This window comes from Flavobacterium rhizosphaerae (assembly GCF_046000445.1).
Taxonomy (GTDB): domain Bacteria; phylum Bacteroidota; class Bacteroidia; order Flavobacteriales; family Flavobacteriaceae; genus Flavobacterium; species Flavobacterium rhizosphaerae.
The window spans coordinates 1-57,671 of sequence record NZ_JBELPZ010000016.1 but is presented as its reverse complement, the minus strand read 5'-3'; the positions used below and the strand labels follow the sequence as shown (position 1 = coordinate 57,671).

The window sequence follows — 57,671 nt, the reverse complement described above, 5'->3', positions numbered from 1 at the left end:
ATTTACTGTAATTTGGTTTCCTGCATAACAACTTAACTACCTTTTGCAAAACAATAACATTTATTATGAAGAAGTATTTTTACATACTGCTACTGGCTGCCACAACGTTAACTGCATATAGCTGTAAAAAAGATAAAGAAGAAAACCTGCCTGCAGAAAGTGAAGCCAATGAACCTGCCATGCTCTCTTTTGACAGTAAAGAATACAACCAGAAAACAACCATGCCCTGTAAAGGTGAGCAATGTACCAATGTTAGCATAAGTGTACCTGAAGCTACAGGTATGGGCGAGGTATCTGACAGCATAAACAAAAAAATATTTAATGTAACACGCAGCATAGTATATTTTGGCGAAAAGCCTACCGATGCTAAAAGCTATAAAGAGCTTATGGACTCATTCATCAAATCGTATGAGGAATTGCGCAGGGAATTTCCGGATGAAGACCTGCCCTGGGAAGCTAAAATTAATGCAAGCGTTGAGTACCGCACCGACAGTATAATTAATGTAGAATTGAAGAATTATATGTTTACCGGGGGTGCGCACGGCTATGAAGGGCTGAGGTCGCTTTTGTTTAGCCCAAAAACGGGACACTCGCTTACCTATGATGACATTTTTAAAGATAAGGCTGGTTTTAAAAGCCTTGCCGAAAAAATGTTCCGGAAAAAATACAACATTGCACCCACTAAAAATATTAACTCAACCGGGCTTTTTTTTGAAGGCGATACCTTTGCCCTGCCGTTAAATATCTTTTTCAGGGAAGACGGGCTGCTTTTATATTACAACCCTGTTGAGGTAGGCAGCTTTGCCGATGGCAGCAAAGAGCTTTTAATACCCTACAGCCAGGCAAAGCCTTACATAAGCATAAAACAATAAATTACACAAACTTTTTAAGGCTTAGCAATACGCCCAGGTGTGTGCCTTCGTGGTAGTTATTAAACTGTATGGCTTCTTCTGCATTAAAGAGCGTAAAACCAAATCCGGTTGTGTATTCCCTGTAATTTTTAAAAACCCCGTTTTTGTAATCTTCTTCTGTTTTATCTAATGTGGTAAACAGCAACACCCGTATTTCTTCAACTTCTTCTGCAGTAACATCAAATTCCGGCTTAGTGCCTTTCATGTAACGGTTTGCCATATCATCGGCAATCATCATGGGGAGGCCAGAAAGCATATACACTAAACGCTGCTGGCTAACCATAACATGGGCAATATTCCATATCATGTTATTATTAAAGCCGGGGGGTATTGTGTTTAACTGTTCCAGCGTGTAGTTATCAAGGTACTCAGCCAGCAGGCGGCGGCTATTGCGTGTGGCGCGGAAAGCAGTTTGTATGGATGGGTGCATGGGTAGATAGTTTATTGTAAAAATAGTATTTCTTTTCAAAATATGACATTTTAAAAATGCTGTATCTTTACCGGAAATCCATAAAAATGAAAAAAATATACCACATGAAAACCTGCAGTACCTGCAGGCGTATACTGTCTGAATTACCCAATATTGAACATTATGAACTTCAGGATGTAAAAAAAGAACCGATACAGGAAGCTGACCTTGACGAGCTGCACAAAAGGGCAGGGAGTTATGAGGCACTTTTCAGCCGTAAGTCTACACAATATAAAGAACGCGGCCTGAAAGATAAATCCCTTACCGAACAGGATTACCGCAACCTGATACTGGACCATTATACTTTTTTAAAGCGCCCGGTTGTGGTGGCCGGCGACCATGTTTTTATTGGCAACGACCCAAAAACAACCACGGCTGCCAAAGATTTTATGGCCAATAACGGTTAAAAACCTGCCTAAATTAGCCACTGTGGGCTCATGTGTATTTTTATTACCTTTGTTGCTTTAAATTTTTTACATGATACAATCAATGACCGGTTTTGGGAAAGCTTCGCAGCAATTACCCAATAAAAAAATTACGGTAGAAATTAAGTCTTTAAACAGTAAAGGTTTAGACCTTAACGTACGTATGCCACAGGTTTACAGGGAAAAAGAGCTGGCACTGCGCAATAAAGTAGCCCAAAGGCTGGAGCGCGGCAAGGTAGATTTTTCTATTTATATAGAAGTAACCGGCGAAGAGACTACCAGTAAAGTTAATGTACCGGTTGTAAAAGCCTATATAGAACAGCTAAAGAAAGTAGTAAACGGCGATGAAACCGAACTCCTAAAGATGGCTGTGCGCATGCCCGATGCGATGAAAACCGAACGGGAGGAAATGGATGAGGAAGAATGGGAACCTATTGAGCATATTATAAACGAGGCGCTGGATAACATTCAGAATTTCCGTGTGGCAGAAGGCGCAGCGCTTGAAAAAGAATTCAGCACCCGTATTGGCAACATACTTTCATTAATGAACGAAACCGTATCATACGACCAGGAGCGTATTGATACTGTAAAAGCGCGGCTACAAAGCGCTATTGATGAGCTTAAGCTTAATGTTGATGAAAACCGTTTTGAACAGGAACTTATTTACTACCTGGAAAAAATGGATATTACCGAAGAAAAAGTGCGCCTTGAAAACCACCTGAACTATTTTATGGAAACCCTTGCCGGTAACGAGGCCAACGGGCGTAAGCTTGGTTTTATTACCCAGGAAATGGGCCGCGAAATAAATACTATGGGCTCTAAAAGCAACCATGCACAAATGCAAAAGCTGGTGGTGCAGATGAAAGACGAACTTGAAAAAATAAAAGAACAGGTACTTAACGTGCTTTAATAGCTATTGGTTGCCGGTTGTTGGTTGTCAGCAAATGGGAACTGTAAATTATACATTAGATGAAAAAAGGGAAATTACTGGTATTCTCGGCGCCGTCAGGCTCAGGTAAAACTACTATTGTAAGGCACCTGCTGGCGCAACCTGAATTAAACCTCGAATTTTCTATATCTGCCGCCACCCGCGAACCCCGGCAGGGAGAAGTGCATGGTGAACATTATCATTTTATATCTTTAGAAGAATTTAAGCAGCATATAAAGGCCGGCGACTTTATTGAGTGGGAAGAGGTATACCGTGATAATTTTTATGGTACCCTTAAAAGTGAGGTAGAGCGTATTTGGGCTAAAGGAAAAAATGTGATTTTTGATATTGATGTGGCCGGTGGCCTGCGTATTAAAAAGAAATTTCCTGAAGAAACACTGGCTGTTTTTGTAAAACCCCCAAGCATAGACGAACTAAAAATACGCCTTAAAAAACGCAGTACTGAGAGTGATGATAAAATAAACATGCGCATTGCCAAAGCTTCTGTAGAACTGGCAACAGCCCCGCAGTTTGATACCATTATTAAAAACCACGATCTTGATATAGCGCTAGCGGAAGCATATAAATTGGTAAAGGATTTTATAGAAGTTTAACCTTTAACAGGATGAAACAAAAACTTAAACGCTATATAAAATTTTTGCTCGGTATGGATAACAGTGATTATATTGAGCGTTTAAAAAACAAGGGGCTTAGAGTGGGTAAAAATTTTCATATTCAGCAGGGATGTATAATTGATGAATCGCACTCCTACCACATAGTTATTGGCGACGATGTGAGCCTGGCCCCTAATGTACATATTCTTGCGCATGATGCCAGTACCTGGTGGTTTTTAGAATATACCAAAATTAAAAATACTACTATAGGCAGCAAGGTTTTTATTGGGGCAGGCAGTATAATAATGCCCGGTGTTACTATAGGCAATGAGGTAATAATTGGGGCAGGATCTGTAGTTACCAAAAACATTGAAGACGGATGTGTATATGCAGGAAATCCTGCTAAATTTATTATGCATACCCAAGACTATATTGCACGCGAAAGAGAACAGATGCATAATGGCAACACCTTTGGAGAAGAATTTTCTGAAGCTAATAATGCATCATTGCAAAACAAAGAAATACTTAAGCAGGCTGCTGCTAAATATGGCACGGCATACTTAAAATAAAGTGTAGGAACCATGAAAATCGGCCTCTATTTCGGCACCTTTAACCCCATACACATAGGGCACCTTATTATTGCCAACCATATGGCCGAATATACAGATATGGACCAGGTGTGGCTTGTGGTAACGCCACACAATCCTTTAAAGAAAAAAAGCTCTTTACTGGACGATTATCACCGGCTGCAAATGGTACACTTGGCTACCGAAGATTATGAACACCTTCGCCCTACTGATATAGAGTTCCGCCTGCCACAACCCAATTATACCGTACATACGCTGGCGCATTTGCAGGAGAAATTTCCAGATTATGAGTTTTCGCTGATAATGGGCGAAGACAACCTGAACAGCCTTCATAAATGGAAAAATTATGAGGTGATACTGCAAAACCATGACCTGTATGTATATCCCCGCATAAAAAGTGGCACGCTACCCACAGAATTTGACAGCCACCCGCGCATTCATGTTACCGATGCCCCGGTGATAGAAATATCCTCTACTTTTATACGAAAAAGCATTAAAAACGGTAAAAATGTACGCCCGTTGCTGCCTCAAAAAGTTTGGGAATATGCCGAACACAACCTTTTTTATACAAAGTAATTAATTTCAAAACAGCCACCTTATCATTACTCTTTAAGGCCTTCCTGTTTCTGCATTAAAGCCATAAGCCTTATCTTTGGGTAAAAACTTTTATTATGCTGAATTTTGAATTTTACAATCCCACAAATCTTGTATTTGGTAAAGGGCAAATAGCCAAACTACCTACCCTTATAGATAAAAATAAAAAAATATTGCTGGCCTATGGCGGAGGCAGTATTTTTAAGAATGGCGTGCACACCCAGGTAACCAAAGCCCTAAACGGTTATGACATTACCGAGTTTGGTGGTATTGAGCCCAACCCCCGTTTTGAAACCCTGATGAAAGCTGTTGAGGTAATACGGGAGAAAAACATTGATTTTATTTTAGCCGTTGGTGGTGGCAGTGTTATAGACGGTGTAAAATTTATTGCCGCTGCCGTAAACTTTGAAGGCAACCCGGCTGACATCCTTCAAAAAAGGATACGTACCGAAAAAGATAAGTCGATGCCGTTTGGTACCGTGCTGACATTACCCGCAACCGGCAGCGAAATGAATTCCGGCGCAGTAGTAACCATTGAGGCCACGCAGGAAAAACTTACTATGGGCGGCCCGGGGCTTTTTCCTGAGTTTTCTATCTGCGACCCGGAAACTGTGGCATCATTACCTAAAAGGCAACTCCAAAATGGTGTGATAGATGCCTATACCCACGTAATGGAACAGTACCTTACCTATCCGCATGATGCTTTGCTACAGGACCGCTTTGCAGAAGGCATACTACAAACCCTTATTGAAATTGGGCCTGAAGTTGTTGAAAACCCGGCTGATTATAAACTGGCAGCTAACTTTATGTGGTGCTGCACTATGGCATTAAACGGACTGATACAAAAAGGGGTGCCTACTGATTGGGCTACACACATGATAGGGCACGAACTTACCGCACTATATGAAATAGACCATGCCCGCACCCTGGCTATTATAGGCCCAAACCTGTACCGGGTAATGTTTGATTCTAAAAAAGAAAAACTGGCACAGTATGCCCATAGGGTTTGGAACGTTGACGAACAGGATACAGACAAAGCCGCCCTTGAAGCCATAGAAAAAACCGTAGCCTTTTTTCATAAAATGGGAATGGACACCAAACTTTCTAACTACACGGCTGAGTATGAAAAAACAGCTGATTTTATTAAAACCCGTTTTGAAGAGCGTGGCTGGAAAGGGCTGGGAGAACGGCAGGCCATAACACCCGAAAAAGTGAAGGATATTGTAACACTGAGTTATTAAAATTTTACCCTGGTGGATATGGGCCATGCTATGGGTGTACCTTATTATAAATATGCTGTTAATAGCGAAAGGCCTTTATGGTATGTTTAACGGATACGTTTTTTATTATGATTTACTGCGTATTGAACCGCTTTTAGGCTATCCGTACAACATGTTTTTATCGCTGCTGCTTTTTATCTTTATCACCATTACATTTATACAGCTGTGGCTGGAAAAGAAGAAGGCCGCCTATTTAGGTATTATCTGCTTTTGTGTTATGATTGGGCTTTGCCTGCTGCTTTTACTAAAAGGAGCGCTTACCGGCAGGTTTTACCTTCGAATAGAAATGATAATTTTTATTGATGCCGCCCTGCGGCTGAGTGATAAAAGAAAAGATTGGGAAAAGAATGCTGTAGCAAGGGCTGCCGCATAAAAAAAGGCATTCCGCTTTTATTAGTAGCAGAATGCCTTTAAAACACCAAAAACAAAAAATTTAACTAACCTTGTTGTAATCTATCGTTAACAAAATCATGATTAAATAACGCCGGGAGGGCATATATAATTGCATAATATCTCATAATAAAATGTTAATGTTTATGGGGTGGGTAGTACCTTAATTTAGCTATAACATGTTTTTGCCTAATTTTAAGTAATTTTGGCACCAATGAATAAACTTTTATAATGGATGAATCTCCAAAATTTGCCGTAATAGGCGGCGGAAGCTGGGCAACTGCCATTGCCAAAATGCTGTGCGTTAATGTAGACGAAATTGCCTGGTATATGCGTAATACCTATGCCATAGAGCATATTAAACTGCAAAAACACAACCCAAATTACCTAAGTTCTGTAGAGTTTGATACCCGTAAGCTACTGCTTACCAATGATATTAATGAGGCTGTTAGCTATGCCGATTATGTAATTTTTGCTATACCCAGCGCCTTTTTGAGTGATGAGCTTTCTAAACTCACCGTAAGCCTGGAGGGTAAAACTGTGTTTTCGGCCATAAAGGGCATTGTACCGGAAACCAGCCTTATTGTTGGGGAGCATTTTCATGAAATGTATAATGTACCCTATGATGATATTGGTGTAATAACGGGGCCATGCCATGCAGAAGAGGTGGCGCTGGAGCGCCTTTCTTACCTTACCATTGCCTGCCGCGACCAGAAAAAAGCCAGTTTAATGGCCAAAAACCTGGACAGCTATTACATAAAGGCAAAAACATCTGACGATATTGTAGGTACAGAATATGCTGCCATGCTAAAAAATATTTATGCTATAGCCGCAGGTATAGCCCACGGGCTGGGATATGGCGATAACTTTTTGGCGCTACTGATGAGCAATGCCATACGGGAGATGAAAAAATTTATACGTAAGGTTCATAAAATGAAACGCAATATTAATAACTCTGCATACCTTGGCGACCTGCTGGTAACGGGTTATTCTATATTTTCGCGCAACCGTATGTTTGGCAACATGATAGGAAAAGGGTATACAGTAAAAAGCGCCATGATGGAAATGAGCATGGTGGCCGAAGGCTATTATGCCACCAAAAGCGCCTGGCAGCTAAATAAAGAGTATAATGCAAAAACCCCTATAATAGATGCTGTATACAGCATTTTGTATGAGGGTAAAGATGCCAAACAGGTGTTTAAAAAACTAACCGATAAACTGGACTAAATTATATGGAGGACCATAACGACCTTATTAACCACCCTGTAGTACTTGGCATATTCGGGGTAACTGTATTGGTTATGTTATTGCTGGATTTGGGTGTGTTTAATAAGCAAAGCCATGCCATAAGCAATAAAGAGGCGCTTACATGGTCCATAGTCTGGATATCGCTTTCAATGCTGTTTAGCGGGGTTATTTATTTTACCATGGGGCTTGATGCCTTTACAAAATTTCAGGGTGCCTACTGGATAGAAAAAGCACTATCTGTAGATAACCTGTTTGTATTTATATTGGTGTTCCGCTTTTTTAATGTTTCTAAAGAGTTGCACCATAAAGTACTGTTTTGGGGCATTATAGGGGCGCTGCTTTTTAGGGCTATCTTTATTTTTGCCGGTGTAGAACTTATCCAGCACACCTTTTTACCTCCAATGGAAATTTTTGGTGAAAATGTGCGTATTAATGCAGTGCTTACTATTTTTGGTGTCTTTCTTATTATTGCAGGCATTAACAGCTGGAAATCGAACCCGGAAGACGAAGAGAAAAAAGATTTTACCAAAAGCCCCGGTGCGCGGCTAATACACAAGCTGTTTAAGGTTTCGGAAAATTTTGACGGCGACCGTTTTTTTACCATCCGAAACGGTATACGTGTAGCTACCCCATTATTGGTAGTGGTTGCCGTTATAGAGTTTACCGATCTTATTTTTGCCGTAGATTCTATACCTGCCATATTTGCCATTGCACCCAAAGACCCTTTTATATTATATACCTCTAATATTTTTGCCATATTGGGGCTACGGGCACTTTATTTTTTACTGGCCAATTTTATGTATATGTTTAGCAAACTACATTATGGCCTGGCTTTTATCCTGATTTTTATAGGGGCAAAAATGCTTGTAGAGCCGTTTATAGAAATAACCTCTCCGGTATCTTTGGCTGTGGTAGCAGGTATATTGGCGCTTTCGGTAATAGCATCGTTCATCTGGCCCGAAAAGAACCCTGAAGTGCAGTAATTACTTTACCAGTATACCATCTTTATAAATAACAGGCACCTCTGTTACGTTGGCTTCATCAATAAAATGCGCTTTAAAAACATACGTTTTATCATACAGCACATTATTTATAAAAAACGTTACCATAAAGCGGTTGTTTAATGCCAGCACGCTGTCTTCAATCAGTTCGATTTTTACAGCAGTATCAGGCGGAATTTCAACAAAACCGTGGCGCAGTTTAGAGGTTTTACGCTCTTCACCATCAAGTATGCCATAAGCATCACTTACTATTATAGCCCCCTCTAATGTATTATTACTGTTGTTAACCAGATAGGCATACCAGGTTTTCTGCATAAAATCATCATTCCATTCCTGCATTGCAGCCATGTACACCTGCTCTACTTTGGGTATTATAATGTCCTTTTTCATATTTCTTTAAGAAAGATATTGTATTATATATTGTACTTTTAAAGTAAATAAAAAATCTGAATTGTATGAAATTTATATCCATAACCTGCATAGCCCTTGTATTAGGCCTTGCCACAACAAGCTGCAAAGATAAAGAAACTACAGCACCTTCTGTAGAACAACAGGAAATGGGCACCCTGCCGGATACACCCGCAGATACTATTCCTATAGATACTTTACGAAGCGCCGAAGCGCCTTGAAGAGGTACTTACTCCGGAACCCTGCCCTGCCCAACTATTAATTGTAAGGGCACTAATATGAGCATAACACTTGGCGAAGGCAAAACTTACTCGCTTAGTGTGCAGGATAAGGGCCGTGAGGATAAACCGAGAATATTTGAAGGTACGTTTTTTATAAAAGATACTGTTATAACACTGGATGCCGAGGGCGACCACCTGAAATTCAGGGTGTATGATGACAGCCTTAAAAAGCTGGACAAATTTGGCAACCCGGAGCAATATGGCCCCCCGGAAGGATATATACTGAAGAAAAATTAAAGTTAAAATAGTAAGGGCCGGTAAAAAACCGGCCCTTACTTATTATATACTCGCTTTAAACTGTTCTAAAAAGCGTACATCATTTTCATAAAACATGCGTATATCGCTAATGCCATATAGCAGCATGGCCATACGCTCTATACCCATACCAAAAGCAAAGCCATTATATTTGGTATCGTCTATACCACAATTTTTAAGTACGTTGGGGTCTACCATACCGCAGCCCATAATCTCCAGCCAGCCGGTACCTTTGGTTATACGGTAATCGGTTTCGGTTTTAAGGCCCCAGTAAATATCAACCTCAGCGCTTGGCTCAGTAAACGGGAAGTATGACGGGCGCAGGCGTATTTTGCTTTTGCCAAACATTTCTTTGGTAAAATAAAGCAGGGTTTGCTTTAAATCGGCAAACGAAACGCCTTCATCTATATATAAGCCCTCAACCTGGTGAAAAATACAGTGTGACCGTGCCGAAATAGCCTCATTACGGAACACCCTGCCCGGGCTTATGGTGCGGATGGGCGGTTTATTGTTTTCCATATAACGCACCTGTACCGATGAGGTGTGCGTGCGCAGCAGTACATCAGGGTTGGTCTGGATAAAAAACGTATCCTGCATATCACGTGCCGGGTGGTATTCCGGCAGGTTAAGCGCGGTAAAGTTATGCCAGTCATCTTCTATTTCAGGGCCTTCGCTTACATTAAAGCCAATGTTAGAAAATATATCTATAACCTGGTTTTTAACAATAGATATGGGGTGGCGGCTGCCTACGGTAAAAGGCTCGCCGGGGCGGGTAAGGTCGCCATACACGCCTTTAGCCTCTTCTTTACTTTCCAACGCCTCCTGAATTTGGGCTACTTTATCCTGGGCAGCATTTTTAAGTATATTTACTACCTGCCCAAACTCTTTTTTCTGCTCGTTGGGTACATTTTTAAATTCGGCAAAAAAGTCGTTTAAAACACCTTTTTTACCTAAAAATTTTATACGGAATGCCTCAAGCTCTTCCTTACTCTGGGTAGAAAAAGCCTCGGCTTCAGCAGTGTATTCTTTAATCTTATCAATCATCGTTCTACTAGTAAGAGTTGGCAAATTTAGGTAATTTTAATGGGTTGTACCACCATATTAATGGGTATTATTTATAAAATACTTATCCAATTTAGGCATATCCCTTTTACGGATTATCTGTTTACGGCACGTACTGCAATTTAGCAAGGCCGCCTCTTTAACCCTTGTAATAAAACAGTATTATGTTTTATGTAATAAGTCCTTTTTCAATAAAATACTCCACAATGGCGCCTTTCATTAACACAGACTGCTCTCCTGCTTTTAACGGGGGCAGTTCTTCCTTTACGTTATAATGCGGCCAGCCTTCTTCATCAAAATAATCAAATTCGTAGTAACCATAAGGCTCTAAAAGACGGCAGATGGCTATGTGCATCAGGTTTACCTTTTCATCTTTTTTAAACTTTCGGTTAAATTTACCCAGTTCCTGCACGCCAATTAAGTAAATAATGGCATCAAGGTCCAGCATTTCGCCATCGGCAAAACGGTTAGACAGTATAGTGACAACCTGTTCCCAGCGTTGTTTTAGTTGTTCATCGCGCGACATGTAATAATAGAATTAATTGGCAAAGATACAACGCTTAATTTAATGTTTTGCTACCCCGTGTTTTGGGGTTATATTTACAAAAGCTATTTTTGCTAAACATGGAGGTAACCGATATTATACTTGGTGGCATACTGCTGTACGGACTGGGCCGCGGCATCTGGAAAGGTTTTTTTGTAGAGCTTGCCTCGTTGCTGTCGCTTTTGCTGGGCCTTTTTATAGCCGTAAAATTTTCGGGCTACCTGGCCGGTATGCTGGCAGAACACGTTTCGTGGCAGCCACGCTATATTAGTATTACATCTTTTGTATTGCTTTTTGTTGCGGTAATTATTGGCATTTCGTTACTGGCAAAAACACTTACCAAAATGGCCGATGCTACCGGACTCGGTTTTCTTAACCGTATAATGGGGGGTGTTTTCGGTTTTATAAAAATGCTGCTCATAGTAAGCATACTGCTTAACTTTTTTGTAAAAATAAACCGAAACCATACTATAGCAAGCAGGGAAGCATTACAAAAATCGGTGCTATTTTATCCCGTGCTGCAAATCTCGGCTATTATTTTTCCGGTACTTGAAGTATGGTTTAATGAATTTAAAGAAGGGCAGGATTTATTTTTTCAGGACGAAAAAGATGAAGATGAAAAGGAATCTGAAACGGAAGCCGAGGAAGTTTACCCGGATAATGGGAACAAGAAAGAAGCCGAAGAAGCAGACCCTGATTTATTTCAGCGCGCTTAATTTTTTACTTCTTTTATTGCCCCTGATTTTATCCAGCCTACACTTTCATCGGCAAGTTGAATTTTTTTCCAGTCGCCTACTGTTTCCTCAACATTTACCTGCGTGCCTTCGTGCAATATAAATGCATCATTAGCCATATCCCTTGGCTCTTCCTTAACCGAAACCACTTCGGCAAACACAACCGCGGGGCGTTCGGCCTCAAAATGAGATTTTACATATATGGCAGAAAGCACACCAACCACACTACCGCCAATACCTATAAACATGCCCACAAAAAAGATGCGTTTTATAAGCGTGCTGCCGCCAAAATAATACCCTAAAAAGAACAGGAAAAACAACCCGGCAAAACCAAGCGCTATCCACGCCCAGGTATTGTAATGAAAGTTAGAGGCTGCGTTGTATACCATTTTTGAGAAACCCACACGGGGCACTGCCTTAATATCGTCTATTGCCATTTTCTGGGCAAAGCCCAGATTTACCTGTGCCTCTTTATAACCGGGATGCAGTAGCAGCGCTTTTTTGTAGTTATATACTGCCGGTGCAACCTCACCCATTTTATAATAAGCATTGCCAAGGTTAAAATATATCTCTGCCGACTCCTTTTTTTGTTTCAGGATGCCTTCATACTGGGCCGCAGCACTGGCATAATTACCCTCTTTGTACAACGCATTGCCTTTTTCAAAACTTTGTGCAGCAACAAGCTGTACAGCAAACAAAAACATGATATATAGTGCTATCTTTTTCATTTTTATTTCATTTGCTTTTGCAGGTTAGTAATAACGGCTACGGCATCATTATAATCTTTTTGCATGGCTGTTTCTGATGACGGTGCGTAGCGTGCAAACTCGCAATTATCCATAATACGCGAAAAATCATTAACCGTATCCGGATCTGCCTGGCGTGACAACAGCAGTTCGCGAATATTATCACGGCTCATTTCTGATGTTTCTATACTTAATTTTGCCTTTAAAAAGTTATGCAGGGCTTTTTCAAGCGCAAGATAAAACGGCTCTTTACTGCCCAGTTGCTTTTTGGCCTGCCCAAGATATTTACGCGCAAGTTTATTATTCTGGCGTATTTTGTTACCTTCAACATCGCTGTCATAGGCTTCTTTTTTACGCCGCGCCAATACCACTACAGGCAACAGCAAAAAGGGAGCGGCCAGTAAAGCGTAAAACAGTGTACTGCCAAAAAAATCGTTACGGCCCATTGCTTTTAATGAAGTACTTGTAGCGATGTACCTAAACTGGTCTGCCGATGTTGCCTGCTGCTTTTGCCCCTGTTGCGGGTTGGCTGCCACAGCGGCATTTTCGGGCACTTTGAGTACATCTATCATTATTTCATCCGCTGTTTCGGTATGGTACTTACCGGTAGAGGGGTCAAACCACGAAAAAGACATGGCTTTAACCGGATACTTTCCTTTATTTGTGGGTACAATAGTATATGTATCTGTAACGCTGCCCTGCATGCCGCTTAAAGGCACACTTACATCTTCTTTATGCTCGGGGTCATACATTTCCAGTGCCGAAGGTACAACAGGTTTGGGCAGGGTAAACAATTTAAGGTTCCCTTTACCCGAAACGCTCACGGTTAGCTGTATTGATTCGCCATTATCTATAGTAGTTTTGCTCGGCGTAACTTTAAAATCAAATTTACCTACCGCCCCGGTAAAATCTACAGGGCGCCCTGCATCGGGCAGTGCTTTTACGGTAACATAGTTTTTACCTGTTGTAGCCTGGGTTTCCATCTGTTGTGTAAGCGGCCTGCCAAAAAAGTCTCTTTGCCCGGTGGGTACCTCGGTTACAAGTTTAACCACCAACGGCTCAATTTCAAGCCTGCCGCTTTTTTGCGGGTACAGCACAGTGCGGCGCAATACTACATAACGGTAAGGTTCGCCTTTATAAGTGCCCTGCTCTACCTTCATGTTATTGCCATCTACAATTTCTATCTGGCTCCAGAAGTCGTTATACTGCGGGCTTTCTACTTCCCAAAAATTGCTGACACTTTTATTAGGACTTACATAAAGTTTATAAACCACATTAAGCGGCTGGTTTACATAAGGCGACGTATTGCTTATTTCGGCTACCAGGTGTATGCCTTCATTAGGGTCGCCGCTATCGGCATTGCCATAAGCATACGGATTTCTTTGTTGATTGGGCTGTTGCACGGCATCACCCACCACAACTTTAAAGGGTGAGGTTTTATACGTTTGCCCGTCAATTTCTATAGTGGCCTGCCCAATAGTAAATGTGCCTTTTTTGGTAGGTATAAGTAAATAGCTGTATGTTTTGCTAAAACTGCGTTTGCCGTTTACCCAGCTATTGCTTATCATCTGGCTGGGGCCGTTTGCCGTAAAGCCATCAAAGGAGGGAGGACTAAAGTTATCACCATCCTTATTCATGGAAAACTCTACCCTAAGCCGCTCATTTATACCAACACTGGTGCGGCTGGGCTTTGCGGTAAACTCCACTTCCTGGGCAAACATTCCCTGCACAAATACTATTAGTATAACTAAATATTTACTCATTGTATCTTTTAAAATCCTTAACCTGAACCGTTTCTTAAAACAAAATTTTCATTGCGGCTTACCAGTCTTTTTCCTGTTTCATTGGCCTGCCCTTCACCCTTTTGGCATTCACCTTATCCTGAATTTTCTTTTCTTCATTATTCATAGCGTCCAGTATGTTCTCCATACGCTGCTTATCGGGGTTAGCCCCTGAAGATTCCGGCTCACCGCCATTCTGGTTCTGGCCCTGTTGCTTATCCTTTTCTTTTTTATCGCCTTCGTTATTGCTTTGGTCTTTATCCTTCTGGTCGCCTTTGTTTTTGTCTTTCTGGTCGCCCTTATCGCCTTTATCCTTGTTATCGCCCTGGTCTCCCTTGTCTTTATTATCTCCTTTATCTTTGGGCTGCTGGCTTTTATCGTCTTTATCCTTATCCTTGTTTTTGTCCTTATCTTTATCCTTGTCCTGCGGTGGGGGTGGGTTATTTTTCAGCATCTCTTTTGCCAGGGCGTAGTTATAACGGGTTTCATCGTCTGTAGGGTCGTTTCTTAATGCATTTTTATACGCCTCAACCGCACCCTGATAATTTTTTTGCTCCATAAGGGCATTGCCCCAGTTATGGTATGCCTTGTGCTTTTGTGCTTTTGTAGTTGCTGTTTCAATTGCTTTGGCATAGGCATAGACTGCCTCCCCCGGTTGTTTTTGCCTGTAAATGGCATTGCCAAGGTTGTAAGCCGATGCCGCATTGGCCGGATCATCAGACTGTGATATACGGTATGAAGCCTCTGCAGCAACATAATCTGTAGCAGCAAATTCTTTATTACCCAGCGGCAGGTTTTTGTCTTTCTTTTTCTTTACTGTTTCCTGCGAAAAAGCCAGTACGGCACACAACAGCAGGCTGAATGTCAGTATCTTTTTCATGATTCTTTTTCGTTAAACAGGTTTAATTTTCTTATCCACGCTGTTTTTCGGTCCAGCATAAACATTTCAAGGAACAGCAGCAAAAATGCTGCGCCAAGAAACCACTGGAATTGCGACTCATACAGCGCTATTTCTTTCGACTCAAATTCGGTTTTCTCAATATTATCCAGCGCGTTTTTTACATACTCAGTAACATCGCGCGTGCTGCCGCCATAAACGTATCCGCCTTTGGTGCGTTCTGCAATAACTTTAAGGTCGTTAGGGTATAGCTTTGTAATTACAGTTTCGCCCTGATTATCTTTTTTATAGCTTTCGGTACGCCCATTTACTTTTAAAGGTATTGGCCCTCCTTTTTCGGTACCTACACCCACGGTAATTATTTTAATGCCTTTTTTACGGGCTTCTGCAGCGGCCTCTTCACTGCCCTGCCCGTGGTCTTCGCCATCGGTTACCAATATGAGCAGTTTGCTGGTTTGCGGATCGTCATAAAACGTTTCGGCAAGTTCTATGGCATCACCTATGGCAGTACCCTGGCTGGAAACCATATCGGTATTCATATTCTGCAAAAACATTTTTGCCACACTGTAATCGGTAGTTATGGGCAGTACCGGATAAGCGCTTCCGGCATAGCCAATAATACCAATCCTGTCGGTACCGAGGTTGTTTATTATCTGCGATACTATCTGCTTTGCTTTTTCGAGCCTGCTTGGGGCTACATCTTCGGCAAGCATACTTTTAGATACGTCTATGGCAAAAACAATGTCTACCCCCTCGCGCTTTACTGTTTCGGTTTTTGTGCCGATTTTTGGGTTTACCAGTGCAATAATAATGCCTGATAGCGCCAAAAGTATGGTTACCAGTTTTAAAACCGGCTTAAATACCGAACTTGCCGGGCTGAGCCTGCGCACCAATTGCGGATTGCCAAATTCGCGCTGCTTTTTTTTCTTCCACCAAAGGTTATAAAAAAACAGCAGTAGCAAAACCGGTATAACAGCCAGCAGGTATAAATATTTTGGTTCGTCTAACTCGTACATAATTTTTAAATAAAACTTCGGTATATTGTTTTGCGCGCTATAACCTCTGCCAGTAACAGGCCAAAGGCCACCCACACCCAGGGGCGGAATTTCTCGTCATAGTTATAAAACTTCTGCTCTTCTATCTCGGTTTTTTCCAGCTTGTTTATTTCATCATAAATTTCTTTAAGCTTACTGTTGCTGGTAGCCCTGAAATAAGTACCATCGGTTTTTTTGGCAATTTCTTTCATCAATGCTTCATCTATCTGCACATCCATCATGCGGAACTGCCATTCGCCCGTAAACCTGTTTTTGCCAATGGGAAACAAAGCTTTACCGTTGGTACCAATGCCTATGGTATATACTTTAATACCATATTCTTTAGCTATATCTGCTGCCATACGGGGGTCTATAAACCCGGAATTATTTACACCATCGGTAAGCAATATAATAATCCTGCTTTTTGCCTTACTTTCTTTTAGGCGATTAATGGCAGTGGCCAGGCCTACACCTATACCGGTACCATCCTGCAATACCCTGTCATCATATTGTACCGATTCTATAGCCTGTTTTATAAGGGGCTTATCGGTAGTTACCGGTGTTTTGGTATAGCTTTCTCCCGCATATACCACCAGGCCTATCCTGTCGTTAGGACGGTTATCCACAAACTCTTCGGCCACTTCTTTTAATGCTTCTAACCGGTTTGGCTTAAGGTCTTTGGCGAGCATACTGCCCGAAACGTCCATAGCCATTACTATATCTATACCCTGCGTGGTGCGGGTTTTACTGTTTATATCAACCGTTCTTGGGCGGGCAAGGGCCACAATAAGGCAGCTTAGCGCCAGCAGCCTTAATGCAAACAGCACCGGCTTGAGCTTTGCCAGTAATGAGGGCGCTGCCTTAAAACCATTAATGGTAGAAATACTTAGTGTTGCGGTTTGCTGTTTCCGTTTCCATATATACCAGCCTATGGCCAGCGGAAGTAGCGCAAAGAGCCAGAAAAACTGCGGATATAAAAATGTTACGTCTTTTATCATTGTTGGTTAAGGCTTTTCAGCTCTATACTGTTTTTTATACGTTCTAAAATCTGTGTGCCATATTCATCCCCTTCTTTTTGCACCAGTACTACCTGCTGCAAACCGCCCTGCTGTTTAAAAAAGAACAATTCATAATACATGCGCTGCGGCTTTTTGGTAACCGGGTCTGGCATGGTCATGGTACCATAGGTACGCAGCCCCTGCACCCCGTTTTGCGTGGCAAACTCTTCGGTTTTAAGCAATATGTTTTGTGCGCCCTGCGCCTCCCAGGTTTTTATCATACCATCGGCAGCGCCTTCAAGGTTTACCTCGGTTTGCTGGTTGTAGTGAAGGGTTGATACCATCACATAAAAATTATCAAACAGGGAGCCATAGCCAAACATATTCATGTCTTTTAACAGGGCCATAGCCTCTTTGGGCAGGGCTTTTTCGGCATCTATCCTTTTTAGCACCTTTGGTGTTTCAATAATCACCGGCGGGTTGCCATACTCACTTTTCACCCATGTACCGTTAAGCAGCTCTTTGGTTGGGTGCCCAAAAAATTTATCTTCGAGGTATTGCTTGCCTATGGTGGCGCCCAGTACTATTATAACCAGCAACATACCGGCAATTGAAGACCACATTACAATTCTTTTACGCCTGCGCTCTTTTGCCTTGCGTTGTTTTTCCAGCCAAAGCTGTGTGTGTATATCGTCTTCTTCTTTCTCTTCGGGTATGCTGCGGTCTATCACCACAATGGTTTTTTCTATACGGCTGCGGTCTTCGGCAATTTCAAAATCAAGCGGCCTTGTTTTGGCGAATTTAACCATATCTGCCGTGCGTAATACTTTTTCCAGCTGCTCCATGGTTTCGGGGCTCAGCTTCATCCTGCGGCGTTGTGTTGCGCTATGTAGCGCTTCAATAAGCTGCCCTGTAGTACTTTCCATAGCCGGTATATGTATGGCTTCTTCTATATACATACGGGCAATATCGGCCATTTCGCTATAATATTCTTTTACCTCACCTTTTTGAAGCAGCTCTTTCTTTTCAAGGTTTTGCAGTTGTGTGGCTGCTTTTTCTATAGGAGAAGCATATTTGACCGCTTCTTTTTTAGGGGCAGCCTTTCTCTTTTTAAGGTACCACCATATACCAAAAGCTATGGCACCTACAACCAATATGCCCAATACAATATAAAGCCACAGCCATTTTGAGGAATTATCTGCCTTTGCTATGGGTTTAATATCATACATTTTCTGCTTTAGGGTATCTACCTTAATATTGGCTACCTCAAGCAACAGCGAGTCGGTTTGTATGATTTTGTTATTTATGGTTACCGGCAGGCGGGGTATAACATAGCGGCCGGAATCAAATTGGGTGAGTCCGTATTTTTTTACCAGCTCATAAATGGCCCCCTTGCGGTTAAGGGTATCTACCGGATACGACTCCAGCACCTCGAGCTGCCCGAAATTTTTACCTTCGGGAAAGTTTACCACAGCGGCGGTATCAACCGTTGCCTTTAGCGTAAGGTTGGCCTGCGAGCCTATTTTTATTTTAGTGGAGTCTATACTGGTTTGCACCGGTTTTTGCTGCGCAAAAGCCGTAGCCGCCACCATACATAATAGTATTAAAAAACGCTTGGTCATAACTATACTGTTACCTGCCATTGTTTACCTTGATTTAAAATAACCGAGTAATTTGGTTACGTACGATTCGTCTACACGTGAGCTTACTGCCCCGGCGCCACAACGGCTAAAGGTTTCGCGGAAATATTTAACCCTGTCCTGGTAGTACTTTTCATACTGCAGCCGCACTTTTTTAGAACCTGTATTTACCAGCATGGTTTGCCCGGTTTCGGCATCGGCCATGTTTACCAGGCCAATATTGGGTAATTTTTCTTCGCGGGCATCATATACCCTTACCCCTATTATATCGTGTTTTTTGGCGGCAATTTTAAGGGTATGCTCATACTCATCTGCCACAAAATCTGAAATGAGGAATACAATAGCCTTTTTCTTTTGCACACCGCTTAAAAACTTTAATGCCTGAGATACATCGGTTTTTTTGCTTTTGGGCTCAAATTCTATAAGTTCCCGTATAATGCGCAGCACATGGCTTTTACCCTTTTTTGGGGGAATGTAAAGCTCTACCTGGTCAGAAAAAAGTATAAGCCCTATTTTATCATTATTCTGCGTAGCTGAAAACGCCATAGTAGCCGCAATCTCGGTAACTATATCCTGCTTAAAGGCGTTTGTAGAACCAAAACTTTCTGAGCCGCTTACATCTACCACCAACATCATGGTGAGTTCGCGCTCTTCTTCAAAAACCTTTATATAGGGTTCGTTATAACGTGCGGTAACGTTCCAGTCTATTGCCCGTACATCATCGCCAAACTGGTACTGGCGCACCTCGCTAAACGTCATACCCCTGCCTTTAAAAGAGGAATGGTATTCTCCCGAAAATATATGATTGCTGAGCCGTTTGGTCTTAATCTCTATTTTACGGACTTTTTTTAATATGTCTTTTGTATCCAACGTTTTTAGTTTAAAGTTTAAAGTTCCAGGTTTCAAGTTAGCATTCAGGCATACCGCTCCAGTACACAACCTTAAACTTGAAACCTTAAACGGCCTCCGGCCTATGGCACTTCTATCTCGTTTACTATTTTGTTGATGATGTCTATAGAAGTTACATTTTCGGCTTCGGCCTCATAGGTAACGCCTATACGGTGGCGTAATACATCATGTACTACAGCCCTTACATCTTCCGGAATTACATACCCCCTGCGTTTGATAAAGGCATGGCATTTTGCCGCAGTAGCCAGGTTAATGCTACCCCTTGGCGATGATCCGAAACTAATGAGCGGCTTAAGGTTTGCCAGCTTGTATTTTTCAGGATAACGGGTAGCAAAGATAATATCAAGTATATATTTTTCTATTTTTTCATCCATGTATACCTCGCGCACGGCCTGTTGTGCACTAAGTATTGTTTCCAGCGTTACCACCTGGTTTACTTTTTCAAAACTGCCCTTAAGGTTGTTGCGCACTACCATGCGCTCTTCTTCCATTTTGGGATAATCTATAACTGCCTTAAGCATAAAACGGTCTACCTGTGCCTCGGGCAGCGGGTAGGTACCTTCCTGCTCTACGGGGTTCATGGTTGCCATTACCAAAAACGGCTTTTGCAGCCTGAAGGTTTCATCGCCAATGGTTACCTGCTTTTCCTGCATGGCCTCCAGCAGTGCACTCTGCACCTTTGCCGGGGCACGGTTAATTTCATCAGCCAGTACAAAGTTGGCAAATATGGGGCCCTTCTTTATAGTAAATTCATTTTCTTTAATATTGTATATCATGGTACCCACTACATCGGCAGGAAGCAAATCGGGCGTGAACTGTATACGGCTAAATGTACCGTGTACTGCCTGGGAAAGTGTATTAATGGCTAATGTTTTTGCCAGGCCGGGTACACCCTCAAGCAATATATGCCCCTGGCCCAAAAGGCCTATAAGCAGGCGTTCTACCATATACTTCTGGCCTACAATAACCTTGTTCATTTCCATCATGAGCAGGTCTACAAAGGCGCTTTCCCTTTCAATTTTTTCATTGATTGCCCTTATATCCAAAGCGGCGGTATTTTCTTCCATATTTTTTTAAATTTTGGACTGTGAATTTAATAAGCTTTTTTTACATTGCAAATTCATTGCCGAATTTATTATCTTTAGCTTAAATGCGGTGTTAATGCGTTGTTAACGGGTTTTATAGTTGATGTTCTTTTATGAATTTCAGCAAATTATAAAAATTCAACCATTATCCTTATATAGTAAGCATAATAATATTGCAGTTTAACAACGGTATTATTTACTTTTAAGTATAATACCCGTAATTTTATGGGCAATTTTTACTCTTAAAACCCAAAGAAAACCTACACAAACATTATGGATATTACTCTTTCTCCTATTATTGCGGGAGCTATGAACTGGGGCGAATGGCATGCCAAATTAAGCACCGCCCAAATGGCTGATATGATTAACCAGTGCATAAGTTTTGGCATTACTACTTTTGACCATGCCGATATTTACGGCGGCTATACTACCGAAGCCGATTTTGGCCGGGGCTTTGCCCAAAGCGGCGTAACCCGGGAAGATATACAACTTATAAGCAAATGCGGCATACAGCACACTCTGGGCAACCGCAGCAATAAGGTAAAACATTATGACTACTCTAAAGAATATATAATAACCTCGGCAGAAAATTCATTAAAATTTTTACAGACTGATTACCTGGATATACTCCTGCTGCACCGCCCAAGCCCGCTGATGCACCCTGATGAAATAGCCGAAGCTATAGAAAAGCTGAAAAACGAAGGTAAAATAAAGGCTTTCGGGCTTTCTAACTTTACCAATAGCCAAACAGACCTTATACGAAGCAGGACCGAAGTATACTGCAACCAGATAGAATTTTCGGCAACGGCTTACCAGCCCATGCTGGACGGCAGCCTGGACTATATGCTGACCAACAATATAAAACCCATGGCCTGGAGCCCTATCGGTTCTGTTTTTAAAGAAGAGAATAACCAAACCCAACGCCTGCGAATGCTTTTGCTTGAAATGGTAGAAAAGTATGAAGTGGCTGCCGATGTTATATTGCTGGCCTGGATTATGCAGCACCCGGCAGGGATAGTTCCTGTTTCCGGCTCGTGCAGTGCCGAACGGCTTAAAAACCAGATGAAAGCTACTGAAATAAGACTGGAGCTTATGGACTGGTTTGCCATATGGACCGAGAGCATGGGTAATAAAGTACCCTGATCGGCTGTTTCTGCATTAATAGCATGTGAAATTAATAATCTGAAAAAACTAAAAATTTAATATGAAAACCGCATTAATAACCGGGGCTACCAGCGGCATTGGCCGTGCCACTGCCCGATATTTTGCCAAAAACCATTTCAGGCTTATTATTTGTGGCCGCCGCGAAGAAAGGCTTGCCGAACTTCAGGATGAATTTTCGGCCTTAACGCAGGTGCACACCCTTACTTTTGACGTAAGTAACCGGCAGGCTGTTGAAGAAGCTATTTCATCTTTGCCCGATGACTTTAAAGACATTGATATATTAATAAACAATGCCGGAAATGCACACGGGCTGGACCCTATTGAAAACGGCAGTACCGACGACTGGGATGCCATGCTGGATATAAATGTAAAAGGGCTGCTGTATGTTTCTAAAGCGGTTATACCGGGCATGGTGGCACGCAGCCACGGCCATATTATAAACATTGGGTCTATTGCAGGTAAAGAAGTGTACCCTAACGGAAATGTATACTGCGCCTCTAAGCATGCGGTAGATGCGCTTAACCAGGGCATGCGTATGGACTTAAACCAATATGGCATACGCGTGGGGGCCATAAACCCCGGGCTGGTTGAAACTGAATTTAGCGAAGTACGCTTTAAAGGCGATACTGAACGCGCAGGCAATGTGTATAAAGGCTATGAGCCGCTTAAAGCAGAAGATATTGCAGACATTATCACCTTTGTGGTTACGCGCCCCTACCATGTAAATATTGCTGACTTAACTGTGCTGCCAACCGCACAGGCCAGCGCAACTATGGTTAAAAAGGGGTAATAGCCAAAATATGATATAATAAAAATCCCGCCGGTTGGCGGGATTTTCAGTTTTATGAAGTAGCCTCTTTAATGGCTTCCTTGATTTTGATTTCGAGCTCTTCAGACAGTTCGGGGTTGTCTTTAATGAGCGATTTTACCGCATCGCGGCCCTGCCCCAGCTTGGTATCACCGTAGCTGAACCATGAACCGGATTTTTTAACGATTTCAAACTCTACCGCCAAATCCAGTATTTCGCCGGTTTTGCTTACGCCCTCACCGTACATGATGTCGAACTCTGCGGTTTTAAACGGAGGCGCCACTTTGTTTTTAACCACTTTTACTTTGGTGCGGTTACCTATTACATTTTCGCCGTCTTTAATCTGAGATGAACGGCGTATATCTAAACGTACCGAAGCGTAGAATTTAAGGGCGTTACCACCGGTAGTAGTTTCGGGGTTACCAAACATAACACCGATTTTTTCCCTAAGCTGGTTAATGAAGAATACTGTACAGTGGGTTTTGCTGATGGTAGCTGTTAATTTTCTAAGCGCCTGGCTCATAAGCCTGGCGTGTAGCCCCATTTTGCTGTCGCCCATTTCGCCTTCAATCTCACTTTTTGGCGTAAGCGCCGCAACTGAGTCAATCACTACAATATCTATGGCGCCGCTACGGATAAGGTTTTCGGCAATTTCCAATGCCTGCTCACCGTTATCGGGTTGCGATATGATGAGGTTTTCTATATCTACGCCCAGTTTTTCAGCATAATTACGGTCAAACGCGTGCTCGGCATCAATAAACGCGGCAATACCGCCCGCTTTTTGCGCTTCGGCAATGGCATGTAGCGTAAGGGTGGTTTTACCCGAAGATTCCGGCCCGTATATTTCTATAATCCTGCCGCGCGGGTACCCGTTAACGCCCAGTGCGAGGTCTACCCCCAGCGAACCCGAAGGGATGCTTTCTACCTCCTCAACGGCCTGGTCGCCCATTTTCATTACGGTACCCTTACCGTAAGCTTTATCAAGTTTATCTAATGTTAGCTGTAATGCTTTAAGTTTTGCTTCTTTTTCTCCGCTCATTTCTCAAGTAGTATTTTGCGTAAAAATAAGCCTTTTTTTTGGTGTGGCAATGTGGGGGACAAAGGGTGTGGATAAAAAATTAAGGTTGTGGTTTTTATGAGGAATTTTTTGGTAAATTTAACAATCAACCAAAATCAATTATTTTATGACAATAAATAATCAAGCTAAATTTTATCGAGGAGATATACATATACATTCATTCGGCCAGTTTGGCTTTGGCTCCTATGATGTAAGCGACACTACGATGACTCCGCAAGCAATAGTCGATACAGCTATTGAAAAGAATCTTCAAATAATAAGTATTACTGACCATAATGAAATTAACAACTCTTTCGCAGCGATTGATTATGCTAAAGATAAAAACATTTTGGTTATACCAGGTATTGAAGTGACCACTACCCAAGGGCATTTACTCGTATATTTTGAAACTTTTGATCAATTAAGAGCCTTTAACGGAAAACTCAATTATACTTCCGATAGAAAGTTGTGTAACCAAGGGATTGTAGAATGTTTGAATTTTGCAAATCAAGATGATGGTTTTGGTATTTTAGCTCATATTGAGCTTACTTCTGGATTTGAACAAATGATAGGACGATTCGGCCCCCAAATTGAAGAGATTTTGAAAATAAAAAATCTCCTTGGGTTTGAGATAAGTTCAAAAACATCAATTAATTTTTATACGGATTTAGACACTTCTGATAAGATGGCAGATCGCTGTAATCTTATGAATATTAGAAGAGCTGCATTAGAGCAAGATGCTGAATACAATCTACCTAAAATTATGAGCTCTGATTCACATACCTTAAGCAAATTAGGAATCAATGCTGACGGGGAAAATAAACTTACTAGATATAAAGTTGATGAATTAAATTATCATTCGATAAAAATTGCTTTACAATACCATGAATCAAGAATTAGGCTTGAAAATGAAATACCCGAAGTCAAGCCTCACATTAAGAGTATTAAAATTGAAGGGGGGCTTTTCAAAGATGTAGAAATAAATTTAAGCAGCAATTTGACTTGTATAATTGGGGGTAGGGGAGCTGGAAAATCAACTCTATTAGAAGCAATACGTGAAGCCACAGGAAATAAATCGAAGGCAGGAGTAGTGGATTCAGATGTTTGGCCTCAAAAAATCAATATAGTTTATTATGATGAAGCAAATCGAAGAATAGATTTTGCTAGAGAAAAAAACAGTAGTGTAAGAAATATTACCGATCCAATCAATGGTATAAATAAAGTAGAAATTGAAACGTATGGTCAGGGTGAAACGGCTGAAACATTGCAACATAGTGATGAAAACCCACAAATCCTGATAAACTTTCTAGACAGCTTTTTAAATATTGAGGATAAAATCTTACAAGAGAAAATAATAATTAATCAATTGTTGGAGAATCAAAGTTCTTCAAAAAAAATCAGATTGGAGCTTCTTAGTTACGATGCTACTGTAAAAGCATTAAACAATGAACAAAAAAAACTTAACAAGTTAAAACAAGAGAAGGCAGGAGAACTTGTTGAATACCAAAATGCTCTAATAAAAGAAAGACAAATAAGAAAAGACTTAATTAGCAAGTTAAATGATTTGATAAAGACATATAGAGAAATACTTTCAGACAACACTGCGATAAATTCTTTATTAGCTATTCCAGAAGATGAAATTTCGATTGGGAAAGATTTTTTTATTAATGTTAAAAATATACTTTCTGATTTTTCTGGAATTGTTGAAGTTAAGTCTACAGAGCTAAATGCGGAACTATCCAAGAAAATAGAAGATTTAAAAATTCAGTTAAAAAGCTGGGGTGATAAAGAGAGTGAAATACAATCAAAAATAGATGCAAAAAAAGCAGAATTAGAAGAGCAGGGGATTCCATTTGATTTAGGTAAGATTAACCAGATATCTAAAGACATCTTGGATTATCAAAAAAAAATAGAAAAATTAGATTTGGAAAAATTAGATTTGGAAAAACTTAATAGAGATCGGCAATCTTTAATAGAAAATAGAAAGGTTATTAAAGATGAAATTTTTGAAATAAGAAAAAGTTTTAAAGAACGAGCTAATAAAACGCTTAAAAACACAATAGATGGGTTTTTCATAACTATAAAATATAAAAAAGGGTTGTTTTCTCAAGAATTTGAAGAATTATTAAAGAGTAAAATGGACTGGAGACAAAATAGAAAGTCAAAGATTATTTCTTCACATTATTCAATCCCAGAATTTTTGAAAATTTGTCACGAAAAAGACTACTTAAAATTTACGGTATTAAAAGATGCAGAGGAAAATCAGATCTTTTCACAATCAGAGAGTCAGAATATTATAAATAAAATTTTGAGTGATTACAATTTTGAAGATTTTGAGTCGCTTTTTTATGATGACATGCCTGAAGTAACAGTTACAAAGTCCTTTATGGACAATAGTGGTAATCCACAGTATATCGTAAAGCCATTGTCAAAACTATCATTAGGGCAACAGCAATCAGTATTATTGGGGATTTTGATGTTATCGGACAGCAATAGACCTCTCATTATTGATCAGCCAGAAGATAATTTAGATAGTGAGTTTATATTTAAAACAATTGTAAAGAATTTAAGAAAAATTAAAGAGCAAAGACAAGTTATAATAGTTACACATAATCCTAATATTGCAGTATTAGGCGATGCGGAATTGATTATACCTCTCAAAAGCACAAGTATGTTGACCCATGTGACAGATCCAGGCTCAATTGATAGGACTGAAACAAGGCTAATATGCTGCGAAATACTGGAAGGAGGAAAAAGAGCTTTTAAACAACGGGAAATGATATACGGTATAAAATAATATTTTTTCTGCCTTGGCGGCGGTTCCGCCATTTGGGGCCACATTTTATACTTATTTCTTTTAACTTAAATTGTGATAGCAGTGCAGCGTGATGACTGAAACTACCTCTGCTTTAAAACCTCAAACAATAATTCCGGTTCGTTGGTTGTAATGTATTCTGCGTTCTGGTTAATCAGGTTTTGCATTTCGGCACAGTCATTCACCGTCCAGGCATTTATGGTTAGGCCAAGCTTATGGGCCTCGGCAATCCATGTGGGGTTTTTCTGATACACGCTAAAGTGGTAGTCCAGCCCGGTATAGCCGGCTTCTTTGGCTTCGGCAGGGGTTTTGTCGCCGTTGAGGTATTGCACTTTTACGTTTTTATCTAACTCATGCAGGTGTTTGCCAACCTCCCAGCTAAAGCAAATATATTCTACCCATTTTTGGGCTTTTAATTTTTTTACAAGGGCAAAAACACTATCGGTTACGGCTATACTACGCTCCGGGCTTATCTGGCTTGTTTTTATTTCCAGTATCAGTTTGGTTTTTTGCTGCTTCATACCTTCGGTAAGGTAAGCTTCCAGTGTGGGGATGCGCTCTCCGTTGGGGTGCTTTTTGGTAAGCAATTCGGCATAGGTGCTTTTTTCAATATCAAGGCCATAAAATTCGTGGTCGTGGTTTACTACCAAAATACCGTCTGCCGTCATGTGTACATCAAACTCACTACCGTGGCAACCTTCGGCAATGGCCCGGTCTAAAGAGGCAATGCTGTTTTCGGGCAGGTTGTTGGTTTTCCAGGCGCCACGGTGGGCCACCACAATATTATTATTAAACTGCGCCAGGGCAGTAAGTGTACATAACAGGTAAAGGGAGGCTGAATACAATAGTTTTTTCATGATACTGCTGCTAATTAATGCTGCAAATATACGCCCTGTAATATTAAGGGAGGGTTAAAACATATCCTCACCCGGTTGCTGCCACCAACTAAACAAAATTTTTTTACCTTTGCGGCGGTTCCTCCAATTGGAGCCAAAAAACATATTTTTTTTCTTACTTAACTTAAATTGTGATAGCATGCAACTGTATAACACTTTAAGCGCAGAAGAAAGGGCCGCACTTATAGAAGAAAGCGGTAAACAGCGCCTTACGCTGTCTTTCTACGCCTATGCGCACATTACCGACCCGCAACAATTTCGTGATGAACTTTTCCTGGCATGGAACAAACTGGAAGTTTTGGGCCGTATTTATGTAGCCAAAGAGGGTATTAATGCCCAGCTTTCGCTTCCGGCAGATAACTTTTACGAGTTTAAGGACCATTTGGAAACCTACGATTTTATGAAAGGCATACGCCTGAATGTTGCCGTAGAGCAGGACGACCTTTCGTTTTTGAAACTGACTGTTAAAGTGCGCAATAAAATTGTAGCCGACGGCCTTAATGATGAAACGTTTGATGTAACCAATAAGGGCATACACGTAAAAGCAAAGGAGTTCAACACTTTATTAGAAGACCCTAATACCATTGTGGTAGACTTCCGTAACCATTATGAGAGCGAAGTAGGCCATTTTAAAGGTGCCATTACACCGGATGTGGATACCTTTCGCGAATCGCTGCCCATAATTGAGCAAAACCTTGCCGACCACAAAGAAGATAAAAACCTGCTGATGTATTGCACCGGGGGTATCCGTTGTGAGAAGGCTTCAGCTTTTTTTAAACACAAAGGTTTTAAAAATGTGTACCAGCTTGAGGGCGGTATTATAGAATATACCCGCCAGATACAGGCCGAAGGGCTGGAAAGTAAATTTATAGGTAAAAATTTTGTGTTTGACCACCGTTTGGGCGAGCGTATTACCGATGATATTATTGCACAGTGCCACCAGTGCGGCAAACCGTGCGATAACCATACCAACTGCGCCAATGAGGCGTGCCACCTGCTGTTTATTCAGTGTGATGAGTGTAAGGCTGCTATGCAGAACACCTGCTCTACGGAGTGTTTTGAAACCATTCTGTTGCCTATAGAGGAACAGCGCATGCTACGTAAAGGCATTATGAAGGGCAATATGGTGTTTAAAAAAGGTAAAAGCGACAAGCTTACCTACAAAAAAAGCGGCGAACTGCCCGATGTAGCCATTGCTACCGCACCAAAACCCATTCGCCACCGTACACGCAAAACACTTATAGGCAAAGGCGAGCATTATTATACCAAAGCCAGTATAGCGCAGTTTACCATAGGGCAGGGAGAACTTAACCTGGGTGACAAGGTTATCATCTCCGGGCCAAGTACCGGCGAACAGCTGCTTACTGTTGAAGCCATGCGCGTAAACGGGGCAGAAGGCACTGTCGCCAAAGCCGGCGATAAGGTTACGTTTAATGTGCCATTCCGTATACGTTTATCCGATAAGTTATATAAAGTACTATAACTATATATAAGTTAACACGTTAACCCTAAAGCCTGTACCTGTGTACAGGCTTTATTTATACCTCTTATGCAATATACATTAACAACATTCAATTAAAAAAACACTATCTTTATCGCCAAATACGTTGTAGTAAATAATCACGAATCGTAGTGGCACAGCCACGACCTATATATATTCTGACATATGGCATGTACAAATTGTTCTACGGGTTCTAAAGACGGAACACCGAGAGGATGTAAAAATAACGGTACCTGTGGTACCGACAGTTGTAATAAACTTACTGTTTTTGACTGGCTTAGTAATATGAGCCTGCCCGGCGGGCAAAAACCTTTTGACTGTGTTGAGGTCCGCTTTAAAAATGGCCGCAAAGAGTTCTTCCGCAATACCGAAAATATTACCCTGAGCATTGGCGATATTGTAGCTACCGAGGCTTCGCCCGGGCACGATATTGGTATTGTAACCCTTACGGGGGAACTGGTAAAAATGCAGATGAAGAAAAAAGGGGCCGACCCATATGGTGAGGCGCTTAAAATATACCGCAAAGCCAGCCAGAAAGATATTGATATATGGAGTGAGGCACGCGCCAAAGAAGAACCTATGAAGGTAATTGCGCGCGAACTGGCTATAAAACTGAACCTTGAAATGAAAATTTCGGATATTGAGTTTCAGGGAGATGCCTCTAAGGCTACTTTTTACTATACGGCTAATGACCGGGTAGATTTTCGCCAGCTTATTAAAGACTATGCGCGTGAGTTTGGCATACGTATTGAAATGAAACAGGTAGGGTTTCGCCAGGAGGCCGCAAGGCTTGGCGGCATTGGTTCGTGCGGGCGTGAATTGTGCTGCAGCACCTGGTTAACCGATTTCAGGAGTGTAAATACTTCTGCGGCGCGTTACCAGCAGCTATCGCTTAACCCACAAAAACTTGCCGGGCAGTGCGGCAAACTGAAATGCTGCCTAAACTATGAACTGGATACGTATCTGGATGCTATTAAAGGCATGCCAGACCTTGATACTAAGCTTTTTACAGAAAAAGGCGATGCTATTTGCCAGAAAGTGGATATATTTAAAGAACTGATGTGGTTTGCGTATACCGATAATATGGCCCACTGGCATGTGCTCAAGGTGACTCAGGTTAAAGAACTGGTGGCGCTTAATAAGCAAAAACAGCGTATAACGGCACTGGAGGATTATGTAGAAGAACCAAGCGCTGCCGAAATTGTTGAAAAAAGCTTTCAGAATGCTGTGGGGCAAGACAGCCTTACCCGTTTTGATAAACCTAAACCAAAGAAAAAAAGGCCCAACAAAAAAAGAAAACCTACTGGTGAGAGAAATGCCCGTAATAATAAAAAATAGCCTCGTTGCGTTTATAATATTGCTGCTTTGTTCCTGCGACAGAGACATGGTTTTTGACGAGTATAAAGAAGTTGGCAGTGCGTGGAATAAAGACAGCATTGTTACTTTTGAGTTTAACCGCCAGGATACCCTTGCGCATTATAACCTGTTTATAAACATACGCAACAACAACAACTACCCTTACAGCAACCTGTTTCTTATTGTACAGATGCAGCAACCCGATACCAATATTACCAAGGTAGATACCCTTGAGTATGAAATGGCCAACCCAGACGGCACCCTTATGGGCAGCGGCTTTAGCGATGTTAAAGAAAGCAAGCTTTGGTACAAACAAAACATTAGTTTCCCCAAACCGGGCAATTACCAGGTAAGTATACAGCAGGCCGTGCGCGAGCCCGGCGACGTGCCCGGCGTTCAGGAGCTGGAAGGCATAACTGAAGTAGGATTTCGTATTGAATCAACACAATAAAAAACAATGGCTACACAGAAAAGATCTAAAAAAGACACTAGTGATTTTTCAGGCTATATAAAAAAGTTCTGGATATTATTTGGCATCTGCTTTTTTACCGTTATCCTTTTTTTCCTCCTGGCTTCCTGGGGTGCTTTTGGTAAAATGCCCTCATTTGAACAATTAGAAAACCCGGATTCTAACCAGGCAACCGAAATTATCTCTTCAGACGGTAAAACACTGGGTAAATTCTATGTAAAAAACCGTACTCCCATAAAATATGAAGACCTTCCCAAATCTATTGTAGATGCTTTAGTGGCTACAGAAGATGAACGTTTTTTTGAACATTCCGGCATTGATGCAAGGGGTACACTAAGGGCTATTATAAAATTAGGTGCTAACGGTGGCGCCAGTACCATTACCCAACAGCTTGCCAAAAACCTGTTTCATGGCGAAGGCTCAAAAAATCTATTAGAGCGTGTAGCACAAAAGGCAAAAGAATGGGTTATTGCTATAAGGCTGGAGCGCCAGTATACCAAAAAAGAAATTATAGCCATGTACCTTAACACGGTAGATTTTGTAAACCAGGCAGTAGGTATACGTTCAGCATCAAAAACCTATTTTGGCAAAGAGCCTAAAGATTTAAAAACTGAAGAAGCTGCAGTATTGGTAGGGATGCTTAAAAACCCCTCGCTTTATAACCCGAAGCGGGAATCGAGGCGAGAGCTCGTAACAGATCGCCGTAATACCGTATTACTGCAGATGGTTAAAAACAACTACCTTACAAAAGAGGAAGAAGAAAAACTGGCTGCTAAACCTATAAAACTGGATTTTAACCTTGAAACGCATGATGAGGGTATTGCAACTTACTTTAGAGAATACCTGCGCGGCTATATGGACCAGTGGGTAAAAGACCATCCTAAAAAAGACGGTTCGCTTTATGATGTATATACTGATGGGTTAAAGATTTATACTACGATTGACTCCCGCATGCAAACCTATGCAGAGGAGGCTGTTCATGAACACCTGAGCAACCTGCAGGAAGAGTTTTTCAGCAGGCAGAAAACCAACAAAAACGCACCTTTTATCCGCATTTCGGATGACGAAACGAAACGCATTCTGGACAGGGCCATGAAAAATTCTGACCGTTGGAGGATTATGAAAGGGCAGGATAAAAGTGATGAGGAGATTATTGCTTCTTTCAACAAAAAGACAGAAATGACCATTTTTACGTGGAAGGGTGACAGGGATACGATAATGACCCCTATGGACTCCATCAGGTATTACAAGCACTTTTTGCAAACCGGGCTTATGTCTATGGATCCACAAACCGGACTGGTTAAGGCCTGGGTTGGCGGTATAGATTATAAGCACTTTCAGTATGACCACGTTATACAGGGCGCCAGGCAGGTAGGCTCAACCTTTAAGCCTTTTGTATATGCTGCTGCCATAGAGCAGCTGCATACTTCTCCCTGCGATACCATATTAGATTCGCCCTTTACCATGCCTAAGGGTAAATATGGTATAGATGCCGCGTGGAGCCCAAGAAACTCTGACGGTAAATTTCATGGTATGGTAACCTATAAATATGCGCTGGCACACTCTATAAATACGGTTTCTGCCAAAATTATTAATAAAGTAGGGCCTAAGGCCGTAGTAGATATGGCGCATAACCTGGGCATTAGCAGCAACATACCTGAGCAGCCTTCTATAGCATTGGGTACAGCCGATGTAACCGTAAGCGAAATGGTGGCGGCATACAGCACTTTTGCCAACCAGGGCATGTATATAAAACCTACGGTAATAACCCGTATTGAAGATAAAAACGGCGTGGTATTGTTCCGTAGCACCCCGGAAACGCATGAAGTAATGAGCAAGGATATTGCCTTTGCCATAATAAAACTTTTAGAAGGGGTAACCGAAACCGGTTCTGGCGCAAGGCTGCGCTATACGGGTGCGGGCGGTGCTGCCTATAAAAGGATGACCGGCTACCCGTATGGCCTTACCAACCCTATTGCCGGTAAAACCGGTACTACCCAAAACCAGAGCGACGGCTGGTTTATAGCCATGGTACCCAACCTTTCTACCGGAATATGGGTAGGTAACGAAGACCGATCGGCGCACTTTGGCAGTATTACCTATGGCCAGGGCGCCGCTATGGCGCTGCCTATTTGGGGGATATATATGAAAAAATGTTATGCCGATAAAACACTTGATGTCTCTAAGAAAGATTTTGAGCGCCCTGATAACCTTTCTATTAAAGTAGACTGCTGGAAAACTGCCGAGAAAGATTCTACCATTGTAGAGGATGATAATAAGCCCGACCTTAACGACCTTCTGGGCACAGGTGGCATTTAAAAAATATTGTTTTATTTACAAAAAACATCTTCATTTGAAGGTGTTTTTTTATATTTACTTCTTAAAAACCATATATTTTATATGATTAATAAAAAAGTAACTTCTGTTGCAGAAGCCGTACAGGGTATTACGGATAGTATGACCATAATGCTGGGCGGGTTTGGACTGTGTGGCATCCCCGAAAACAGCATAGCCCAACTGGTAAAAATGGGGGTTAAAAACCTTACCTGCATATCTAATAATGCCGGCGTTGATGATTTTGGCCTGGGGCTGCTGCTGCAAAAAAAGCAAATTAAAAAGATGATATCGAGCTACGTGGGCGAAAATGCCGAGTTTGAACGGCAGATGCTGAGTGGCGAGCTTGACGTAGAACTTACCCCACAGGGAACGTTAGCAGAGAAATGCCGTGCGGCACAGGCCGGTATACCTGCGTTCTATACGCCTGCCGGATATGGTACCGAGGTAGCCGAAGGCAAAGAATCACGCGAGTGGAATGGCAAAATGCATGTACTTGAAGAAGCCTTTAAAGCTGACTTTGCTATTGTAAAGGCCTGGAAGGGTGATGAGGCCGGAAACCTTGTTTTTAAAGGGACTGCCCGCAATTTTAATGCGGTTATGGCAGGGGCAGCTAAAATTACCATTGCTGAGGTAGAAGAACTGGTGCCTGCCGGAGAACTGGACCCTAATTTTATTCATGTACCCGGAATTTTTGTACAGCGTATTTTTCAGGGAGAAACCTATGAAAAACGCATAGAACAGCGTACGGTAAGGACAAATAACCAGTCTGTTTCTTAATATTATAAACTGATAATCATGGCTTTAGATAAAATAGGAATTGCCAAACGTATTGCTAAAGAATTGCAGGATGGCTATTTTGTAAACTTAGGGATTGGTATCCCGACTTTGGTTGCTAATTATATTCCGGAAGGTATCAGCGTAGAGTTCCAGAGTGAGAACGGCGTGCTGGGCATGGGACCCTTTCCATTTGAGGGTCAGGAAGATGCAGACATAATTAATGCCGGTAAACAAACCATTACTACCCTGCCGGGTGCCTCATTTTTTGATAGTGCCACCAGCTTTGGCATGATAAGGGGCCAGCATGTAGACCTTACCATACTGGGTGCCATGGAAGTAGCCGAAAATGGCGATATTGCCAACTGGAAAATTCCGGGGAAGATGGTTAAGGGCATGGGTGGCGCTATGGATCTGGTAGCCAGTGCCGAAAATATTATTGTAGCGATGATGCACGTAAATAAGGCAGGCGAAAGTAAACTGCTGAAACGATGTACATTACCCCTAACAGGTGTAGGCTGCGTAAAAAAAATTGTAACTGAACTGGCTGTTATTGAAGTAGTTGCAGAAGGTTTTAAATTGCTGGAACGTGCACCCGGTATAACTGTAGAAGATATAAAAAATGCTACCGAAGGCAACCTGATTATAGAGGGTGAAATTCCGGAAATGGCATTTTAGCATAAGGATAAAGATTGCCTAAAAAAGGCTGTTTCTTTCACTTTTTGTACAAAAATTACAATAGTGGTGTGAAAGAAAAAATTTTCTAAAACCCTGAAAATGTGCTATCGAATAAAAATTATTTCACAGCAGTGGATACTGTAACAGGGTGTTGAATTTTGCAAAGGTCGAAAAAACTTTTTTTGCTTTCAGAAGCTTTCCTTTCAGCAGATTTATTGTAAAAACTGTAAACCGTAAACTTAAAACTGTAAACTGAACACTACTTCGGTATCGCGTCTATCAGCTTTTGGGTATACGGTTTTTGCGGATGTTCATATAGGGCATCCGCTTCGTTTTTTTCCTCAATCCTGCCTTTGTTCATTACCAGTACCTGGTCGCTCATATACTTCACCACGGCAAGGTCGTGCGAAATGAAAATATAGGTAAAGCCAAAATCTTCTTTCAGTTCGTTTAACAGGTTGAGCACCTGTGCCTGCACCGAGATATCCAGCGCAGAGACCGACTCATCGCAAACAATTAATTTGGGCTGCAACGCTATGGTACGGGCTATGCCAATACGCTGCCGCTGCCCGCCTGAAAATTCATGTGGGTAGCGGTTAAAATACGCCTCGCCCAGCCCTACGCGCTCCAGTAGTTCCAATGCCTTTTCGCGGCGTTCAGCAGCCGTTTTGTATAACTTGTGCACCTTCATGGGTTCGGTAATGGCTTCGCCTACGGTAAGCCGCGGGTTAAGGCTGGAATACGGATCCTGAAAGATAATCTGTATCTCCTTTCGCAACTGCCGTATCTCTTTTTTAGACAAACTGGCAAGGTCTGCGCCCCGGTACAATATTTTTCCGGCAGTAGGCTTATCTAATTGCAAAATGGCATTGCCCAGGGTACTCTTGCCACAGCCAGACTCGCCCACAAGGCCAAGGGTTTCGCCTTCATACAATTTAAAGCTCACATCGTTAACGGCTTTAAAACCTGTCTTTTTCCCTAAAATCCCGGCAGATGAAAAGTACTCTTTCTCTACATTTATAACCTCTAAAAGCGGAGCCTGTGCATATAGCGCCTTGTGCTTTTCGGCACGCATCTGCGGGGTAATTTCTATATCGCTTACGGCATTGGTAAGGTAGTCCTGTATGGTGGGCAGGCGCCGCAGGCGTACCTCCAGAGATGGCCGCGAATTAATGAGCGCTTTGGTGTAGGTATGCTGCGGATAGTTAAAGATGCTGTCGGCATCGCCCTGCTCTACAATTTCGCCTTTATACATCACCAGCACCCTATTGGCAATGCCCGAAACCAGCGAAAGGTCGTGCGAAATGAAGATGATGCTCATGCCTGTTTCCTGCTGGAGTGATTTTAAGAGCAGTATAATTTCTTTTTGTACGGTAACATCCAGTGCCGTAGTAGGCTCATCTGCTATAAGAATTTTGGGTTTGCAGGCAATGGCCATGGCAATCATAACCCGTTGCTTTTGTCCTCCCGAAATTTCGTGCGGATAGCGATTATATATTGCATCCGGATCCGGCAATTTTACTTTTTCAAACAACTCCAGCACCTGTTGTTTTATTTCAGTAGCCGATAACGCTGTATGCTGTTTTAAAATCTCGCCTACCTGGTAGCCACAACGCATAGAGGGGTTTAGTGAACTCATAGGTTCCTGAAAAACCATGGCAATAGCATTGCCGCGTAATAAGCGCATTTCTTTAGGAGATAACCGAGAAATATTGTTCCCTTCAAATAAAATACGCCCTTCGGTTACCTGCAATATACCTTTGGGCAGCAACCCCATAATGGCCAGCGAGGTTACCGATTTACCGGAACCGCTCTCGCCCACTATCCCCAAAATTTCATTTTGGTTAAGTGTAAAGCTGCTGTTTATAACTATAGGCTGCCATTGCCCGGCCACACGGGCCGATAGGGTTACGTTATCAATATGCAGCAACGGTTGTTTCATGCTACGTTATCTTAGCGGTGTAATCCAGGTTTGTGGGTTTAGGTATGTGGTATTTTGCAATATATAAAAGTTAATAGCTGTCTTGCCCGAAGGGCTTGTATACGCCGTACCTATACTTTGTTTAAGGCTTACTTTTGTGCCTGCGCTAACCGATACGGTGCCCAGGTTTTTATATACCGAAATATAGTTACCATGCTGTATGTATACCGTTTTGGTATTGGTGTTTTCGTCAAGTTGTACCATGCTTACCTCACCGCCAAATATTGTCCTTATTTCTGCACCCGGCGTGGTAGATATTTCTATGCCTGAATTAAATATCTGTATATCGCTATAACCCGGATAGCTTTGGTTGCCATACCCCATAGAAACATACCCCTGTGTTACCGGCCAAGGCAACTTACCTTTATTGGCGGTAAAGTTATTGGCAACAACCTGGCCTTCTTTCGTCAGTACTATTTTAGAGCTCGACCCACTGGCAGCAGCGGCTTTTGTAGAAGACGATTCGCTGCTGGATGCCGCGGTTTTTTTATTGGCAGCGGCAATAGCTTCGCGTATCAGTTTATCTATCTGGCTTTGTATCTTTTTGGTTTCTTTTTTCTTATCGTTTATCTCTGCCGTATATTTCTTTTTGTCTTTTTGTACGGCTTTTACCAGTTTCTCCTGCTCCTTTTTATCATCAACCAGTTGCGCCTTTTGTTTTTCGGCATCAACAAGCAGTTTATCCTTCTCTTTTTTCTGCGATTGTAATTTGGTGTTAAGCGCTTCTAGTTCGGTCATTTTGCCGCGTATTTCCTCGCCCTGCATTTTCCTGAAACCCGCATACTGTTTCATGTACTGCATGCGCTTATAGGCCTGTAAAAAATTATCAGAAGACAGTATAAACATAATACGGCTTTGGGTAGAACGGTTTTTATAGGCCAGTAACAATGTTTTGGCATAATCCTCTTTAAGTACCTTAAGTTCCCGGTTCAGCTTATTTATTTTAAGCTGGTTACGGTAAATATCATCATTAAGCAAACGGGTTTGCTTTTGTATGGTGGCTATAAGCTTTTTACTAAGCTCTATCTTGGTTTCGCTGTCTGATATTTTGGTAAGGAGCGACTTTTCTTTAGCCTTTTCTGAACTTACCAGTGTATTAAGGCTCTGGATTTCTTTAAGTATTTCCGTTTTGCGCTGCTCCAGTTTTTTCTGCTCCGGGGTTTGTCCCCAAACCACAGTACCGGCACATAAAAAGAAAAATACAAGAAATAATTTTTTCATAACTGCTTTATTATCTACTCAATAAAAATCTGTTCAAAGCCTTCGGGCACATCATAAGGAAAACTAAGTTCTTCATTAAATTTAATGGAAGTATACCCTATGTTAATATTAACCACATCTTCCTGTTCGGCCTCAATAGTAATTTCTGCCGGCATTATCATTCCGTCTGCCTCGGTGTAAGATGGGTATTTTATATCTAATGTACGCTGTGGTAACCCCTGTTGCACTACATGTTCCTGTTTTAGCAGGTAATTGGCGCCTTCAAATACCAACTGGCTCATAAGCCCGTTATTATCACTGCCTGTTATATTATACTGCCCGTCTTTAATAAAAGAAGTGTAGTTTATTTTTGGGCTAAGGCTGGCACGTGCTATAAATATATTTTGTACGGTGTTAAAGTCCAGCTCGGTACCTAGCCAGCGGCTCAGTACGGCATAATCTCCCCTAAAAAAAGTACCGCTCATTTTTTCATAATAGCTAACCTCATTTGGTGTTATGCGGGCCTTTGCCATAGTAATGCCCAAAAAGCGCACACTAACAAGTATTATTTCGTCTTTTTTTATCCGTACCTCTGCGTTTAGCCTTTGGCTGTTATGGGCATCTTTATAATACACATTACTCTTAATGAGCAGGGTATTAAAATCTTTAAAATGCTCAAGGTGCCCTGCTATAAGCTCATTGGCTTTTTTCTTGCCGTCGGCAGCCTGTTCTGCCACTACTGCCTGCTTGCTTTTGCAGGAAGAAAGCAATAACAGCCATATAAACAGGGTTACAATACTTTTTTTCATTAATTTATTTTGCTTTTAAGCAGCTCCTTTGCTTTGGTAAAATACAGTTCTTTTTTCTTCTGGTCGCCTAACCCGCCATAGGCCTCGCCCAATTCACGGTTTAATTTTGCCTCAAGTTCCGGGTCTTCCACTACATACTCCATACCGGTTTCCAGCACTTCTTTTGCTTTTTTAAACTGCCCCAGCCTGTTGGCGCCTACCCCGGCAAAACAGTACAGGCTGGCCTGCAACGGGTAATAGTCTATATACTTGTTAGCGCTGTCCCATAACTGCTGGTTTTGGTTAGCGCCCTCATAACTGTACAGTAACAATTCTACCCCCTCTATATCATCACTTTTTTGCTGTAGTCCTTTTTCAAAATAAACGGCAGCCTGGTCATACTTTTGTTTACTGAAAAAAAACTTACCTACTTCTTTAGGCACGTTAACGGTGGCATCATCTTTAAAATAGGTTACCGCCTTGGCAAGGCTGCTGTTATATTGGGGATTATTATTGGTAAAAATAAGAAACTCATTAAGCACGCGGTGCTTAATCTTACTGTCAATTTTTGGGCTGCCCAGTATGCGCAGCATGGCTTCTGAGGCTTTATCACCCTCATTATTATTAAGATGAAACTTAAAAAGGCTTACCTGCGCCCAGTCAGAACCGGGTATCTCCTTTTCAAGCTTTTTGGCCACCTCCTGTGCTTTTTCTTCCTGGTTACTTTCTGAATACAGGTAAATAAGCTCCAGGTAATTAGACTCCTCTTTCGGATTTTTCTTAATGGCTTCTTCCAGCATTTCTTTTTTGGGCTGGCTGTATTTTTCAAGGCTTAAAATCTGCTCTTTATACATTTCCCGCTTATCAGATATGCCTACGGTTTCATCCATCTCCTCAATAAGTGCCAGCGCTTTATCATACTGATAGGTATACATGTATAATGATACTAAATCTTCCTGATAATAATCTTTACGCCATTCCATAAGCTTTTGTACTATAGGTATGGCCTTATTAAAATCCTTGATTTCATAGTACACATCATACAGCCCCTGCCAGTACCAGCGGTTAGAGGCATCTAACGTGGTAGCTTTTTTAAAAGCATTTTCGGCATCGCCATACTGTTTAAGCGCCAGGTAATTTTTGCCCAGCTCATTATAAATAACAGCATTGTCGGGTTGGTGGCTCAGGCATTTTTGTAATGATTGTATGGCCTTATCATAATTTTCAATTCCTTTTTGCTTTAGCGCCTCATAAAAGTTATTCTCAAATTCGGTATTCGCCAGGGCAATTTCATCCGGCTCCTTTTGGGCATAACCTGTTTCAGGCACACAAAGTGCACCTGAGAGCATAAGGCTGTAAAAAAGAATTTTCAACTTCATATAATCTGCTTATTCCAATACTGAATAGTCGCCAATGCTAACCGCAGTAAACTCACCGTTAAACACCGCATGGTTGCCTATCATGGCATTATCCAGCACTGCATTTGTAATTACCGAGTGCGATTGCACCAGGCTGTTTTTTATAGTACTGTCTTCTACCGTAGTAGCTGCACCAATAGAAACATTAGGGCCTATGGTGCTGTTTTTTATCACTGCACCTTTACCAATATAACATGGTGGTATAATAGTACTGTTGTGCAGCTCTGCCTCTTCCGACACCATATTTTCGCCATCCTGTTCTAAAAAAGCCAGCATACGGCTATTGGTTTCTACCGTTACGTTTTTATTGCCGCAGTCCATCCAGTGCTCTACCTTACCGGGCACAAATTTCATGCCTTTTTGTTTCATGTTTTCAAGGGCATCGGTAAGCTGGTATTCGCCCCCCTTAACCACATTATTATCTATAAGGTATTGCAGTTCGTTACGCAGTGTTTCGCCACTTTTAAAATAGTAAATGCCTATTATAGCCAGGTTGCTTACATATTCTTTAGGCTTTTCAACAAAATCGGTTATCTCGTTTTTATCATTAAGCTTCACCACGCCAAAAGCAGAGGGATTTTCCACCTCCTGCACCCATATTACACTATCGGCTGAAGTATCTAACGTAAAATCAGCCCTGAAAAGTGTATCGGCATATGCCACTACTACCGGGCCGCTCATACTTTCTTTAGCGCTAAGTATGGCATGTGCCGTACCCAGAGGCTCTTCCTGATAATAAATGGTGCCTTTAGAACCCAGTTTTTCGGCTATGGCTATGAGGTCTTCGGCTACTTTTGAACCAAAATCCTTATGTATTATAAATGCTATTTCATCAATTTCACGGTTTAAAACCGCCGCTATATCTTCAACCAGCCGGTGCACAATAGGTTTACCTGCTATAGGTATAAGCGGTTTTGGTACTGTAAGTGTGTGTGGGCGCAGGCGCGAACCCCTGCCTGCCATAGGTACAATAATTTTCATTAATTTATAGTTGTAATTTATATGCCACCAGGGCCAAACCCTGTTTACTCTTCTGTTATATTATAGTATCAGCAGTTATATAGCAACGGTGCAAATCCGTATTTGATATAAACCCGCTTCTGCTCATTACTGTATTACTTTGCCCCGGTACTGCCAAAGCCTCCGGTACCACGCACCGTTTCGCTCAGCGCCTCAGCTTCTTCCCATGTGGCACGCTCATGCCTGGCTATTACAAGCTGTGCTATACGCTCGCCATCTTCTATTGTAAAAGGCTCATTGGATAAATTTACTAAAATTACCCCAATCTCACCCCGGTAATCCGCATCAATTGTGCCGGGGCTGTTTAAAACGGTAATACCTTTTTTGGCGGCAAGCCCGCTTCGGGGGCGCACCTGCGCCTCATACCCAACAGGCAGCTCTATAAAGAGCCCGGTTTTTACAATGGCGCGCTCCAATGGTTTTAGGGTTATAGGCGCATCAATAGTAGCACGTATATCCATACCGGCAGAGGCAATAGTTTCGTAATTAGGAAGGCTGTGCTTAGATTTATTGATAACTTTTACGGTTACTGTCATGACTGTTATATTTTTTATTCTTTAAGGAATTTTAGTAAAGTTTGTTTTTCTTTTTTATAGATGAACCCGATAAATACAGCAAAAGAGGCTATGCCGAACACATACGTATGCCGCAGCACCGGCACATAAAATGAAATTGCCGAAAGCCCTACAGCCACCCCCATATACATACCCATTGTTTTAACATCATACGGTATAGGGTAATATTTTGCCCCTACAAAGTAAGATACCACCATCATTGTGGCATAGGCGCATACCGTAGCTATAGCAGACCCCATATAGCCCCAAACGGGTATTAGCGCAAAGTTAAAACAAAGTGTTACCGCTGCGCCTATGCACGATATGTAGGCACCCATTTTTGTTCTATCTGATAGCTTGTACCAAACTGAAAGGTTGGTATAAATGCCGAGACACAGGTTGGCAAGTATAATAAGCGGCACCACCTTCATACCCTCCCAGTATTCGGGGCTACGCACTATAAATATCTTTAATATATCGGCAAAGGCGATAACCCCAAGCAATATGACCGACCCGAATATGACAAAGTATTTGGTTATAACAGCATAGGTTTTCGGGGCATTTTCATTTTTAGCATGGCTAAAGAAAAACGGCTCAATACCCAGGCGGAAGGCCGTAGTAAAAAGCGTCATAAACAAAGCCAGCTTATAACAGGCAGAATATTTACCAATCTCATCTTCGGGCACCCCCATAAATTGTAGCAGGGGGCGGTCAAACGTTTCATTTATGGCAAAGGCAATACCCGCCACCATAACCGGCAGCGCATAGCGCATCATACGCATCCAAAGGGCCTTGTCAAACTTCCACCGCACTTTAAAATAATGGGGTGAGAGCACCAAAAATGTAGCCAGGCTTGCCAAAACATTGGCTACAAACACATACCCCACCTGAAAGTTTTTAATATAAATGGTTGCAGCAAAACTATCAGGATGCGTTTCGGCAATTTTTGGCAGCCACAATAAAAAGAAAAAGTTTAGCAGGGCATTAAAGGCAACGCTGCAAATTTTTATTACCGAATAAAATATGGGGCGGCCTTCTACCCGGAGCCTCGAAAAGGGAATAATAGCAAGCGCATCCAGCACCAGTACCCAAATGGTAAGGGTAACATATCTGGCATTAATGCCGGCAGCATCGGCCAGATAATTGCGGCCTAACAACCCTATGCATAAAAATAATATTGACGACCAAAACAATGAAATGGTACTGGTGCCCAGTACGCTTTTTTTATCTTCGGTAGTGTAAAACCTAAAAAAAGCCGTTTCCATACCATAGGCCAGCACCACATTAAAAAACACCAGCCACGAAAAAATAATGGAAACCTGCCCATACTCGCTACTGTCCATTACGCCCGGTGTGGTATGCAGCGGCGTAAGTAAAAAGCTGAACAGGCGCGGCACTACCGTAGCAATGCCGTATATGGCGGTTTGTTTAAACAGGTTTTTGTACAGGCTCAAGGCTAAGTGTTACTTTTAAAGCAAAAGTAGCGAATATTTTGGGTATTTAGGTAAAAGCTGCATACTACATATGGCTATGCCGCGCAGCCGTACCGTTGGCTTTTTTGTTATATTAGCACCAACTAATCCAATCTCAATGAGAAGTCTATTTTTTTTATTATTGACCATATCCTTTAATGCATTTGGGCAAGACGGAGAATTCAACGGGTTTTTATCTAAAAAGGATGATGGGACTTATCTGTTTTACGAAATTTCAAATGATAGTTTATTATCTCCCCGCCTGGTTAGCTTTGTTGAAATGGATACTATCGGGCTTCAGAAAAAAGCTTATTCATATTTCACTCCCAGATTTAAAGATGAAAGGCATATTAGTGTAATCGGCAAAAAAGAAAATAAAATCTCATATTACAATGACCTTCCATATTATAAAATTCTAATTACACGGGTGTCAGCATATGAATATTATAATTTCTATAAGAAAAACAAAACACGCATCAATACGTATAGCCAGGACAGTATTTATGAAGGCTTTTATGTTAATGAATTTGAAGGACAGGCTTTTCATGTTTTAAAACCTAATGGAAAATTAGAAAAAGTAACTGGCTGCGCATCATTTCAAAAAAGAGAAATAAAAGACTCTCTCCTCAATATTAATTTTCCACGTTTTAGAGCAATTGCAAATAAAGGAATAAAACTGAAAGTAAAAGGGTATAGGGAATATGGCGACATGTATGGTTACGGGCATTACGGTATGGATGATTATGAAATACATATAGATAAAATAATAGAAATAGATACTTTAATAAATTTCCACAAACAACTAAATAAAGAACTGGAAAAAGGATATGTAATAAATAAAGATACTGCTTATCTACCTGTAGATTTTATCATTAACAAAGAATATAAATTTATCTCAAAGGAGGGAAAAATGCATATTGAGCTATATTTAAAAAAAACATCAACCTCTGAAATTGACTATAAGTTTGTTCTGTATAAAAAGAAGAAAATTGTGTTGAGTAAAAATGGAAACTTGCTTTTAAACCCAATTTCTTATATATCGGCATACATATCTAATAAAGAGTACAGTACAAATTTGCTATATGAATATATTGATGAATTGTATAATGATAATAGAAATACATTTGACCGATGGTCGCAGAATAAGTTATTGATACCATTTAATGAAGTAACCTCAGAGTTTAGTTTTAAAATTAAATATGATTATAAAGATTTGAAGTTCACATTCTTTTTACTTAATGATTAAATTACCCATTTAACAAAACCTTTCATTGCTGTATTTAAGCGCAAGCCGTAACTTTGCCTGCTTTATGACTTTTCGACCTTAGGCTTTATGGACTTACATTACAAGAATATAGAAATCAGCTATACCGATACCGGCTCGGGAAACACTATTATATTACTGCATGGCTTTTTGGAAAACCAAACCATGTGGGAGTTTTTTGTACAGCAGTACAGCCAAAGCTACCGCGTTATAACCATAGACCTGCTGGGGCACGGCAAAACGCCCTGCATTGGCTACGTACATACTATGGAAGACCAAGCCGATGTAGTCTATGCTGTAGTAAACCACCTTCAGGTAAGCAATGCTATCATTATGGGGCACAGCATGGGCGGGTATATAGCCCTTGCCTTTGCCAACCTGTACCCCGAAATGGTAAAAGGTATTGTACTCTCTAACAGCAGCGCGCTGGAAGATAATCCCGAGAAAAAAGCCAACAGGGTACGCGCCATTAAAGCCGTAAAACAAGATGCCAAAAATTTTGTACGCATTAGTATTGCCAACTTGTTTAGCGAAGACAATCGCGAACGCCTTGCCGATGAAATTGAAGTCCTTAAAAAACAAGCTGTAAAAACACCACAACAGGGCATTATTGCTGCATTGGAGGGTATGAAAATGCGCGAAGACCGACAAAGATTGCTACATGAAGGCAAGTTTGCTATTTTGCTGGTGTTGGGCGAAAAAGACCAAAGTCTGCCCTACCAGGACCATGCCCCACAGGCAGAAGCTACCGCCGTACAACTGGTAACCTACCCCAACGGGCACATGGCACATATTGAAAACCGCGATGCATTACTTGCTGAAACACTGGCGTTTTTTAAGCAGGTATTTGCCTAATCCAGCTTTTCTGTAAAGTCCTGCTCCGGGTTAAGTATTTCGTTTATTAATTGCACTAACTGCGATAAATACTCCTGCATTACATCGGCAGAAATCACTTCGGTTATTGGTACCGACTTATCTATCATATCCTTAAAGGTAAAGCCCATAAAACCGCTTTTCATATTTTTAAATGATATTATTCCGGCTTCAATTTCTTTACCATTGGCTTCGGGTTCATACATAAACACATAGGTAAGCAACTGTATAATCTTGTCAAATTTAATATCGGCTGTAAGCCCCTCCCACTGTTTTAAAGTAACGTTAAACTTATCTACTTTCCCGGTTTTATAATCCACAATCCTTATCCGGCCGTTGCGCTCTTCAATACGGTCTATATTCCCCGAAATTAGTACCGGGTAAGGCAGCCGCTCATCTTTCAGCCAGCGGGAGTATTTGGTTTCCAGCGAAAGCAGTTTTACCGCATCACCTTCCTCAATAAGTTTCTGCTCCTGTTTTAAAAGATTATGCACATTGCGTTTAGCAACCTCAAAAGCCAGCAGGTTGCGCCCTTTTTTAATTTCACCCTCTTTATATACCAGCTTAAATTGCCGCATTACCTCATCATCGGCTAAAACATTCATGTTTTCAATATCGTGCAGGGCAAGATATTTACCAATATAGGGTTTATACAGCTCTTCTAACGCCCCGTGAATAATAGTACCCAGTGTATTAAGGGCAATACTTTCTTCTACCTCATCCATTTCCCGTATGCGTAGCACCTTTTGGTAATAAAACTGTATCGGGTTACGTATATACCCCGTAAGTGCAGAAGGAGAAAATCCCGAAACTGTGGCAATTTCCCGTAAACGCTCCTGTACGCTTTCGGTTTTGGGTATTGTCATAGCCTCATACGCTTTATCGGGCAAGTAGGCATTATAAATAACCTTTTGCAGGTTGTGTTTAGGTTGTGTTTCAATTTCAAGCTGGGTGATAAAACGGCTTGGCTCCCCGGCATCAAGCCCCTCACTTTCGGTATTATACAAAAGGTACACATTTTTAGCCCGTAGCAGTAAATGGTAAAAATGGTAACTGTATATGGCATCCTTTTCTTTATAGGTGGGCAGCCCGAGTTCAAGTTTCACATCATAGGGAATAAAGGAGTTCTGCGTTTTACCAGCAGGGAATTTACCTTCATTTACCGATGTGATGATTACATTTTCAAAATCGAGTACGCGGCTTTCCAGCACGCCCATAATCTGTAGGCCCGAAAGGGGTTCGCCCTCAAACGAAACCTCGGCAAGTTCGGCAGCTTCTTTATAAACCGAATGTAATACCCCCAGGCTGTTTATGTGCGGATGCTGGCGGCTATAACTTATTATTTTATTAATTACTTTAAAAACCGAATATAAAAAGGCTTTGCTTATTTTATCCTGCTCATTATCATCTCCCAAAAACTCTTTTATTTCCAGCAGTATTTTCTGCAGCCGTTCTGCAACGCCTGCCCCATCAGCCTGCCAGCGTTCAAAAAGCAGATTAAAAAAGGGTGTTGCTGTTTCCTGTATTTCAAAAAGCTTTTTATCAGAAAAAAATGTAAAGTTATTCGACTTGATAACATCCAGTGCTTTTTTTGCCCCGGCATAAGGCTCTACCAATGGGTGGGTAAGTATATCCAGCACCTCACGGTAATAAAACGTATAGCCAGATTCCCGGTTAAGGGCATTGGTGTGAAGCTTAAAAAGCTTTTGAAGCAGTATTTGCGCCGGGTTGTTGCGGCTGCTGTACCCCATAGTAATATTAAGGCTGCCCACACCCGATGGTAAACTATACAGCAAAGGCACTAAAAGGTTTTCTTCGGCCAATACTATAGCGGTTTTATCCAGGCTATACCCCTCTCCAATAAGTTTTTCTGTAATCTGTCCGGCTATTTTAGCCTGCCCCACTGTTTTTGGCGTACCAATAATGTTTATGTTTTTGGGTTCGCTATAGTCATTAGTAATCCATTCAAAAGGCTGTTGTGCATAGTGCCGCCACTCTTTTTTAAACTTTCTCACAAACAATCCGGCATCGTGGTAGGGGTCCTGCAAAAACACATAATCTATATCCCAGTATATTTTTGCCTGGCCTGTCATCATCAGGTGCTGAATAATTTTTTCTTCAGCAGCATTTAAGGCATTAAAACCGGCAAATACCAGTTGCCTTTGCTGTAACGAAGCGCTGTAATGCTCAATATTATCAACTGCCTCACGGTAAATAAGCCCCTGGTAACCTATACCTTTATCCTGTAAATGTTTGTATAAAGTATGGTAATACACTGGGAATTGCCTGTGAAACTCCAGATAATTATCTATCATTGGCGTACGGTTGTCAGCATCTACCGCCCAATGTTCTATTTCTTCAATGTTTTCAAGGTATTTCAGCACATAATCTGCATTGAGTAAATAGCGGTCTATCTCATTAAAATCCTGTAAAAGGGTTTTGGCCCAGTTGGCAAAATTTTCAAAAGGCTGTTGCTTGTCTTTAGGCGTAAGCCCCAGGTAAACATTATAAAATTCAAAAAGCAGCTCTATAGTATCAATAGGGCGTATACCGGCCACATCCTGTATAAAATCTTCAATACTAATAATTACCGGGGCAAAAATTACCCCGCTTATTTGTTTTTTAAGCGCTTCTAATAAAAATATGCGGGCGCGCCTATTGGGCAAAATTATGGTAACGGCATGAAGTTTATTACTGTAATCCTGTACTAATTGTACACTTAGCTTTTCAAGAAAGGTTTGGTTTGCCATGGTGTAAAAATAAAAAACGCCCCCGAAACCGGGAGCGTTTTAAAAGTTTTATTTAAACTGGGTGGAAAAACTATTCGTTGTCTTTGATTAGTTTTACCTCAACCCTACGGTTTTGAGCTTTACCAGCAGCCGTTTTGTTTGTTGCTATAGGCTTAGTTTCACCATAACCTGTAGATACTAACCTGTCAGCTTTAATACCGTTTTCTATAAGGAAGTTTCTCACAGCAGCAGCCCTGTTTTCAGATAGGGTTTGGTTAAGTTCATTACTACCATCACTGTCTGTGTGTCCTTCTAGTGTAAACCTTGCTTGTGGGTATTCTTTAAATATTTCAAGCATAGATTTAAGTACCGGCATGGTTTCTTCTTTAAAGCTTGATTTACCACTGTTGAAAAGGATAGTTCTTGCATATTCGTTAAGCCTTGTCATTACTTCTTCAGTAACTTCAGGACATCCACGGTTTGCAGCTGTACCTTTTACAGTTGGGCAAAGGTCATCTTTATCAAGTACTCCGTCACCATCAGTATCTGGCCAAGGACAACCGTTATTAGCTTTAGGACCTGCCACATCCGGACATTTGTCATCTTTATCAGCAATACCGTCACCATCTGTATCAGGACAACCTTGAAGGCTTGCAACACCAGCTACATCCGGACATGCATCTTCTGCATCTGTAATACCGTCGCCATCCGTATCAGGACAACCGTTAAACTGTGCTAAACCAGGTACAGTTGGACAAGCATCGTCTTTATCAGGTATACCGTCACCATCAGTGTCAGGACAACCTTGGAATTGCTCTAAACCAAACTCTTCAGGACATGCGTCATCTTTATCATATATACCATCACCATCAGTATCTTTACCTCCAAATTTGAAAGTAATACCTGCAAAATGCTGGATATGCCTTGGCACATTAGCATCAGCCTGGTCTTCAAACGTATGTTTGTAAGTAGATTGTACTGTTAAACCAACATTTTCTGTAAACCAGAAGTTGATACCAACACCTCCGTTTACTGTACCGTTACCTCTTTCGTCTAACCAGGTATAACCACCACCAATATGCACGTAAGGGTTAAACCATGAATCCTGAAGGAAACCGTATTTGATGATACCATCCACCCCATAGTAAGTCCAGTCACCAGGGTTAGAAGTCATATAATCCTGTGTGCCGGGTGTACGGGTTACTACTTTATCAATTTTGTTTACCGAACCGGTAATACCGAAAGAAAAAGCATCTCCTATATTTCTGGAAACGTTTACATACGAAACCGAGGGAAGTATGTTCCACTGGTCTGTATTAAAATATTGGCTGAACTGGTCGCCAAATTCTGACGCTGCGCCAAAACGGGTACTAACTGCATTAACACCAAAGGAAACAGCCCAAGGGTTGTCTTCGTCCTGCGCGTGGGCATTTAGGCCCACTACCGCAAGGGCAGCAATGAATAATTTGTTAAGTTGTCTCATACTTTTTTATTTAAATTACGTGTAGGTTATATAATACAAAATTACTGCCTTAAAACAGACCAACAAAACATTTTATTAAATAAAATCCTACACACACACCTAAATTGTAGTTAAATTAGCGTTAATGCTTTGCCAACCTCGGTAAATGAAGCTATTGCATAGTCCAGATGCTCCTTTGTATGGGCGGCAGAAAGCTGCACCCTGATGCGGGCTTTTCCTTTTGGTACCACCGGGAAAAAGAACCCTATAACATAAATTCCTTTTTTAAGGAGTTCATCTGCCATTACCTGGCTCAGCTTGGCATCATACAGCATTACCGGCACTATGGCGCTGTCTCCATCAATAATATCAAAACCGGCTGCTTTCATACCTTTTTTAAAGTAATTGGTATTCCACTCCAGCGTATCGCGCAGCGAGGTATCCTTTTCGAGTAATTCAAACACCTTTAACGAAGCCCCCACTATAGCCGGAGCCAGTGAATTTGAAAACAAATATGGCCTTGAACGCTGCCTTAACAACTCTATAATTTCTTTTTTACCTGTGGTATAGCCTCCCATAGCGCCTCCAAGAGCTTTGCCCAGGGTACCGGTAATAATATCTATACGCCCCATAACGCCTTTTGCTTCGGGGGTACCTTTACCTGTTGCTCCTATAAAACCTGCGGCATGGCACTCATCTACCATAACAAGGGCATCATACTTATCGGCCAGGTCGCATATTTTATCAAGCGGCGCTACAAGCCCGTCCATACTAAATACACCATCGGTTACAATAATTTTAAACCTGTGCCCGGCTTCATTAGCCTTAATAAGTTGCTGCTCCAGGTCTTTCATGTTATTATTTTCATAGCGGTAGCGGGCTGCCTTGCACAGGCGCACCCCGTCTATAATGCTGGCATGGTTAAGGCTGTCTGATATTATGGCGTCTTCTGCGCCAAGCAATGGTTCAAAAACACCTCCGTTGGCATCAAAAGCGGCAGCATACAAAATAGTATCTTCAGTACCGTAAAATTTTGCTATACTCGCTTCCAGTTCTTTATGTATATCCTGCGTACCGCAAATAAAACGCACAGATGACATACCAAAACCGTGGGTATCTAAGGCATCTTTAGCCGCCTGTATTACTTCCGGGTGCGATGAAAGCCCCAAATAGTTGTTGGCGCAGAAGTTTAAAACCTTTTGTCCGCTGTCAAGGGTAATCTCTGCCCCCTGTGGCGAAGTAATTATACGTTCTTTTTTATACAGCCCTTCTTCTTTAATATTTTCAAGCTCTGTGGCTAAGTATTCTTTAATTTTTCCGTACATATATTTTAATTTTCAGTCGCAGTCGCAGTCTTCAGTTAGCTGCAAAAGCCGGTTTATTATTTATTTAATTATAATAGAACTAATCTGATGAGCATTCAAATCGTTCAGGATTATTGATCATAAAATTAATTAGTTTCCCTGCTTCTATATTTTTATCTAATAATTCCTGAATTTTTGATGCTGCAAATATCCGCATTTTAATGCAAATTCCAGCCAGACATTAGTCTCAGAATTTTCAGCATCACAATCTGTGAGTTTACTTATAAAATGGTTTACATAGCTTCTTTTCCTGTAAGCTTCAGCAATATTAGCACAAACGCTTCTGGAAGACCCTCGTACTGAAAACTGCAACTGCGACTGAAAACTATATTTCCACCACCTCAATATGCTGCCTTATATAAACCAGTGTTTTCTTTTCAACCTCAAGGTCCATTAACTCCAACACCTCCTGATAATTGCGGAGCTGCTTTACGTATTTATCCTGGTGCGTACCGGTTTTATAATCCAGCAGCCACGCTTTGTTGCCCCTCAGTACTACTCTGTCCGGCTTTACTGTTGGCAATGCCCGGCCAATAATATTCTGCTCATTATATACTGTAGCACCTTCCGCAAAAAATTCATTAAGTGCCTCATGGTGCACAATATTTTGCAGGGTTTGTTCCGCCATGGGCACATCGGCTACTGTTATCAGCCCTTCTTCAACAGCCCTTTGCAGTGCGTTGCCTATATCTTCAGCAATATTTATATATGAAAGTATTTGGTGCATTACATTACCAAACTCAATAGCCTCCTGCCGTTGTGTACCCCACATAAGCGCTTCGCGGCGGGCAATTTTTACACTACCCATATCCAGCGGTTCACCAACAACCTGTATGGTTTGCTGCCCTTTTAAAGGCGGCTCAGGTTCAGAAAGCCGTTGTGGGCTGCCAAACGTATATTCCGCCACGGTGTTGTCAAACAGCCCTTTTTGCATCAGGTACCTGATAAAGAAAGACGACATATTATTGGTCAGTTCACCTTTAGATGTAAAGTTGCGTGACGATATAATATGCAGCTGCTCTTCGGCACGGGTAAGCGCAACATATAATATGTTAATATTATCCAGCAATTCCTGTTGCGATTTAATATGGTAAAGCGCTGCGGCCTTTTCGCCATATTCTGCCACAGCTTTGCTGCTGTCTATAAGTGCCTTCTGAAATTCAAAGGTTTCATCATCCAGTTCCAGCCACAGCTTATCGCGGCGCGAACGGGCATAGTCTTCTTCGGCAAACGGAAAAATAACCACCGGAAACTCAAGCCCCTTGCTTTTATGTATGGTCATAATGCGTACCGCATCATTACCCTCGGGTGATGGAATACTGAATTTAGAGCCGTTATTATCCCAATAATCCAGAAAATCACTTATCCCCGCCTGGGTGCGTATATCGCGCTCCAAAACCAAATCCATAAAATACTGCACATAACTCTGGTTGGCCTTATTGGGTATAAAGGCACGTACAATGGTTTCAACCGCTTCATAAAGCGATTTTTTACGGCAGCTGTTAAACGAAATAATTATACCGTGTTGTGCGAGCCAGTCCTCTAAGCCTGCTTCGGTTTCACAACCCATGCCACGGGCTATAAAGTTATGCCTGTCGGCTTCCTGCCTGGTACTGGCCGCAAAGTATAAAAAGTAGGCCCTGGCCTCTTTATTATTACTGTTTTTTAGGTACCTAAGTATATTAATAATCAGTTTTACCTCGGTAGCGTTTTCTATCAGCAGCGTTTCAGAAGATAATATCGGTATACCCTGTTCTGTAAGATAATTGGCAAGTAATACCCCGGGCTGCCGCTTGCGGGTTAACAAAACAATATCCCTGTAACTAAAACCTTGCTCTAAAACACTATTTATGGCTTGCAGGGTAGCTTCAAGGTATAATGTATTTTTATCAGCCGGTTCTACTTCTTCCTGCTGCTGCATTTCGGGCAGGAAAGAAATACTGACATACCCGCCGTTTTTTATATTAAACTGTTGGTTGCTTTCAGCATACATCTGCCTGTAATCGGTATTTTCAAACTCAGCAGAAATCAGGTTGAAAAATTCGTTATTAAAATTAATTACCTCATCAAAACTACGGTAATTGGTATCCAGGTTAAAGGTGTGCTTATCTGGGTTAGAAAACGGGTTGGCCTCCGGTTTTGCTAAGTCTATAAACTGCTCTGCATGCCCCCCGCGCCAGCGGTAAATACTTTGCTTGGCATCACCTACCAAAAGTAATGAGCCACGGCCATACAAAGGGTCTTCTCCCGCCAGGGCATTGCCAATAAGCGGTATAAGGTTTTGCCACTGCATTTGCGAAGTATCCTGAAACTCATCTATAAAAAAATGGCGGTAACGCTCCCCCAGCCTTTCATAAATAAATGGAGCCGGCTGGTTTTGAATTTCGCGGTGAATAATGGCATTAAATTCAGATATAGAAAGTATGTTTTGCTCTTTTTGTATACGTTCCATTTGCTCCCCAATAGAATTCAACAATGAGAGCGGGGTTATATTTTTAAGAAAGGCGGTATAAAAATTCTTTTTCTCATAGTTTTTATATACCTGTTGCAGCAGGGCCAGCATTTGCGGCAAAACACCTTCAATTGCATCAAGGTCTTTTGCTGCTTTATTAATGGCTACTTCATCTGCCTCATAATATTTTTTATGAGTAGGCTTTAACGCTCCATCTTTTATATAGCCAATGTGGTTAGTAAATGTACCGCGCGAAAAAGATTTCGGGTCTATGCCCTGTTGTGCAATAACAGCGTCAAGTTCATGGCCCAGCGTTCGGGATTCCTCTTCCAGTATCTTTACCTGCTGTTTTAATTTTTCCCTTATAAATAAAAAATGGCTGATGTCTTTTCCCTGAAACTGTTTCAGTTCATTACGGTTATTTTCATCTATTAGCAGTTTACCTGTTTCAAGCAATTCATAAGTAATATCCCAGCTTTTATCATCATCCGTTTTATCCAGCGAAAAATCTACCAGTAACCCTGTGAGTACTTCATCATTCCCGGCCCGGGCTATAACGGCATCTACTGCCTCCTGTAGCAGCAGGTCTGTTTCGAGTGATACATCAAACGACAGCGAAAGGTTAAGGTCGTGCGCAAAAGCACGTATAACCTTATGGGTAAAACGGTCTATAGTACTAATATCAAAAGCCGCATAATTGTGAATGATGTTTTTTATAATGGCTTTGGCTTTATCTTTTATAGTAGCCATAGAAAGCCCCGTTTCTGCAGAAAGGTCTTTCATTAACGCCTCGGCGCGCGCTCCCGGTTCATCTTTGGCAAAATCGGATAGGTTTAAAACAATACGCCGTTTCATCTCCTCAACCGCCTTATTGGTAAAGGTTATGGCAAGTATACGGCGGTATGCATCATTAACTGGCGACTCCAGCAAAATGCGAAGATATTCTTTTACAAGTGTATACGTTTTGCCAGAACCGGCAGAGGCATTATAAAGGGAAAAAGCTTTTTTAATTGGCATGTGTTTTTTTACTACTATTTACAAAGGTAATTATAATAAGAAAAGTAAAATACACAGTAACAATACTGTTTATAAATATTGTTATTATGAAATAAAATTTATCTTTAGATCTTTAAAAAGTATGTAGTAAATAATGATATTTAACTCACTTGACTTTGCTGTTTTTTTACCTGTAGTTTTTGTTTTATACTGGTTTGTTATAAACAAAAATTTAAAATTGCAAAATCTGCTGTTGGTGGTGGCCAGTTATATTTTTTACGGTTGGTGGGACTGGCGGTTTCTTGGACTTATTTTTTTTAGTACAATACTTGATTTTATTATTGGCATCTGTTTAAAAAAACAGCAACGCCCTACTATCCGGAAAACTCTTCTGTGGTGCAGTATAATAGTAAATCTTGGCCTGTTAGGCTTTTTTAAATATTATAATTTTTTTCTGGAAAGTTTTCATGATGCCTTTTCCTTTTTTGGCCAAAATATAGCAACACAGTCATTAAATATCATTCTGCCTGTTGGCATTAGCTTTTACACCTTCCAAACATTAAGTTATACTATAGATGTGTACAAAAGAAAACTGGAGCCAACCACAAATTTTATTGCCTTTTCTGCCTTTGTAAGTTTCTTCCCCCAATTGGTTGCCGGCCCCATTGAAAGGGCTACGCATTTATTAGGACAATTCTACAAAAAAAGAATTTTTAATTATGACCTTGCTGTAAATGGCCTGCGCCAAATATTATGGGGATTATTTAAAAAAGTAGTGATTGCGGATAATTGTGCACAATTTGCAAATGATATTTTTAATAATTCAGAGCAATTTTCCGGCGCAACGTTATTTTTAGGCGCCGTGTTTTTTACGTTTCAGATATATGGAGATTTCTCCGGCTATTCTGATATTGCTATAGGTACCTCAAGGCTTTTTGGGTTTGATTTAATGGATAACTTTAGGCACCCTTATTTTTCAAGGGATATTGCCGAGTTCTGGAGGCGCTGGCATATTTCACTCTCAACCTGGTTTAGAGACTACTTATATATACCATTGGGCGGCAGCAGGGGTTCTACATTTATGAAAGTGAGAAATATTTTTATAATTTTTATTGTAAGTGGCTTTTGGCATGGCGCCAACTGGACATTTGTACTTTGGGGCTTTATAAATGCATGCTATTTTTTACCCTTACTGCTCGCTAAAACAAACAGACATAATATAGGGGAAATTGCAGGTGCACGAACTTTACCCACCATTAGAGAATTTAGTGCTATCATGATAACTTTTGTGCTCACCGTTTTTGCCTGGATATTTTTCCGGGCAAAAAATGTACATCATGCTATTAGTTATATACAAGGTATTTTTAGTAATTTTCACTCCTATATAGATATTCATACCTACGGCAGTTATAAAAAACTAATCTTACTCATAATGTTCTTTCTGCTATTAGAATGGCAGGGCCGAAATAATAGGTTCGCAATTGAATATCTGGGTATCACCTGGAAACGACCCGTAAGAATAGCTTTTTACTACGCGCTCATATTTATAATTTTTTGGTTTAGTGGCAGCCGCCAGGATTTTATTTATTTTCAATTTTAAATGGTATCCCTTAAAAAATTTATTCTTAAACTAATAGTATTTGTTGCACCACTACTGGTGTTATGGGGAGTGTATGAATATTTACTCCGGGCAATGCCTTCTGCTTACACATTAAAAAGAAATCTGCTGGAAAAAAATTCTGAAGATATACATACCCTTATATTAGGGAATTCTTACGCCCACTACGGGCTTAACCCTAAATATTTTGCAGGCAACAGTATTAATGTGGCATACTCAGGCCAGACTATTGATTATGATTATTTTATTTTTAAAAAATATGAAAAAAGGTTTACCAACTTAAAAAACATTATTATAGCTATTGGCGATGATAGTTTTTTTTATTCATTAGATGATGGAGAAGGAAAATGGAGAAAAGCAGAATATGTATTAAATTACAATTACCCCTCAAGTGAGCTTGCATACCATTTTCGGTCATTTAATGCCAATTTTAACGAAAGTACAGCAGCCCTTTTTAATTACGTGATCGGAAATTATGATCCTGTAAGGTGCTCATCAACAGGTTGGGGAAATGATTATACCTCTGTTAAGCAACAAGACCTTATAAAAGGCGCCGAATATATTACCCGGCACAGCCACATAGATATTAATGCTAAACTCAGCCAGAATAATTTTAATGAAATGACTGAAAAAATTAAATATATAATACGTTGGGGAGAAAAGCACAATACAGCTGTATTACTTATTACAACACCGGTTTCTAAACCTTACCGTGACAGGATGGATAAAAAACAAGTAACCGCTACCTTTAGAGCCGCACAAAATTTAGCAGATAATTTTAGCAATGCCCATTACTATAATTTTTTTGCCGATAAGCGTTTTACCAATAATGATTTTTATGATTCAAACCACCTTTCAGAAATTGGTGCAGAAAAGCTCTCATTAATTGTAGATAACCTCATTGGTAAAGCCGATAATGATAAATAATGGTGCTTTAATTTTTGAGGCCAAATACATTACGGTTTTTTCAATTCACAATATTTTCACATTTTATTAAGAAAAATAATAACAAATGTATATTTTGTATGAAAGTTAAAATGAGTAAATTTGAATTAAAATTAATACTAATCTTTTAATAACATACATCATTATGCCTTTTGAACTACCTAAACTGCCTTATGCATACGATGCTCTTGAGCCTAATATAGATGCCAGGACTATGGAAATACACCATACAAAACACCATAATGCCTACACTACAAACCTTAATAATGCTATAGAAGGTACCGACCTTGAAGGTAAAACTATTGAAAATATACTTATAAACCTTGATTTGGGTAATACCGCTCTAAGAAATAATGGTGGTGGCTATTATAACCATAATCTTTTCTGGACCATCCTTTCGCCTAAAGGCGGGGGCGAGCCAACAGGCGAGCTTGAAGAGGCTATTGATAAAGCATTCGGTTCTTTTGCAGAATTTAAAGCTGCATTTAATAAAGCGGCTGCAACAAGATTCGGATCTGGCTGGGCATGGCTTTGTGTACACCCGGGCGGCAAGCTTGAGGTTTGCTCTACTGCCAACCAGGACAACCCCCTTATGCCGGAAATAGGCTGTGGCGGCACGCCAATACTTGGCCTTGACGTGTGGGAGCACGCCTATTACCTAAACTACCAAAACCGCAGGCCTGATTATATTGAGGCTTTTTGGAATCTGGTAAACTGGGAAGAAGTAGCAAGGCGCTACGCTAACGAAAAATAATATATTATTTTTCTTCTTATACTGTATAAAAGGGGCTGTCTCAAAAGGGACAGCTCCTTTTTTTTATAATCAATTCTGATTTCTCTTTATTTACTGATTTATAT

The 57,671-nt window shown here is 41.1% G+C and carries 53 protein-coding genes; 27 read left to right on the top strand and 26 right to left on the bottom strand.

The window, feature by feature from the left end; genetic code table 11:
• The first annotated feature begins 65 nt into the window (after positions 1 to 65).
• On the top strand, positions 66 to 872 hold the full coding sequence (locus ABS766_RS13510) for a DUF3298 and DUF4163 domain-containing protein (protein ID WP_408085720.1): 807 nt from the start codon (positions 66 to 68) through the stop codon (positions 870 to 872).
• Position 873: 1 nt separating this feature from the next.
• On the opposite strand, the gene ABS766_RS13505 is transcribed toward ABS766_RS13510, so the two are convergent.
• Positions 874 to 1,380, bottom strand: coding sequence for a DinB family protein (locus ABS766_RS13505; protein ID WP_408085719.1), 507 nt, complete (start codon positions 1,378 to 1,380; stop codon positions 874 to 876).
• A 47-nt stretch (positions 1,381 to 1,427) separates the two neighbouring features.
• Between ABS766_RS13505 and ABS766_RS13500 the strand changes: the two genes are divergently transcribed.
• The 9 genes from ABS766_RS13500 (at position 1,428) to ABS766_RS13460 (ending at position 8,429) form a co-directional block, all read left to right on the top strand.
• Positions 1,428 to 1,787 carry an arsenate reductase family protein gene (locus ABS766_RS13500; RefSeq protein ID WP_408085718.1) on the top strand — a complete coding sequence of 120 codons (360 nt, stop codon included), beginning with the start codon at positions 1,428 to 1,430 and terminating at the stop codon, positions 1,785 to 1,787.
• A 70-nt stretch (positions 1,788 to 1,857) separates the two neighbouring features.
• The gene (locus tag ABS766_RS13495) at positions 1,858 to 2,715 is read left to right on the top strand and encodes a YicC/YloC family endoribonuclease (protein WP_408085717.1); all 858 of its coding nucleotides are present in this window, start codon (positions 1,858 to 1,860) and stop codon (positions 2,713 to 2,715) included.
• A 59-nt stretch (positions 2,716 to 2,774) separates the two neighbouring features.
• Entirely contained in the window at positions 2,775 to 3,347 is a 573-nt protein-coding gene (gene gmk, locus ABS766_RS13490; protein ID WP_408085716.1) for a guanylate kinase, read from the top strand.
• A gap of 11 nt (positions 3,348 to 3,358) precedes the next feature.
• Positions 3,359 to 3,916, top strand: a complete 558-nt coding sequence (locus ABS766_RS13485; protein ID WP_408085715.1) for an acyltransferase — start codon at positions 3,359 to 3,361, stop codon at positions 3,914 to 3,916.
• Positions 3,917 to 3,928: 12 nt separating this feature from the next.
• Complete coding sequence (nadD, locus tag ABS766_RS13480; protein ID WP_408085714.1) at positions 3,929 to 4,510, top strand: nicotinate (nicotinamide) nucleotide adenylyltransferase; 582 nt, start codon at positions 3,929 to 3,931, stop codon at positions 4,508 to 4,510.
• Between the two features lie 95 nt (positions 4,511 to 4,605).
• Positions 4,606 to 5,769, top strand: a complete 1,164-nt coding sequence (locus ABS766_RS13475; protein WP_408085713.1) for an iron-containing alcohol dehydrogenase — start codon at positions 4,606 to 4,608, stop codon at positions 5,767 to 5,769.
• A gap of 52 nt (positions 5,770 to 5,821) precedes the next feature.
• On the top strand, positions 5,822 to 6,181 hold the full coding sequence (locus ABS766_RS13470) for a hypothetical protein (RefSeq protein WP_408085712.1): 360 nt from the start codon (positions 5,822 to 5,824) through the stop codon (positions 6,179 to 6,181).
• A gap of 248 nt (positions 6,182 to 6,429) precedes the next feature.
• Entirely contained in the window at positions 6,430 to 7,425 is a 996-nt protein-coding gene (locus ABS766_RS13465; protein WP_408085711.1) for an NAD(P)H-dependent glycerol-3-phosphate dehydrogenase, read from the top strand.
• A gap of 5 nt (positions 7,426 to 7,430) precedes the next feature.
• The gene (locus ABS766_RS13460; RefSeq protein ID WP_408085710.1) at positions 7,431 to 8,429 is read left to right on the top strand and encodes a TerC/Alx family metal homeostasis membrane protein; all 999 of its coding nucleotides are present in this window, start codon (positions 7,431 to 7,433) and stop codon (positions 8,427 to 8,429) included.
• On the opposite strand, the gene ABS766_RS13455 is transcribed toward ABS766_RS13460, so the two are convergent.
• Positions 8,430 to 8,837, bottom strand: coding sequence for a hypothetical protein (locus tag ABS766_RS13455; RefSeq protein ID WP_408085709.1), 408 nt, complete (start codon positions 8,835 to 8,837; stop codon positions 8,430 to 8,432).
• Positions 8,838 to 8,902: 65 nt separating this feature from the next.
• Here ABS766_RS13455 and ABS766_RS13450 point away from each other — a divergent pair, with 65 nt between their 5' ends.
• Positions 8,903 to 9,076, top strand: a complete 174-nt coding sequence (locus ABS766_RS13450; protein WP_408085708.1) for a hypothetical protein — start codon at positions 8,903 to 8,905, stop codon at positions 9,074 to 9,076.
• Positions 9,077 to 9,097: 21 nt separating this feature from the next.
• Positions 9,098 to 9,373 (top strand): copper resistance protein NlpE N-terminal domain-containing protein, encoded by a 276-nt coding sequence (locus ABS766_RS13445; RefSeq protein ID WP_408085746.1) that lies wholly within the window; start codon positions 9,098 to 9,100, stop codon positions 9,371 to 9,373.
• Positions 9,374 to 9,415: 42 nt separating this feature from the next.
• On the opposite strand, the gene pheS is transcribed toward ABS766_RS13445, so the two are convergent.
• Together pheS and ABS766_RS13435 are read right to left on the bottom strand one after the other, a co-directional pair.
• Positions 9,416 to 10,435, bottom strand: a complete 1,020-nt coding sequence (gene pheS / locus ABS766_RS13440) for a phenylalanine--tRNA ligase subunit alpha (protein ID WP_408085707.1) — start codon at positions 10,433 to 10,435, stop codon at positions 9,416 to 9,418.
• A 187-nt stretch (positions 10,436 to 10,622) separates the two neighbouring features.
• Entirely contained in the window at positions 10,623 to 10,979 is a 357-nt protein-coding gene (locus tag ABS766_RS13435) for a hypothetical protein (protein ID WP_408085706.1), read from the bottom strand.
• A 98-nt stretch (positions 10,980 to 11,077) separates the two neighbouring features.
• On the opposite strand from ABS766_RS13435, the gene ABS766_RS13430 reads away from it, so the two are divergent.
• Entirely contained in the window at positions 11,078 to 11,713 is a 636-nt protein-coding gene (locus ABS766_RS13430; protein WP_408085705.1) for a CvpA family protein, read from the top strand.
• Here the strand turns inward: ABS766_RS13430 and ABS766_RS13425 are convergent.
• The 8 genes from ABS766_RS13425 to ABS766_RS13390 all read right to left on the bottom strand — a co-directional run bounded on the left by ABS766_RS13425 (position 11,710) and on the right by ABS766_RS13390 (position 20,804).
• On the bottom strand, positions 11,710 to 12,459 hold the full coding sequence (locus ABS766_RS13425; RefSeq protein ID WP_408085704.1) for a tetratricopeptide repeat protein: 750 nt from the start codon (positions 12,457 to 12,459) through the stop codon (positions 11,710 to 11,712). The two genes, ABS766_RS13430 and ABS766_RS13425, sit on opposite strands and share 4 nt — an antisense overlap.
• Positions 12,460 to 12,461: 2 nt before the next feature.
• A complete protein-coding gene (locus ABS766_RS13420; protein WP_408085703.1) occupies positions 12,462 to 14,240 on the bottom strand; it encodes a BatD family protein in 1,779 nt (592 codons plus the stop codon).
• Between the two features lie 58 nt (positions 14,241 to 14,298).
• Positions 14,299 to 15,138 (bottom strand): tetratricopeptide repeat protein, encoded by an 840-nt coding sequence (locus ABS766_RS13415; protein WP_408085702.1) that lies wholly within the window; start codon positions 15,136 to 15,138, stop codon positions 14,299 to 14,301.
• Entirely contained in the window at positions 15,135 to 16,172 is a 1,038-nt protein-coding gene (locus ABS766_RS13410; RefSeq protein WP_408085701.1) for a vWA domain-containing protein, read from the bottom strand. Before ABS766_RS13410 ends, ABS766_RS13415 begins: the two co-directional genes overlap by 4 nt.
• Positions 16,173 to 16,177: 5 nt before the next feature.
• Positions 16,178 to 17,185 (bottom strand): vWA domain-containing protein, encoded by a 1,008-nt coding sequence (locus ABS766_RS13405; RefSeq protein ID WP_408085745.1) that lies wholly within the window; start codon positions 17,183 to 17,185, stop codon positions 16,178 to 16,180.
• Entirely contained in the window at positions 17,185 to 18,810 is a 1,626-nt protein-coding gene (locus ABS766_RS13400; protein ID WP_408085744.1) for a hypothetical protein, read from the bottom strand. Before ABS766_RS13400 ends, ABS766_RS13405 begins: the two co-directional genes overlap by 1 nt.
• A gap of 24 nt (positions 18,811 to 18,834) precedes the next feature.
• On the bottom strand, positions 18,835 to 19,698 hold the full coding sequence (locus ABS766_RS13395; RefSeq protein ID WP_408085700.1) for a DUF58 domain-containing protein: 864 nt from the start codon (positions 19,696 to 19,698) through the stop codon (positions 18,835 to 18,837).
• A gap of 101 nt (positions 19,699 to 19,799) precedes the next feature.
• Entirely contained in the window at positions 19,800 to 20,804 is a 1,005-nt protein-coding gene (locus tag ABS766_RS13390; RefSeq protein WP_408085699.1) for an AAA family ATPase, read from the bottom strand.
• Positions 20,805 to 21,092: 288 nt separating this feature from the next.
• Here ABS766_RS13390 and ABS766_RS13385 point away from each other — a divergent pair, with 288 nt between their 5' ends.
• Complete coding sequence (locus ABS766_RS13385; protein WP_408085743.1) at positions 21,093 to 21,965, top strand: aldo/keto reductase; 873 nt, start codon at positions 21,093 to 21,095, stop codon at positions 21,963 to 21,965.
• A 61-nt stretch (positions 21,966 to 22,026) separates the two neighbouring features.
• Positions 22,027 to 22,776: an SDR family NAD(P)-dependent oxidoreductase gene (locus tag ABS766_RS13380; RefSeq protein ID WP_408085698.1), complete on the top strand. Its 750-nt coding sequence runs from the start codon at positions 22,027 to 22,029 to the stop codon at positions 22,774 to 22,776.
• A gap of 52 nt (positions 22,777 to 22,828) precedes the next feature.
• Here ABS766_RS13380 and recA read toward each other — a convergent pair whose 3' ends face one another.
• Positions 22,829 to 23,833, bottom strand: a complete 1,005-nt coding sequence (recA, locus tag ABS766_RS13375) for a recombinase RecA (protein ID WP_408085697.1) — start codon at positions 23,831 to 23,833, stop codon at positions 22,829 to 22,831.
• A 145-nt stretch (positions 23,834 to 23,978) separates the two neighbouring features.
• On the opposite strand from recA, the gene ABS766_RS13370 reads away from it, so the two are divergent.
• Entirely contained in the window at positions 23,979 to 26,648 is a 2,670-nt protein-coding gene (locus ABS766_RS13370) for a TrlF family AAA-like ATPase (RefSeq protein ID WP_408085696.1), read from the top strand.
• Between the two features lie 101 nt (positions 26,649 to 26,749).
• Here the strand turns inward: ABS766_RS13370 and ABS766_RS13365 are convergent, their stop codons facing one another.
• Entirely contained in the window at positions 26,750 to 27,523 is a 774-nt protein-coding gene (locus tag ABS766_RS13365) for a glycerophosphodiester phosphodiesterase (protein ID WP_408085695.1), read from the bottom strand.
• A gap of 178 nt (positions 27,524 to 27,701) precedes the next feature.
• On the opposite strand from ABS766_RS13365, the gene trhO reads away from it, so the two are divergent.
• The 6 genes from trhO to ABS766_RS13335 all read left to right on the top strand — a co-directional run bounded on the left by trhO (position 27,702) and on the right by ABS766_RS13335 (position 34,677).
• The gene (trhO, locus tag ABS766_RS13360) at positions 27,702 to 29,045 is read left to right on the top strand and encodes an oxygen-dependent tRNA uridine(34) hydroxylase TrhO (RefSeq protein WP_408085694.1); all 1,344 of its coding nucleotides are present in this window, start codon (positions 27,702 to 27,704) and stop codon (positions 29,043 to 29,045) included.
• A gap of 183 nt (positions 29,046 to 29,228) precedes the next feature.
• On the top strand, positions 29,229 to 30,401 hold the full coding sequence (locus ABS766_RS13355) for a PSP1 domain-containing protein (protein ID WP_408085693.1): 1,173 nt from the start codon (positions 29,229 to 29,231) through the stop codon (positions 30,399 to 30,401).
• Positions 30,379 to 30,870, top strand: a complete 492-nt coding sequence (locus ABS766_RS13350) for a gliding motility lipoprotein GldH (RefSeq protein WP_408085692.1) — start codon at positions 30,379 to 30,381, stop codon at positions 30,868 to 30,870. Before ABS766_RS13355 ends, ABS766_RS13350 begins: the two co-directional genes overlap by 23 nt.
• A gap of 6 nt (positions 30,871 to 30,876) precedes the next feature.
• A complete protein-coding gene (locus ABS766_RS13345) occupies positions 30,877 to 33,207 on the top strand; it encodes a penicillin-binding protein 1A (RefSeq protein WP_408085691.1) in 2,331 nt (776 codons plus the stop codon).
• 81 nt (positions 33,208 to 33,288) lie between these two features.
• Complete coding sequence (locus ABS766_RS13340) at positions 33,289 to 34,002, top strand: CoA transferase subunit A (RefSeq protein WP_408085690.1); 714 nt, start codon at positions 33,289 to 33,291, stop codon at positions 34,000 to 34,002.
• A gap of 18 nt (positions 34,003 to 34,020) precedes the next feature.
• Complete coding sequence (locus tag ABS766_RS13335) at positions 34,021 to 34,677, top strand: CoA transferase subunit B (RefSeq protein WP_408085689.1); 657 nt, start codon at positions 34,021 to 34,023, stop codon at positions 34,675 to 34,677.
• 259 nt (positions 34,678 to 34,936) lie between these two features.
• Here ABS766_RS13335 and ABS766_RS13330 read toward each other — a convergent pair whose 3' ends face one another.
• From ABS766_RS13330 to ABS766_RS13300, 7 genes are all read right to left on the bottom strand, one after another.
• A complete protein-coding gene (locus ABS766_RS13330; protein WP_408085688.1) occupies positions 34,937 to 36,619 on the bottom strand; it encodes an ABC transporter ATP-binding protein in 1,683 nt (560 codons plus the stop codon).
• A gap of 6 nt (positions 36,620 to 36,625) precedes the next feature.
• Positions 36,626 to 37,879, bottom strand: coding sequence for a murein hydrolase activator EnvC family protein (locus tag ABS766_RS13325; RefSeq protein WP_408085687.1), 1,254 nt, complete (start codon positions 37,877 to 37,879; stop codon positions 36,626 to 36,628).
• A 14-nt stretch (positions 37,880 to 37,893) separates the two neighbouring features.
• Positions 37,894 to 38,667 carry a DUF4292 domain-containing protein gene (locus ABS766_RS13320; RefSeq protein WP_408085686.1) on the bottom strand — a complete coding sequence of 258 codons (774 nt, stop codon included), beginning with the start codon at positions 38,665 to 38,667 and terminating at the stop codon, positions 37,894 to 37,896.
• A complete protein-coding gene (locus ABS766_RS13315; protein WP_408085685.1) occupies positions 38,667 to 40,025 on the bottom strand; it encodes a tetratricopeptide repeat protein in 1,359 nt (452 codons plus the stop codon). The genes ABS766_RS13320 and ABS766_RS13315 overlap by 1 nt, the downstream gene beginning before the upstream one ends.
• Positions 40,026 to 40,034: 9 nt before the next feature.
• Complete coding sequence (locus tag ABS766_RS13310; protein WP_408085684.1) at positions 40,035 to 41,045, bottom strand: sugar phosphate nucleotidyltransferase; 1,011 nt, start codon at positions 41,043 to 41,045, stop codon at positions 40,035 to 40,037.
• A 134-nt stretch (positions 41,046 to 41,179) separates the two neighbouring features.
• Positions 41,180 to 41,620 (bottom strand): dUTP diphosphatase, encoded by a 441-nt coding sequence (dut, locus tag ABS766_RS13305; protein ID WP_408085683.1) that lies wholly within the window; start codon positions 41,618 to 41,620, stop codon positions 41,180 to 41,182.
• Positions 41,621 to 41,634: 14 nt separating this feature from the next.
• Positions 41,635 to 43,092: an oligosaccharide flippase family protein gene (locus ABS766_RS13300; RefSeq protein ID WP_408085682.1), complete on the bottom strand. Its 1,458-nt coding sequence runs from the start codon at positions 43,090 to 43,092 to the stop codon at positions 41,635 to 41,637.
• Positions 43,093 to 43,162: 70 nt separating this feature from the next.
• Between ABS766_RS13300 and ABS766_RS13295 the strand changes: the two genes are divergently transcribed.
• Complete coding sequence (locus tag ABS766_RS13295) at positions 43,163 to 44,356, top strand: hypothetical protein (RefSeq protein ID WP_408085680.1); 1,194 nt, start codon at positions 43,163 to 43,165, stop codon at positions 44,354 to 44,356.
• Between the two features lie 87 nt (positions 44,357 to 44,443).
• Complete coding sequence (locus ABS766_RS13290; RefSeq protein ID WP_408085678.1) at positions 44,444 to 45,229, top strand: alpha/beta fold hydrolase; 786 nt, start codon at positions 44,444 to 44,446, stop codon at positions 45,227 to 45,229.
• Here the strand turns inward: ABS766_RS13290 and ABS766_RS13285 are convergent.
• The 5 genes from ABS766_RS13285 to ABS766_RS13265 form a co-directional block, all read right to left on the bottom strand.
• The gene (locus ABS766_RS13285; protein WP_408085677.1) at positions 45,226 to 47,997 is read right to left on the bottom strand and encodes a PD-(D/E)XK nuclease family protein; all 2,772 of its coding nucleotides are present in this window, start codon (positions 47,995 to 47,997) and stop codon (positions 45,226 to 45,228) included. The genes ABS766_RS13290 and ABS766_RS13285 overlap by 4 nt on opposite strands.
• A 70-nt stretch (positions 47,998 to 48,067) precedes the next feature.
• Positions 48,068 to 49,459 carry an OmpA family protein gene (locus tag ABS766_RS13280; RefSeq protein ID WP_408085676.1) on the bottom strand — a complete coding sequence of 464 codons (1,392 nt, stop codon included), beginning with the start codon at positions 49,457 to 49,459 and terminating at the stop codon, positions 48,068 to 48,070.
• 110 nt (positions 49,460 to 49,569) lie between these two features.
• Positions 49,570 to 50,763 (bottom strand): glycine C-acetyltransferase, encoded by a 1,194-nt coding sequence (gene kbl / locus ABS766_RS13275; protein WP_408085675.1) that lies wholly within the window; start codon positions 50,761 to 50,763, stop codon positions 49,570 to 49,572.
• A gap of 156 nt (positions 50,764 to 50,919) precedes the next feature.
• Positions 50,920 to 51,114, bottom strand: a complete 195-nt coding sequence (locus ABS766_RS13270) for a four helix bundle protein (protein ID WP_408085742.1) — start codon at positions 51,112 to 51,114, stop codon at positions 50,920 to 50,922.
• 13 nt (positions 51,115 to 51,127) lie between these two features.
• A complete protein-coding gene (locus ABS766_RS13265) occupies positions 51,128 to 54,271 on the bottom strand; it encodes a UvrD-helicase domain-containing protein (RefSeq protein WP_408085673.1) in 3,144 nt (1,047 codons plus the stop codon).
• 133 nt (positions 54,272 to 54,404) lie between these two features.
• On the opposite strand from ABS766_RS13265, the gene ABS766_RS13260 reads away from it, so the two are divergent.
• From ABS766_RS13260 to ABS766_RS13250, 3 genes are all read left to right on the top strand, one after another.
• Complete coding sequence (locus ABS766_RS13260; protein WP_408085672.1) at positions 54,405 to 55,850, top strand: MBOAT family O-acyltransferase; 1,446 nt, start codon at positions 54,405 to 54,407, stop codon at positions 55,848 to 55,850.
• 93 nt (positions 55,851 to 55,943) lie between these two features.
• Positions 55,944 to 56,795 (top strand): DUF1574 family protein, encoded by an 852-nt coding sequence (locus ABS766_RS13255; RefSeq protein WP_408085671.1) that lies wholly within the window; start codon positions 55,944 to 55,946, stop codon positions 56,793 to 56,795.
• A gap of 163 nt (positions 56,796 to 56,958) precedes the next feature.
• Entirely contained in the window at positions 56,959 to 57,567 is a 609-nt protein-coding gene (locus ABS766_RS13250) for a superoxide dismutase (protein WP_408085670.1), read from the top strand.
• The last annotated feature ends 104 nt before the right edge of the window (positions 57,568 to 57,671 follow it).

Coding starts and splice junctions, on each gene's coding strand:
- ABS766_RS13400 (WP_408085744.1), bottom strand. CDS start 18,810: ATGACCAAGCGTTTTTTAATACTATTATGTATGGTGGCGGCTACGGCT.
- pheS (WP_408085707.1), bottom strand. CDS start 10,435: ATGATTGATAAGATTAAAGAATACACTGCTGAAGCCGAGGCTTTTTCT.
- ABS766_RS13285 (WP_408085677.1), bottom strand. CDS start 47,997: ATGGCAAACCAAACCTTTCTTGAAAAGCTAAGTGTACAATTAGTACAG.
- ABS766_RS13260 (WP_408085672.1), top strand. CDS start 54,405: ATGATATTTAACTCACTTGACTTTGCTGTTTTTTTACCTGTAGTTTTT.
- ABS766_RS13280 (WP_408085676.1), bottom strand. CDS start 49,459: ATGAGACAACTTAACAAATTATTCATTGCTGCCCTTGCGGTAGTGGGC.
- ABS766_RS13495 (WP_408085717.1), top strand. CDS start 1,858: ATGATACAATCAATGACCGGTTTTGGGAAAGCTTCGCAGCAATTACCC.
- kbl (WP_408085675.1), bottom strand. CDS start 50,763: ATGTACGGAAAAATTAAAGAATACTTAGCCACAGAGCTTGAAAATATT.
- ABS766_RS13365 (WP_408085695.1), bottom strand. CDS start 27,523: ATGAAAAAACTATTGTATTCAGCCTCCCTTTACCTGTTATGTACACTT.
- ABS766_RS13500 (WP_408085718.1), top strand. CDS start 1,428: ATGAAAAAAATATACCACATGAAAACCTGCAGTACCTGCAGGCGTATA.
- nadD (WP_408085714.1), top strand. CDS start 3,929: ATGAAAATCGGCCTCTATTTCGGCACCTTTAACCCCATACACATAGGG.
- ABS766_RS13510 (WP_408085720.1), top strand. CDS start 66: ATGAAGAAGTATTTTTACATACTGCTACTGGCTGCCACAACGTTAACT.
- ABS766_RS13370 (WP_408085696.1), top strand. CDS start 23,979: ATGACAATAAATAATCAAGCTAAATTTTATCGAGGAGATATACATATA.
- ABS766_RS13310 (WP_408085684.1), bottom strand. CDS start 41,045: ATGAAAATTATTGTACCTATGGCAGGCAGGGGTTCGCGCCTGCGCCCA.
- ABS766_RS13430 (WP_408085705.1), top strand. CDS start 11,078: ATGGAGGTAACCGATATTATACTTGGTGGCATACTGCTGTACGGACTG.
- ABS766_RS13450 (WP_408085708.1), top strand. CDS start 8,903: ATGAAATTTATATCCATAACCTGCATAGCCCTTGTATTAGGCCTTGCC.
- ABS766_RS13410 (WP_408085701.1), bottom strand. CDS start 16,172: ATGTACGAGTTAGACGAACCAAAATATTTATACCTGCTGGCTGTTATA.
- ABS766_RS13350 (WP_408085692.1), top strand. CDS start 30,379: ATGCCCGTAATAATAAAAAATAGCCTCGTTGCGTTTATAATATTGCTG.
- ABS766_RS13390 (WP_408085699.1), bottom strand. CDS start 20,804: ATGGAAGAAAATACCGCCGCTTTGGATATAAGGGCAATCAATGAAAAA.
- ABS766_RS13335 (WP_408085689.1), top strand. CDS start 34,021: ATGGCTTTAGATAAAATAGGAATTGCCAAACGTATTGCTAAAGAATTG.
- ABS766_RS13320 (WP_408085686.1), bottom strand. CDS start 38,667: ATGAAAAAAAGTATTGTAACCCTGTTTATATGGCTGTTATTGCTTTCT.
- gmk (WP_408085716.1), top strand. CDS start 2,775: ATGAAAAAAGGGAAATTACTGGTATTCTCGGCGCCGTCAGGCTCAGGT.
- ABS766_RS13380 (WP_408085698.1), top strand. CDS start 22,027: ATGAAAACCGCATTAATAACCGGGGCTACCAGCGGCATTGGCCGTGCC.
- ABS766_RS13425 (WP_408085704.1), bottom strand. CDS start 12,459: ATGAAAAAGATAGCACTATATATCATGTTTTTGTTTGCTGTACAGCTT.
- ABS766_RS13470 (WP_408085712.1), top strand. CDS start 5,822: ATGCTGTTAATAGCGAAAGGCCTTTATGGTATGTTTAACGGATACGTT.
- ABS766_RS13340 (WP_408085690.1), top strand. CDS start 33,289: ATGATTAATAAAAAAGTAACTTCTGTTGCAGAAGCCGTACAGGGTATT.
- ABS766_RS13435 (WP_408085706.1), bottom strand. CDS start 10,979: ATGTCGCGCGATGAACAACTAAAACAACGCTGGGAACAGGTTGTCACT.
- ABS766_RS13265 (WP_408085673.1), bottom strand. CDS start 54,271: ATGCCAATTAAAAAAGCTTTTTCCCTTTATAATGCCTCTGCCGGTTCT.
- ABS766_RS13255 (WP_408085671.1), top strand. CDS start 55,944: ATGCCTTCTGCTTACACATTAAAAAGAAATCTGCTGGAAAAAAATTCT.
- ABS766_RS13250 (WP_408085670.1), top strand. CDS start 56,959: ATGCCTTTTGAACTACCTAAACTGCCTTATGCATACGATGCTCTTGAG.
- ABS766_RS13345 (WP_408085691.1), top strand. CDS start 30,877: ATGGCTACACAGAAAAGATCTAAAAAAGACACTAGTGATTTTTCAGGC.
- ABS766_RS13325 (WP_408085687.1), bottom strand. CDS start 37,879: ATGAAAAAATTATTTCTTGTATTTTTCTTTTTATGTGCCGGTACTGTG.
- ABS766_RS13330 (WP_408085688.1), bottom strand. CDS start 36,619: ATGAAACAACCGTTGCTGCATATTGATAACGTAACCCTATCGGCCCGT.
- ABS766_RS13355 (WP_408085693.1), top strand. CDS start 29,229: ATGGCATGTACAAATTGTTCTACGGGTTCTAAAGACGGAACACCGAGA.
- ABS766_RS13420 (WP_408085703.1), bottom strand. CDS start 14,240: ATGAGTAAATATTTAGTTATACTAATAGTATTTGTGCAGGGAATGTTT.
- ABS766_RS13315 (WP_408085685.1), bottom strand. CDS start 40,025: ATGAAGTTGAAAATTCTTTTTTACAGCCTTATGCTCTCAGGTGCACTT.
- ABS766_RS13465 (WP_408085711.1), top strand. CDS start 6,430: ATGGATGAATCTCCAAAATTTGCCGTAATAGGCGGCGGAAGCTGGGCA.
- ABS766_RS13415 (WP_408085702.1), bottom strand. CDS start 15,138: ATGAAAAAGATACTGACATTCAGCCTGCTGTTGTGTGCCGTACTGGCT.
- ABS766_RS13295 (WP_408085680.1), top strand. CDS start 43,163: ATGGCTATGCCGCGCAGCCGTACCGTTGGCTTTTTTGTTATATTAGCA.
- recA (WP_408085697.1), bottom strand. CDS start 23,833: ATGAGCGGAGAAAAAGAAGCAAAACTTAAAGCATTACAGCTAACATTA.
- trhO (WP_408085694.1), top strand. CDS start 27,702: ATGCAACTGTATAACACTTTAAGCGCAGAAGAAAGGGCCGCACTTATA.
- ABS766_RS13290 (WP_408085678.1), top strand. CDS start 44,444: ATGGACTTACATTACAAGAATATAGAAATCAGCTATACCGATACCGGC.
- dut (WP_408085683.1), bottom strand. CDS start 41,620: ATGACAGTAACCGTAAAAGTTATCAATAAATCTAAGCACAGCCTTCCT.
- ABS766_RS13485 (WP_408085715.1), top strand. CDS start 3,359: ATGAAACAAAAACTTAAACGCTATATAAAATTTTTGCTCGGTATGGAT.
- ABS766_RS13475 (WP_408085713.1), top strand. CDS start 4,606: ATGCTGAATTTTGAATTTTACAATCCCACAAATCTTGTATTTGGTAAA.
- ABS766_RS13460 (WP_408085710.1), top strand. CDS start 7,431: ATGGAGGACCATAACGACCTTATTAACCACCCTGTAGTACTTGGCATA.
- ABS766_RS13455 (WP_408085709.1), bottom strand. CDS start 8,837: ATGAAAAAGGACATTATAATACCCAAAGTAGAGCAGGTGTACATGGCT.